The 56,805-nt window shown below is 72.9% G+C and carries 53 protein-coding genes and 1 riboswitch; of the genes, 30 read left to right on the top strand and 23 right to left on the bottom strand.

Translation table 11 applies throughout. From position 1 onward, the window contains the following. Positions 1-54: 54 nt before the first annotated feature. Complete coding sequence (locus H291_RS30145) at positions 55-1,101, top strand: ArsR/SmtB family transcription factor (RefSeq protein WP_020015685.1); 1,047 nt, start codon at positions 55-57, stop codon at positions 1,099-1,101. On the opposite strand, the gene H291_RS32610 is transcribed toward H291_RS30145, so the two are convergent. After that, on the bottom strand, positions 1,079-2,869 hold the full coding sequence (locus H291_RS32610) for a septum formation family protein (protein ID WP_020015686.1): 1,791 nt from the start codon (positions 2,867-2,869) through the stop codon (positions 1,079-1,081). The genes H291_RS30145 and H291_RS32610 overlap by 23 nt on opposite strands. A gap of 143 nt (positions 2,870-3,012) precedes the next feature. Then, positions 3,013-3,837, bottom strand: a complete 825-nt coding sequence (locus H291_RS0114275) for an exodeoxyribonuclease III (protein ID WP_020015687.1) — start codon at positions 3,835-3,837, stop codon at positions 3,013-3,015. A 37-nt stretch (positions 3,838-3,874) separates the two neighbouring features. Here H291_RS0114275 and H291_RS0114280 point away from each other — a divergent pair, with 37 nt between their 5' ends. The 8 genes from H291_RS0114280 to H291_RS0114315 all read left to right on the top strand — a co-directional run bounded on the left by H291_RS0114280 (position 3,875) and on the right by H291_RS0114315 (position 15,609). After that, a complete protein-coding gene (locus tag H291_RS0114280) occupies positions 3,875-5,392 on the top strand; it encodes an ABC transporter substrate-binding protein (RefSeq protein ID WP_020015688.1) in 1,518 nt (505 codons plus the stop codon). Between the two features lie 25 nt (positions 5,393-5,417). Next, positions 5,418-6,365 (top strand): ABC transporter permease, encoded by a 948-nt coding sequence (locus H291_RS0114285; protein WP_020015689.1) that lies wholly within the window; start codon positions 5,418-5,420, stop codon positions 6,363-6,365. Continuing rightward, the gene (locus H291_RS30150) at positions 6,362-8,923 is read left to right on the top strand and encodes an ABC transporter ATP-binding protein/permease (RefSeq protein ID WP_020015690.1); all 2,562 of its coding nucleotides are present in this window, start codon (positions 6,362-6,364) and stop codon (positions 8,921-8,923) included. The genes H291_RS0114285 and H291_RS30150 overlap by 4 nt, the downstream gene beginning before the upstream one ends. Before the next feature lie 110 nt (positions 8,924-9,033). Continuing rightward, positions 9,034-12,465, top strand: coding sequence for a S8 family peptidase (locus H291_RS0114295; protein ID WP_157237041.1), 3,432 nt, complete (start codon positions 9,034-9,036; stop codon positions 12,463-12,465). A gap of 108 nt (positions 12,466-12,573) precedes the next feature. Further along, a complete protein-coding gene (locus H291_RS0114300) occupies positions 12,574-13,254 on the top strand; it encodes an alpha/beta hydrolase (RefSeq protein WP_020015692.1) in 681 nt (226 codons plus the stop codon). Positions 13,255-13,343: 89 nt separating this feature from the next. Further along, positions 13,344-13,697 (top strand): hypothetical protein, encoded by a 354-nt coding sequence (locus H291_RS30155; RefSeq protein ID WP_020015693.1) that lies wholly within the window; start codon positions 13,344-13,346, stop codon positions 13,695-13,697. A gap of 334 nt (positions 13,698-14,031) precedes the next feature. Further along, complete coding sequence (locus H291_RS0114310; protein ID WP_020015694.1) at positions 14,032-15,036, top strand: isopenicillin N synthase family dioxygenase; 1,005 nt, start codon at positions 14,032-14,034, stop codon at positions 15,034-15,036. Positions 15,037-15,189: 153 nt separating this feature from the next. After that, the gene (locus H291_RS0114315) at positions 15,190-15,609 is read left to right on the top strand and encodes a rhodanese-like domain-containing protein (RefSeq protein WP_020015695.1); all 420 of its coding nucleotides are present in this window, start codon (positions 15,190-15,192) and stop codon (positions 15,607-15,609) included. 140 nt (positions 15,610-15,749) lie between these two features. Here the strand turns inward: H291_RS0114315 and H291_RS0114320 are convergent, their stop codons facing one another. Together H291_RS0114320 and H291_RS30160 are read right to left on the bottom strand one after the other, a co-directional pair. Then, positions 15,750-16,463 carry a response regulator gene (locus H291_RS0114320; protein ID WP_020015696.1) on the bottom strand — a complete coding sequence of 238 codons (714 nt, stop codon included), beginning with the start codon at positions 16,461-16,463 and terminating at the stop codon, positions 15,750-15,752. Continuing rightward, positions 16,460-17,824: an ATP-binding protein gene (locus H291_RS30160; RefSeq protein WP_232216071.1), complete on the bottom strand. Its 1,365-nt coding sequence runs from the start codon at positions 17,822-17,824 to the stop codon at positions 16,460-16,462. Before H291_RS30160 ends, H291_RS0114320 begins: the two co-directional genes overlap by 4 nt. 184 nt (positions 17,825-18,008) lie before the next feature. Between H291_RS30160 and H291_RS0114330 the strand changes: the two genes are divergently transcribed. From H291_RS0114330 to H291_RS0114345, 4 genes are read left to right on the top strand one after another with little or no spacing between them, the layout of a single operon-like run. Beyond that, positions 18,009-19,010, top strand: a complete 1,002-nt coding sequence (locus H291_RS0114330) for a Bug family tripartite tricarboxylate transporter substrate binding protein (protein WP_020015698.1) — start codon at positions 18,009-18,011, stop codon at positions 19,008-19,010. Continuing rightward, positions 19,007-19,597, top strand: coding sequence for a tripartite tricarboxylate transporter TctB family protein (locus H291_RS0114335; RefSeq protein ID WP_020015699.1), 591 nt, complete (start codon positions 19,007-19,009; stop codon positions 19,595-19,597). The genes H291_RS0114330 and H291_RS0114335 overlap by 4 nt, the downstream gene beginning before the upstream one ends. Further along, the gene (locus H291_RS0114340; RefSeq protein WP_020015700.1) at positions 19,590-21,092 is read left to right on the top strand and encodes a tripartite tricarboxylate transporter permease; all 1,503 of its coding nucleotides are present in this window, start codon (positions 19,590-19,592) and stop codon (positions 21,090-21,092) included. The genes H291_RS0114335 and H291_RS0114340 overlap by 8 nt, the downstream gene beginning before the upstream one ends. Before the next feature lie 23 nt (positions 21,093-21,115). Beyond that, a complete protein-coding gene (locus tag H291_RS0114345) occupies positions 21,116-21,895 on the top strand; it encodes an SDR family NAD(P)-dependent oxidoreductase (RefSeq protein WP_020015701.1) in 780 nt (259 codons plus the stop codon). A 45-nt stretch (positions 21,896-21,940) separates the two neighbouring features. Here H291_RS0114345 and H291_RS0114350 read toward each other — a convergent pair whose 3' ends face one another. After that, entirely contained in the window at positions 21,941-23,026 is a 1,086-nt protein-coding gene (locus tag H291_RS0114350; RefSeq protein ID WP_020015702.1) for a magnesium and cobalt transport protein CorA, read from the bottom strand. Positions 23,027-23,098: 72 nt separating this feature from the next. On the opposite strand from H291_RS0114350, the gene pyrE reads away from it, so the two are divergent. Together pyrE and H291_RS0114360 are read left to right on the top strand one after the other, a co-directional pair. Then, entirely contained in the window at positions 23,099-23,674 is a 576-nt protein-coding gene (gene pyrE, locus H291_RS0114355; RefSeq protein ID WP_026365751.1) for an orotate phosphoribosyltransferase, read from the top strand. 81 nt (positions 23,675-23,755) lie between these two features. Beyond that, complete coding sequence (locus H291_RS0114360) at positions 23,756-24,484, top strand: hypothetical protein (RefSeq protein ID WP_157237043.1); 729 nt, start codon at positions 23,756-23,758, stop codon at positions 24,482-24,484. A gap of 39 nt (positions 24,485-24,523) precedes the next feature. On the opposite strand, the gene H291_RS0114365 is transcribed toward H291_RS0114360, so the two are convergent. The 4 genes from H291_RS0114365 to H291_RS0114380 all read right to left on the bottom strand — a co-directional run bounded on the left by H291_RS0114365 (position 24,524) and on the right by H291_RS0114380 (position 26,657). Next, positions 24,524-25,300, bottom strand: a complete 777-nt coding sequence (locus H291_RS0114365) for an HAD-IIA family hydrolase (RefSeq protein WP_020015705.1) — start codon at positions 25,298-25,300, stop codon at positions 24,524-24,526. 67 nt (positions 25,301-25,367) lie between these two features. Then, positions 25,368-25,472 carry a type II toxin-antitoxin system RelE family toxin gene (locus tag H291_RS34875; RefSeq protein WP_332257021.1) on the bottom strand — a complete coding sequence of 35 codons (105 nt, stop codon included), beginning with the start codon at positions 25,470-25,472 and terminating at the stop codon, positions 25,368-25,370. Next, positions 25,448-25,792, bottom strand: coding sequence for a hypothetical protein (locus tag H291_RS0114375; RefSeq protein ID WP_157237045.1), 345 nt, complete (start codon positions 25,790-25,792; stop codon positions 25,448-25,450). The genes H291_RS34875 and H291_RS0114375 overlap by 25 nt, the downstream gene beginning before the upstream one ends. A gap of 91 nt (positions 25,793-25,883) precedes the next feature. Next, positions 25,884-26,657 (bottom strand): VTT domain-containing protein, encoded by a 774-nt coding sequence (locus tag H291_RS0114380; protein ID WP_020015707.1) that lies wholly within the window; start codon positions 26,655-26,657, stop codon positions 25,884-25,886. Between the two features lie 98 nt (positions 26,658-26,755). Here H291_RS0114380 and H291_RS0114385 point away from each other — a divergent pair, with 98 nt between their 5' ends. The 3 genes from H291_RS0114385 (at position 26,756) to fbaA (ending at position 29,103) form a co-directional block, all read left to right on the top strand. Further along, entirely contained in the window at positions 26,756-27,385 is a 630-nt protein-coding gene (locus H291_RS0114385; RefSeq protein ID WP_020015708.1) for a TrmH family RNA methyltransferase, read from the top strand. Positions 27,386-27,573: 188 nt separating this feature from the next. Further along, on the top strand, positions 27,574-27,888 hold the full coding sequence (locus tag H291_RS34210) for a hypothetical protein (protein WP_198012505.1): 315 nt from the start codon (positions 27,574-27,576) through the stop codon (positions 27,886-27,888). A gap of 195 nt (positions 27,889-28,083) precedes the next feature. After that, entirely contained in the window at positions 28,084-29,103 is a 1,020-nt protein-coding gene (gene fbaA / locus H291_RS0114395; RefSeq protein ID WP_020015710.1) for a class II fructose-bisphosphate aldolase, read from the top strand. Between the two features lie 95 nt (positions 29,104-29,198). Here fbaA and H291_RS30165 read toward each other — a convergent pair whose 3' ends face one another. Together H291_RS30165 and H291_RS34585 are read right to left on the bottom strand one after the other, a co-directional pair. Next, the gene (locus H291_RS30165; protein WP_020015711.1) at positions 29,199-29,678 is read right to left on the bottom strand and encodes an STAS domain-containing protein; all 480 of its coding nucleotides are present in this window, start codon (positions 29,676-29,678) and stop codon (positions 29,199-29,201) included. 83 nt (positions 29,679-29,761) lie between these two features. Continuing rightward, positions 29,762-30,112 carry a hypothetical protein gene (locus H291_RS34585; RefSeq protein WP_020015712.1) on the bottom strand — a complete coding sequence of 117 codons (351 nt, stop codon included), beginning with the start codon at positions 30,110-30,112 and terminating at the stop codon, positions 29,762-29,764. Here H291_RS34585 and H291_RS0114410 point away from each other — a divergent pair. Next, positions 30,078-32,378, top strand: a complete 2,301-nt coding sequence (locus tag H291_RS0114410) for an ATP-binding SpoIIE family protein phosphatase (protein ID WP_020015713.1) — start codon at positions 30,078-30,080, stop codon at positions 32,376-32,378. The genes H291_RS34585 and H291_RS0114410 overlap by 35 nt on opposite strands. Before the next feature lie 89 nt (positions 32,379-32,467). On the opposite strand, the gene H291_RS0114415 is transcribed toward H291_RS0114410, so the two are convergent. After that, positions 32,468-32,872 (bottom strand): STAS domain-containing protein, encoded by a 405-nt coding sequence (locus H291_RS0114415; RefSeq protein WP_020015714.1) that lies wholly within the window; start codon positions 32,870-32,872, stop codon positions 32,468-32,470. Positions 32,873-33,032: 160 nt separating this feature from the next. Here H291_RS0114415 and H291_RS0114420 point away from each other — a divergent pair, with 160 nt between their 5' ends. The 4 genes from H291_RS0114420 (at position 33,033) to H291_RS0114435 (ending at position 37,043) form a co-directional block, all read left to right on the top strand. Next, complete coding sequence (locus tag H291_RS0114420) at positions 33,033-33,476, top strand: DUF3151 domain-containing protein (RefSeq protein WP_020015715.1); 444 nt, start codon at positions 33,033-33,035, stop codon at positions 33,474-33,476. Between the two features lie 76 nt (positions 33,477-33,552). Continuing rightward, on the top strand, positions 33,553-34,845 hold the full coding sequence (locus tag H291_RS0114425) for an adenylosuccinate synthase (RefSeq protein WP_020015716.1): 1,293 nt from the start codon (positions 33,553-33,555) through the stop codon (positions 34,843-34,845). Between the two features lie 47 nt (positions 34,846-34,892). Continuing rightward, positions 34,893-36,182: a phosphoribosylamine--glycine ligase gene (gene purD / locus H291_RS0114430; protein WP_020015717.1), complete on the top strand. Its 1,290-nt coding sequence runs from the start codon at positions 34,893-34,895 to the stop codon at positions 36,180-36,182. A 102-nt stretch (positions 36,183-36,284) separates the two neighbouring features. Beyond that, a complete protein-coding gene (locus H291_RS0114435) occupies positions 36,285-37,043 on the top strand; it encodes an alpha/beta hydrolase family protein (protein WP_026365754.1) in 759 nt (252 codons plus the stop codon). Here the strand turns inward: H291_RS0114435 and H291_RS0114440 are convergent. After that, entirely contained in the window at positions 37,033-37,773 is a 741-nt protein-coding gene (locus H291_RS0114440; protein ID WP_020015719.1) for a hypothetical protein, read from the bottom strand. The two genes, H291_RS0114435 and H291_RS0114440, sit on opposite strands and share 11 nt — an antisense overlap. A 200-nt stretch (positions 37,774-37,973) precedes the next feature. Between H291_RS0114440 and purS the strand changes: the two genes are divergently transcribed. The 3 genes from purS to H291_RS34215 are packed head-to-tail and all read left to right on the top strand — an operon-like array spanning position 37,974 to position 40,171. Then, positions 37,974-38,261 (top strand): phosphoribosylformylglycinamidine synthase subunit PurS, encoded by a 288-nt coding sequence (gene purS, locus H291_RS0114445; protein ID WP_020015720.1) that lies wholly within the window; start codon positions 37,974-37,976, stop codon positions 38,259-38,261. Further along, the gene (gene purQ / locus H291_RS0114450) at positions 38,261-39,007 is read left to right on the top strand and encodes a phosphoribosylformylglycinamidine synthase subunit PurQ (protein ID WP_020015721.1); all 747 of its coding nucleotides are present in this window, start codon (positions 38,261-38,263) and stop codon (positions 39,005-39,007) included. Before purS ends, purQ begins: the two co-directional genes overlap by 1 nt. Before the next feature lie 27 nt (positions 39,008-39,034). After that, on the top strand, positions 39,035-40,171 hold the full coding sequence (locus H291_RS34215) for a GNAT family N-acetyltransferase (RefSeq protein ID WP_020015722.1): 1,137 nt from the start codon (positions 39,035-39,037) through the stop codon (positions 40,169-40,171). A gap of 125 nt (positions 40,172-40,296) precedes the next feature. Here the strand turns inward: H291_RS34215 and H291_RS0114460 are convergent, their stop codons facing one another. Next, positions 40,297-41,043: an MBL fold metallo-hydrolase gene (locus tag H291_RS0114460; RefSeq protein ID WP_157237151.1), complete on the bottom strand. Its 747-nt coding sequence runs from the start codon at positions 41,041-41,043 to the stop codon at positions 40,297-40,299. Positions 41,044-41,194: 151 nt separating this feature from the next. Here H291_RS0114460 and H291_RS0114465 point away from each other — a divergent pair, with 151 nt between their 5' ends. Next, a complete protein-coding gene (locus tag H291_RS0114465) occupies positions 41,195-43,672 on the top strand; it encodes a glycoside hydrolase family 3 N-terminal domain-containing protein (RefSeq protein ID WP_020015724.1) in 2,478 nt (825 codons plus the stop codon). Positions 43,673-43,754: 82 nt separating this feature from the next. Here the strand turns inward: H291_RS0114465 and H291_RS0114470 are convergent, their stop codons facing one another. After that, the gene (locus H291_RS0114470) at positions 43,755-45,020 is read right to left on the bottom strand and encodes an O-succinylhomoserine sulfhydrylase (RefSeq protein ID WP_020015725.1); all 1,266 of its coding nucleotides are present in this window, start codon (positions 45,018-45,020) and stop codon (positions 43,755-43,757) included. Further along, the gene (locus tag H291_RS0114475) at positions 45,017-45,466 is read right to left on the bottom strand and encodes a rhodanese-like domain-containing protein (protein WP_020015726.1); all 450 of its coding nucleotides are present in this window, start codon (positions 45,464-45,466) and stop codon (positions 45,017-45,019) included. Before H291_RS0114475 ends, H291_RS0114470 begins: the two co-directional genes overlap by 4 nt. A gap of 449 nt (positions 45,467-45,915) precedes the next feature. Continuing rightward, positions 45,916-46,029, top strand: a riboswitch (SAM riboswitch). Positions 46,030-46,059: 30 nt separating this feature from the next. Here H291_RS0114475 and H291_RS0114480 point away from each other — a divergent pair. Then, positions 46,060-47,478 (top strand): aminotransferase class V-fold PLP-dependent enzyme, encoded by a 1,419-nt coding sequence (locus tag H291_RS0114480; RefSeq protein ID WP_033327059.1) that lies wholly within the window; start codon positions 46,060-46,062, stop codon positions 47,476-47,478. 56 nt (positions 47,479-47,534) lie between these two features. On the opposite strand, the gene H291_RS30175 is transcribed toward H291_RS0114480, so the two are convergent. Both H291_RS30175 and H291_RS0114490 read right to left on the bottom strand, forming a co-directional pair. Further along, positions 47,535-48,131 carry a hypothetical protein gene (locus H291_RS30175; RefSeq protein WP_020015728.1) on the bottom strand — a complete coding sequence of 199 codons (597 nt, stop codon included), beginning with the start codon at positions 48,129-48,131 and terminating at the stop codon, positions 47,535-47,537. A gap of 118 nt (positions 48,132-48,249) precedes the next feature. Beyond that, positions 48,250-49,749: an amidase gene (locus tag H291_RS0114490; RefSeq protein WP_020015729.1), complete on the bottom strand. Its 1,500-nt coding sequence runs from the start codon at positions 49,747-49,749 to the stop codon at positions 48,250-48,252. 280 nt (positions 49,750-50,029) lie between these two features. On the opposite strand from H291_RS0114490, the gene H291_RS30180 reads away from it, so the two are divergent. Beyond that, the gene (locus tag H291_RS30180) at positions 50,030-50,815 is read left to right on the top strand and encodes a mechanosensitive ion channel family protein (protein WP_051109494.1); all 786 of its coding nucleotides are present in this window, start codon (positions 50,030-50,032) and stop codon (positions 50,813-50,815) included. Positions 50,816-50,906: 91 nt separating this feature from the next. On the opposite strand, the gene H291_RS0114500 is transcribed toward H291_RS30180, so the two are convergent. The 3 genes from H291_RS0114500 to H291_RS0114510 form a co-directional block, all read right to left on the bottom strand. Then, entirely contained in the window at positions 50,907-51,212 is a 306-nt protein-coding gene (locus H291_RS0114500; RefSeq protein WP_020015731.1) for a hypothetical protein, read from the bottom strand. Positions 51,213-51,476: 264 nt separating this feature from the next. Continuing rightward, entirely contained in the window at positions 51,477-52,370 is an 894-nt protein-coding gene (locus H291_RS0114505) for an LLM class flavin-dependent oxidoreductase (RefSeq protein WP_020015732.1), read from the bottom strand. 27 nt (positions 52,371-52,397) lie between these two features. Then, the gene (locus H291_RS0114510; protein WP_020015733.1) at positions 52,398-53,393 is read right to left on the bottom strand and encodes a helix-turn-helix domain-containing protein; all 996 of its coding nucleotides are present in this window, start codon (positions 53,391-53,393) and stop codon (positions 52,398-52,400) included. Positions 53,394-53,523: 130 nt separating this feature from the next. Here H291_RS0114510 and H291_RS0114515 point away from each other — a divergent pair, with 130 nt between their 5' ends. Next, positions 53,524-54,384: an alpha/beta hydrolase family protein gene (locus tag H291_RS0114515; protein WP_051109495.1), complete on the top strand. Its 861-nt coding sequence runs from the start codon at positions 53,524-53,526 to the stop codon at positions 54,382-54,384. 115 nt (positions 54,385-54,499) lie between these two features. Here the strand turns inward: H291_RS0114515 and H291_RS0114520 are convergent, their stop codons facing one another. Together H291_RS0114520 and H291_RS0114525 are read right to left on the bottom strand one after the other, a co-directional pair. Continuing rightward, positions 54,500-55,426 carry a MaoC family dehydratase gene (locus tag H291_RS0114520; protein WP_020015735.1) on the bottom strand — a complete coding sequence of 309 codons (927 nt, stop codon included), beginning with the start codon at positions 55,424-55,426 and terminating at the stop codon, positions 54,500-54,502. 23 nt (positions 55,427-55,449) lie between these two features. Further along, on the bottom strand, positions 55,450-56,793 hold the full coding sequence (locus H291_RS0114525; protein ID WP_020015736.1) for a 3-oxoacyl-ACP reductase: 1,344 nt from the start codon (positions 56,791-56,793) through the stop codon (positions 55,450-55,452). Positions 56,794-56,805 lie beyond the last annotated feature (12 nt).

Below are 56,805 nucleotides of genomic sequence, written 5' to 3' on the forward strand. Positions count from 1 at the left end.
GGGTGAATCGTGCGCGGCCGGCCGCGCAGCGCCCGGCACGGTCAGGGAGGCCCGATGCTGCGTTTCCACTTCACCGCGGACGATCTGGCGCGGGTCCGGATCGCGCCGGGCCCGGACCCCATGTGGGAGACGCTGCTCAGCGCCCACCTGGTGAACCAGCGGTCGGGCTCCATGATCTTCGATCCCTGGCGGGCGCGGGTGCTGACCGGCCTGCCGCCCGCTGCGCGCATGCTGCTGCGCCTGGCGCCGCCGCGCGGTTACTCGCCGGACTTCCTCACCCCCGGAACGGGCACCGGCACGCCCCTGACCGGCCCTGACACGTTCGAGGTGGGCCTCGACTCCGTCCTGTCCACCTCGAAGGCCCGGCTCCGGCACGACATCTCGCGGCTGGCCCACGGCCGCACGCCGCACCTGTGGATGCGGGACCTCGCCGACGGGTCGGCGTCGGCCGTGCGGGGGCTCGGCGTCGCGATGCGCGCGTACCACCAGCAGGCGATCGGGCCGTACTGGAGCGGCATCCTCGCCGCCGTCGACGTCGACCGGGCGGCGCGCACCCGCGCCTGGGTCGAGGGCGGCACGGAGCACGCGCTGCGGAGCCTGCACCCCGCGATCCGCTGGCAGCACCCCGTGCTGTCGGTCGCGACCGCCGCGGAGCGGGACGTGCACCTGGCGGGCCGCGGCCTGCTCATCGTCCCGTCCTACTTCTGTCACCGCGCCCCGATCTCGCTGGCCGACCCGGAGCTGCCGCCGCTGCTGCTCTACCCGATCACCCACGAGCAGGTCTGGACGGGCCAGCGCCCGGAGGACCGCGCCGACGAGGACGGCGGCCGCCGGCTCACCGCGCTGCTCGGCCGCACCCGGGCCGCGGTGCTGCGGGAGCTCGGCACCGAGGCGACCACCAGCGAGCTCGCGCAGCGGCTGGCGATCTCCCCGGCGTCGGCCTCGGAGCACGCGACCGTGCTGCGCAACGCCGGCCTCGTCGCCAGCGGGCGCGAGCGCAACACGGTGCTGCACGCGCTGACCCCGCTGGGCCGGACCCTGCTGGACGGCAACGAGTGCCGGGTCCCGACGGTCTCTGCTACTGCAGCAGATCCTGCGTGATCGGCTCCGAGGTCGTCGCCAGGCACAGGCCCACACGGTCGCCGTCGGCCCACGACTCCTCGCTGGGGCCCCAGACCACGTAGCTCACCGAGCCGGCCACCGGGCTGGTGCGCGCGACCGGGCCGAGCTGCTTGGTGCCGCACACCTGCGCGATCCGCTTGTCGACGGCGTCGCGGCCGGGCCAGACGGCGGCGTCGGCGAAGTCCGTTCGGCCCACCACCTGGGCGGTGTGCGAGGCGTCGCAGGGGACCGCGAGCACCTCGGAGACCTCGCCGTCCGCCGGGACGCTCTCCACGCACGAGCCGAGCACGAGCTGCAGTGGGTGCACCTCCTGCGGCTCCGCGATCATCGCCTCGATGGGCTCCCACTGCTGGCGGCCCACCATATTCACGATCAGGGCGATCACCGCGACGACGGCCACCACGGCCAGCGTCGCGCCGCCGATCAGGGCGTAGCGCCGCCGCTTCGCGGACTCGTCCTCCGCCGTGGGCGGGCGCCAGCCCGCGTACGACGCCTCGGGCGCGTAGTCGTGGACCGCCGGGAACGAGTGCGCCGGGTCGCCGGGGCCACCGGGGAACGGCGACGGCGGCTGGTGCGGGGCGGGCTGCTGCGTGGCCGGCCGGGCGGGGGCCTGCGCTGCCGGCTGGTGCTGCGCCGGCGCGGCGGGCGTCGGGAACGGGCTCGCCGGCGTGGGGGCCGGCGGGGTGCGGGTCGCCGGGGAGGCGAAGAGCTCCGACTCCGCGGTGGTGTCGTCGGCGCCTGCCGTCTCGTCCGTCGCGGCGTCGTCCGTGGTCGCCCGCCCGGCTGCGTTCCCCGCGGATGCCTCTGCGGCCCGTGCGTCGGCGGCCGGTGCGTCGGCGGGGGAGCCGGCGGACGCCTCGGCCGGGGAGGCCGCCGACGTCGTCGCGTCGGCACCGTCCTCGGCCGTCTCGTCCTCGGCCGCGACCGTGCGGGGGCCCAGCGCCTTCTTGTGCGCCGCCGAGATGGCAGCGAACGAGAGCGCCTTGAAGTCGAAGTTCTCGTCGATCACCGGGACGTTGTCGGCCGGCTTCTTGTCGTCCTCCGGGGCGTCGGCAGGCTGCTCGGCCTTCTCGGCGGTCTTCTCGTCCGCCTGCTCGACGTCGGTGGCGACGTCGGGCCCAGCGGTCTCGGTGGACTCGGCGGACTCGGTGGGCGAGCCGGCGTCGTCCGCCGGAGGCTCGGGGGTCCGGGACTCCGGCGCTTCGGTCTCCTGCGCCTCGGGCGCGGTCGGCGCGGCGGCGCGCGTGGGCGGGACGATCGCGATCTCCTCGGTGGGCGCCTCGTAGCGCTTCGGGCGGTTCGACGGTGCGGGCGGCTCGGCGGGCCCGACGTCCTCGGGCTCGGGGACCGGCTTGGGCGCGGGCTTCGGCGCCGCGGTCGCAGGGACGGGCGCGGGCTCCGCGTCCGCCTCGTCCGCGGAGTCCCCGGCGGGGCTGTCCTCGGACTCGTCCACAGCGTTGTCCACAGGCCCGTCCGCGGCGTCGTCGGCGGCACCGCCCGCGGCGCTGTCCACAGCGTTGTCCACAGCCTCGTGCTCAGCGGCGGCGTCGTCCGCCTCGGCGCCCTCAGGGGCCTCGCCCACCGGTTCGGAGGCGTCCGCGTCGTCGTCGCCGTCGCCCTTGCCGGCGGGGCCCTGGGGAGCCGGGCCCGGCTCCGAATCGACCTCGGACGCCTTCGCGACAGGATCCGAAACGGGGATCTCGGCGACTTCAGTGGCGGCCGGTGTCTGGTCGGGCGTCGACGTCATGCAGTTAACTTACCGACATTCTGTAACGACCCTGCCACCGGAACGGCACCCGTTTCGAGAGCACTCGATTTATGGACAATTTCACCCGATGATTTCCCCATCGGGAGTGGAACCTCAGCACATCGCAGCGGGCGCGCGACGGATCAGTCGGCGAGGTCGACAATCACCGGCACGTGGTCGGAGGCGCCCTTCCCCTTGCGCTCGTCGCGGTCGATCGCGGCCCCCGTGGCACGTCCGGCGAGCGTCGGCGAGGCCCAGCAGAAGTCGATCCGCAGGCCCTTGTTCCGGGGGAACGCGAGCTGCTGGTAGTCCCAGTACGTGTAGGTGTGCTCCTCGGGCAGGAACTTGCGGGTCAGCTCCGTGTACCCGGCCTCGCCGAAGGCCTCGAACGCCGCGCGCTCCGGCGGGGACACGTGCGTCTTGCCGGCGAAGTCCGCGACGTCGTAGACGTCGGTGTCCAGCGGGATGACGTTCCAGTCCCCGGTGAGCGCGACGGCGTCGCCGGCGTCGGCCCAGGTCTTCGCCGCCGTCCGCAGGGACTCCAGCCAGGCGAGCTTGTAGGCGTAGTGCGGGTCGTCGAGCGCGCGGCCGTGCGGCACGTACAGGCTCCACACGCGGACGCCGCCGCAGGTCGCGCCGATCGCGCGGGCCTCCAGCGGCGGGGCCACGTCGAGCAGGGCGTCCGGGTCGGCGTCGGCCGCGGCCTTGGCGAACCCGGGCTGCTCCGGGAAGTGCGTCGCGACGTCGGCCAGGCCGACGCGTGACGCGATGGCCACGCCGTTCCACTGGGAGAGCCCGAAGTGCGCGACCTCGTACCCGGCTGCCTCGAAGGCCGCGGTGGGGAACTGGTCGTCCCGGCACTTGGTCTCCTGGATCGCCAGGACGTCGGTCCCCGACCGGTCGAGGAAGGCGAGCACGCGGTCCACCCGCGTGCGGATCGAGTTGACGTTCCAGGTGACGAGGCGCACAGGCTCACCCTATGTTCACCCCGACTACCCTGGCACCGTGCAGAACCTCAGCAGGCGTCTTGTCGGTGCCGTCGTCGTCCTCACGTCAGCGGCCCTGCTCACGGCGTGCTCCGCGGGCAGCTCGTCCGGCGGGGCCTCGGCCGGGCGGACCGACGTCGTCGTCGGGCTGACCGGGGAGCCGACCAACCTCGACTTCACCACCACCTCCGGCTCGGCGATCCCGCAGCTGCTGATGAACAACGTCTACGAGGGCCTGGTGACGATCGACCAGGAGGGCGAGGTGCAGCCGCAGCTCGCCGAGAAGTGGAGCATCAACGGCGACCGCACGGTCTACACCTTCACCCTGCACGACGGCGTGACCTTCTCCGACGGCTCGCCGTTCACCGCGGACGACGTCGTCGCGTCGATCGGCCGGGTCCAGGACGACTGGACGCTGAGCCTGAAGTCGAAGATGGACGTCGTGAAGAGCGTCGAGGCCGTCAGCGACACCGAGGTCGCCGTGACCCTGACGCACCCCAGCAACGCCTGGCTGTTCGACATGGGCACGTCCGTGGGCGCCATGTTCCCCGACGACCTGTCCGTCGACCTGGCCACCGAGGCCGTCGGCACCGGCCCGTACACGGTCGAGGAGGTCGCCACCGGCGAGCACGTCACTCTCGCCGCCCGCGACGACTACTGGGGCGAGGCCCCAGCGATCACCGACGTCACCGTCCGGTACTTCGCCGACGCCAATGCCCAGGCCAACGCCGTCCGCGCCGGCGACATCGACATGGCTTACAACATGCAGGCCCCCGACCTGCTGGCCGGGCTGGAGCAGGACCAGGACCTCCAGGTGATCGACGGCACCTCGACGGGCGAGGTGCTGCTCGCGCTGAACAACGCCCGGCCGCCGTTCGACGACCTGAACGTGCGCCGCGCGATCATGTACGCGATCGACCGCAAGGCCGTGCTGGACACGGCCTGGGCCGGGCACGGGGAACTCATCGGCTCGATGGTGCCGCCCACCGACCCCTACTACCAGGACCTGACGGGCGCCTACCCGTACGACCCCGACCGCGCGCGCGAGCTGCTGGCCGAGGCCGGCGCCGAGGACCTGAGCATCACCTTCGACGTGCCGACCCGCCCGTACGCCGAGGCCGTCGCCCAGGTGGTGGTCTCGCAGCTCGCGGAGGTCGGCATCGACGCGAAGATCGTCCCCGCGGAGTTCCCCGCCGTCTGGCTCGACAAGGTGTTCACCGAGCACGACTACGAGATGTCCGTGATCCTGCACACCGAGGCCCGGGACATGCTCACCGTCTTCGGCGACCCCGACTACTACGTCGGCTACGACAACCCGGAGCTGGGCGAGGTCGCCGAGAAGGCCGACGAGGGCAGCCCCGACCAGTACGTCGCCGGCATGCAGGAGGTCTCCCGGATGATCGTCGACGACGCCGCGAGCGACCCCCTGTTCCTCTTCCCCAACACCGTGGTGGCCGACGCCGCCCTGTCGGGCATCGCCGCGAACGCCACCACGGAGTCCATGGACCTGACCGGCCTGCGCTGGTCGGACAGCTGATCCGGCCGACGCCGGACGCCGCCCCGTGGTCAGACACCTCGCCTCGCACGCCGCCCAGCTCGTCGTCACGCTGCTCGTGGCGACGGTGGCGATCTTCGTGCTGCTGCGCGTGCTGCCGGGCGACCCCGCCGCCGTCGCGCTCGGGATCGAGGCGTCGCCGGAGGCGCTCGCGGCCTGGCGGGCCGAGCACGGCACGGACGGGTCGCTGGTGGTCCAGTACCTGCAGTGGGTGGGCGGGCTGCTCACCGGGGACCTCGGCACCAGCTACGTGACGTCGCAGGAGCTGACGCCGCTGGTCGCGGACCGGGTGCAGGTCACGGGCATCCTCGTGCTGCTCGGCATGCTGATCGCGCTGGTGGTGGCGGTGCCGGTGGGCACGCTGGCCGCCGTCTGGCACCGGAACGCGGGTGGCGTGACCCTCTCGGCGGTGAGCCAGGTGGGCGTGGCCGTGCCGAACTTCCTGGTGGGCGTGCTCCTCGTCGCGCTCTTCGCGGTGCGGCTGGGCTGGCTCCCGTCGGGCGGGTGGACGGCGCCGGCCGACGGGCTCGGCGAGTTCTGGCGGCACGTGCTGCTCCCCGCCGTCGCGCTGGGCTCGGTGCAGGCCGCGATCATCACGCGGTACGTGCGCAGCGCCGTGCTGGAGATCATGCGCGAGGACTTCCTGCGCACGGCCCGCGCCAAGGGGCTCACCTTCACCGGCGCCCTGGTGCGGCACGGGCTGCGGAACGCCGGCGTGCCCATCGTGACGGTGGTCGGCGTGCAGATCGCGTCCATGCTGATCGGCGCCGTGGTGATCGAGCGGGTGTTCGCGGTGCCGGGGCTCGGCAGCCTGCTGCTGGACTCGGTGGGCAACCGCGACCTGCTGGCCGTGCAGTCGATCGTGGCGGTGCTCGTGGTGCTGGTGGTGCTCCTGAACTTCCTGGTAGACCTGGTCTACACGCTGCTCGACCCGCGTCTGCGGAGGGCGGCATGAGCGCCGCGGGGCGCCGTCGGCCCGGCGCGCACCCGCAGCTCGTCATCGGCGCCGTGCTGGTGGGGCTGGTGCTGGTCACGGCCCTCGTCTCGCTCGTCTGGACCCCGTACGACCCGGTGCACGCGGGCGCCGAGCGGCTGCTGCCGCCGGGAGCCGAGCACTGGTTCGGCACCGACCGGTTCGGTCGCGACGTGTTCTCGCAGGTCATGGCCGGTGCGCAGATCACGCTCCTGGTGGGGCTGGTCGCGGTCGGGATCGCCGCGCTGGTGGGCGTGCCGCTCGGCGTGCTGGCCGGCATGCTCCAGGGTTCGGGCCGCGGTCGGCCGGCCGCGGTGCTCATGCGCGGCACGGACATCCTGCTCGCGTTCCCCGGACTGCTGCTCGCGATCGTGCTGGGCGCCGTCTACGGCGCGGGCACGGTCACCGCGATGGTCGCGCTCGGCATCGGCTCGATCCCTGCCTTCGCACGCGTGGCCCGCGGCGGCACCCTCCAGGTGATGCGCTCCGACTACGTGCTCGCCGCCCGGGCGGCCAACCGCGGCGAGGTCGCGATCGCGGCGCGGCACGTGCTGCCCAACATCGCCGGCACGGTGCTGGTGCAGTGCTCCGTCAACTTCGCGATCGCCGTGCTCGCCGAGGCCGGGCTGTCGTTCCTCGGCCTCGGCACTCCGCCGCCCACGCCGTCGTGGGGCCGCATGCTGCAGGAGTCCCAGCAGTTCCTCGGCCTGGCCGACCACCTCGCGATCGTGCCCGGGGTTGCGATCGCCGTCGCCGTGCTCGGCTTCAACCTGTTGGGCGACGGGCTCCGCGACGTGCTGGACCCGCGCCTCAAGACCGAGCCCGCTGCGCCCTCGCGGGTCGACGCCTCGCAGGTCGAGCCCCCGCTGGTCGAGCCTGTCGAGACCCCCGACCCCTCGCAGGTCGAGCCTGTCGAGACCCCCGCCCTCGACCTCCGCCACCTCACCGTCCGCACGACGAGCGGCCGCACCCTCCTGGACGACCTCTCGCTGCGGGTCGCCGCGGGGGAGCGCGTCGGGCTGATCGGCGAGTCCGGCTCCGGAAAGACCATGACGGCGCTCGCGGCGCTCGGTCTGCTGCCCGACGGCGTCGCGGCGACCGGGCACGTCGGCCTCGCCGGGGTGGACGGGAACCTCCTGGACCGCGGCGAGCGGGCCCTGGCCCGCCTGCGTGGGCAGGAGATCTCGATGGTCTTCCAGGAGCCGATGACGGCGCTCAACCCGCTCGTGCGTGTGGGTCACCAGGTCGCCGAGGCGATGACCCTGCACGGCACGGACGGCCGGACGGCGACGCTGCGCGCGGCGGAGCTCCTCGCCGAGGTCGGCCTGCCCGACGGCGCCGCCCGGCGGTACCCGCACGAGCTGTCCGGCGGGCAGCGGCAGCGCGTGGTGCTGGCCATGGCGCTGGCCGACGACCCGGCCGTGCTCGTGGCGGACGAGCCGACGACGGCCCTCGACGTCACCGTCCAGCGCCAGGTGCTCGACCTCATGACGCGGCTGGTCAGCGACCGGGGCGCCGGGCTGCTGTTCATCACGCACGACCTGGCCGTGGTGTCCCAGGTCTGCGAGCGCGTGGTGGTGCTGCTCGACGGCGTCGTGGTCGAGGAGGGCCCGGTCGAGGAGGTGTTCGCGCACCCCCGGCACGAGTACACGCGGCGGCTGCTGGCGGCGTCGACCCTGGAACCCCGCCCGTCGCCATCGCTGGTCGAGCCTGTCGAGACCCGCCCTTCGCTGGTCGAGCCCGTCGAGACCCCCGCCCCCCTGGTCCGTGTCCAGGACGTCACCCGCACCTACGCGCACCGGGGCCAGCCGGTCCAGGCGCTGCGGGGCGTCTCCCTCGCGGTCCAGGAGGGGCAGCGGTTCGGGATCGTGGGGGAGTCCGGGTCGGGCAAGTCCACGCTGCTGCGGATCGTCGCAGGGCTCGACCGGGCGACGTCGGGCCGGGTCGTGACCGCGGGCGTCGAGCTGAGCCCGGCCGAACCGCGCGACCTGGGTGGCCTGCGCTCCGCGCTGCAGCTCGTGTTCCAGGACCCGTACGGCTCGCTCGACCCCCGCATGACCGTCGGCGACATCGTGGCGGAGCCGCTGCTGAACGCGAGGAACGTCCGGGATGGCGGCCCGCGCTCGGCGGCCGGACGGCGCGACGCGGTGCGCGAGATGCTGGACGCCGTCGGCCTGCCGCTCGACGCGGCCGGGCGGTACCCGCACCAGTTCTCCGGCGGCCAGCGGCAGCGCATCGCGATCGCGCGGGCGCTGGTGTGCCGCCCGCGCATCCTCGTGGCGGACGAGCCGGTCAGCGCGCTCGACGTGTCCGTCCGGCGGCAGGTGCTGGACCTGCTCGCGCGCCTCGCGGACGAGCGCGCGCTGACCCTCCTGCTGGTATCGCACGACCTGGGCGTCGTGCGGCACGTCTGCGACCACGTCGCGGTGATGCACGACGGCCTGATCGTGGAGCAGGGCCCCACCGGCCAGGTCTACGACGACCCGCAGGACGAGTACACGCGCCGCCTGCGCGCGGCGACCCCGCAGCTCGCGCGCTGACCCACCGCGTGCGTGGCCTGCGCGCCTACCCAACGATCCGGACGTATCCGGCGTCTGCCCTGGTGAAGGCGGTGTTCGACCGCCCGCATCCTCACGAAGGAGACAGGTAGATGCGCGCCAGAACGGGTGCAGCGGCAGCGGTGATCGCGGTGGCGGTCGCGCTGGGTGGCGGGGTACCGGCGTGGTCGTCCGGGGCGGCCGGGGCCGGCGGCGGGCAAGCCGGCGCGGAGGCCGGAGCCACGGACAGGACGGCCGCCGCGGGTGCGTCGTCCGCGACGGTCACGCTGATCACGGGCGACCAGGTCGACGTCGGGCGGTACCCCGACGGCCGCAGGTCCGTCACGGTGCGGCCCGCGGCGGGCCGCGAGGGGATCGCCTTCCAGAAGCTCGTCGAGGGCGACAGCGTGCGGGTGATCCCCGGCGACGTCGCGCGCCTCGTGCCAGACCGGCTGGACCCGGCGCTCTTCGACGTCACGGGGCTGGTCGCTGCCGGGTACGACGACGCGCACCGGGACACGGTCCCCGTCATCGTGCAGGACGCGGTGGTGGCGGACGCCGCCGCGACCGCGGGCGAGCTCGGTGCGGCCGCCGGGCCGGACGCGGCCGCCCGGGCGCGGCACGACGAGGTCGACTGGGCGGCCCTCGGCGTCGAACCCGAGCGGAGCCTGCCGTCGGTCGGCGCGGTCTCGGCCGACCTGGACCGGGCCGCGGCCGCGGACCTGCTCGCGACGCTGGATCAAGCCCCGGCGGCCCGCTCGGCCGGGCCGGCTGTACCAGAGGTGAAGGTCTGGCTGGACGGACGCGTCGAGGCGCTCGACGTGGGCTCGATGCCGCAGATCGGCGCGCCGGCCGCCTGGGACGCCGGGTTCACCGGCGACGGGGTGACCGTCGGGGTGCTCGACTCCGGCATCGACACCACCCACCCCGACCTCGACGACGTCCTGGTCGGGGCGCGCGACTTCACCGGTTCCGGCGACACCGCGGACCGGTACGGGCACGGCACGCACGTCGCCTCGATCGCGCTGGGCTCGGGCGAGGCGTCGGACGGCGAGAACCGCGGCGTGGCCCACGGCGCCGACCTCCTGGTCGGCAAGGTGCTCGACGACTTCGGCGGCGGTGAGTCGTCGTCGATCATCGACGGCATGGAGTGGATCGCGGAGGCGGGGGCCGACGTGGTGAACATGAGCCTCGGCGAGTCCGAGCGCTACACCGACGGCACGGACCCGTTCTCGATGGCCGTCGACACGCTGAGCGCCGAGTACGGGACGCTCTTCGTCGTGGCGGTCGGCAACGAGGGCCTGTACGGCGCGGTGGTGCCGCCCGGAGCCGCGAACTCGGCCCTCACGGTGGGCGCCGTCGACGACGACGACCAGGTCGCGTACTTCTCCAGCCGCGGGCCGCGGGTGCGGGACTACGCCATCAAGCCGGACATCACGGCGCCGGGCGTCGAGATCGTCGCGGCCCGCGCCGCCGGCACGAACGAGTGGGAGAGCGACGGCCCGTACACGGCCTGGAGCGGCACCTCCATGGCCGCGCCGCACGTGGCCGGCGCGGCCGCCGTGCTCAAGCAGGCGCGCCCCGAGCTGACCGGGCCGCAGCTCAAGGCCGTCCTCATGGGCTCGGCCCGGCACACCAGCGGCGGTGCCTTCGAGGAGGGCGCCGGACGCGTCTTCGTCCCCGCCGCGCTCGACCTGTCCGTCACGTCGTCGCCCGCCTCGCTGTCGTTCGGCGCCTTCGAGTACCCGCAGGAGGGCACCTCGACGCATACCCTCACCTACGAGAACCCCGGCGACGCCGCGGTCACCCTGGACCTCGCGGTCGAGGCGTCGGACCAGGACGGCGAGCCGCTGCCCACCGACGCCGTCACGCTCGACGCCACGTCCCTGACGGTGCCGGCCGGGGGAACGGCGGCCGTCGAGGTCGGCGTCGACCGCACGGTCGGCGCCGTCGAGCGCCGCTACTCGGGCGCCGTCACCGCCACGGACGCCGAGGGCCGCGAGGTCCGCACGCCGCTCGGCTACTACAAGGAGCCCGACCTCGCGGACCTGGACGTGCGCACCCTCGGCCGCGACGGCGAGCCGCACACCGGGTCCTCCAGCGTGCGCATCGTGAACGTGGACGACCCGACGCTGTTCGACCAGCACGGGGAGATCGGCCCCGAGGGCCTGGACCTGCGGGTCCCGCCGGGCCGGTACTCGATCACGGGCTTCCTGTGGACCACCGACGAGGAGTACGTCGTCTCCGAGGTGTCCGCGGTGCTCCGGCCCGAGGTGACCGTCGCCGACGACACCACGGTCGTGCTCGACGCCCGTGAGGCGCGGGAACTGAGCGTGTCCACCCACCGGCCGTCCGCCGTCCGGTGGATCGCGCTGGACGACACCCGGACGACGGCGGCGGGCGACGACCCGTACGGGTTCGGCACCGTGGTCGGGGCCGGCGCGAAGGCGTACGCGACGCCGACGGACGCGCCCGTCACGGTCGGCACGTACGACCTGCAGACCCACTTCGTCCTGGAGCAGCCGGTGGCGGCGGGCCGGGCGCCGTCGTACACCTACGACCTGCTGTACGCGCAGGACGTGGTGGACACGTTCCGCTTCCGGGCGACGGCCCGGAACACGGCCGCGGTCACGACCACGTACGCGTCCCTCGGCGCCGACCACGCCGCCGAGAGCGCCCGGGTCGGCACCGCGCCGGGCCACCTGTGGGGCTCGGCCGTGGGGAGCCCGGTCGCGGTGCCGGGCAGGCGCACCGAGTACCTGAGCGCGAACGGCGTCGCCTGGGGCCACCAGGTGTACACGGGCTCGGCGGACGACCCGCAGCAGGGCTGGTTCGACGCCGAGGCGCGCACCTACGCGCCCCGGGAGAAGGCCCGGACCACGGTGGGCGGCGCCGTCCTGAGCGCGCGGACGGGAACCGGCGCGTTCACGGTCGCGGACGACACGCTCGGCGTCCGCCTCGTGCCGTGGAGCGACGCCGAGGGGCACCCGTTCGCCGGCTTCAACGGGCAGGGCACGCGCCTGCGGGTCTGGCAGGACGGCGAGGCCGTGCTCGACCAGACGCGGCCCTCGGCCGAGGTGGCGCTGCCTGTGGGCGGGGCCGCCCACCGCGTGATCCTCGACGCCCGCAACGAGACGTCCTGGTGGGAGCGGTCCACGCGGACGCGCACCGAGTGGCGGTTCCGCGCGGCGCCGGACGCCGCCGGCGGCCCGGCCGTGCTCGACGTCGGCTACGCGGTCGGGGGCCTCGACGCGCGCAACGTGGCACCCCGCGGCTCACGGGTCACGCTCACGGTCGGGTCTGTGGCGGGTGGCCCGGAGGACCGGTCCGCGAGGAACCGGGTCACGACCGCCCACCTGTGGTGGTCCGCGGACGACGGCGCCACCTGGCACGCCGTGCCCCTGACCGACAAGCGGGCGGGGACGTTCACCGGGCCGGTACGCGTGCCGCGCGGCACCGAGCACGTCTCGCTCCGGGTCGAGGCGCGCGACGCGTCGGGCGGCTCGATCAAGCAGACGGTGATCCGCGCCTACGCCGTCCGCTGACTCCCGCGCCCCCGCACGTGTCAGACGTACAGATCCCTGGGGTGACCTGTACGTCTGACACGTGTGCGGGCGTCTGACACGTGCGCGCCGTGTAATCTCCTGCGCGAGATGAGCGAGCACGTGACCAGCGACGACAGCGACCTCCCCGCGCCCGCCGAGGGCCTCCCGGGAGCCCGGGTCGCGCGCATCCGGAAGCCGCCGATCCGGCTGATCTACGTGCCCGGGCTGGGCGACCGGATGCCGCCGCTGGTGCACCTCCAGCGCGAGGCGCTGCGGGCCTGGCGCCCCCTGGGCGTGCGCACCACGATGTTCCGGGTCCGCTGGTCGTCGGACGCGTCGTTCCAGGAGCGGCTGGACCGCCTCGACGCCCTGGTCGAGCAGTTCGAGGAGCGGGGCGAGCGGGTGGCGCTCATGGGCGCGTCCGCCGGCGCGGGCGCCGTCCTCGCGGAGTACGCCCGACGCCGTTCGATCGTCGCCGTCATCATCATCGCCGGGAAGTTCCTCGAACCCGACGACATCATCAAGCCCGTCCTGGAGCGCAACGCTCCCTTCGCGCAGTCGCTGTCCACCGTGCCGAAGCTCCTGGAGGAGCTGGGCCCCGACGACCGGGCCCGGATCCTCAGCCTGCGCTCCGCCCGCGACGGCGTGGTCGACGACGAGGACACGCTCCTGGAGGGCGCCGTCAACGAGACGATGCGCGTGGTGGGTCACGTGATCGCCATCGGGTACGCGCTGATGTTCCGGGCGCGGCGGGTCGTGCGCTTCCTGCGCGAGGTCGCGACGGACTGACGGTCCGTTTCTTTTATAGGCGCGCCACGATGCGCCCGGCGCGAGGCAAGTACCTCCCGGAGACACCACGACGACGTAGGCGGTGAACCATGACTGAACTGACCCACGAGGAGCTCGCCGAGATCGAGCGCCGCTTCGAGAACTTCGACATAGACACCGCTGAGGTCTACGACGTCGATGTTGACGAGCTGCCGCCGCAGGTGGTGCTCACCCGTGCAATGGCCGAGCGAGAGCTGCTGCTGCGGCAGGCAGATGAGGTGATGCACGACGCCATCGGCACCGCCCGGGCGGCGAACCTCTCGTGGCACAAGATCGGCATCGTCCTGGGAACCACCGGTGAGGCGGCACGACAGCGCTACACCAAGCACACCAGCGGCTCCGCCGTCACCCGTGCCAAGAACGGCCGGAGTGCCCGTGGTGCGAAGGGGCGCCTCAGCGCCTGACCCTGCCGTGCCACGGTCATGCGTGCCGCGTCGCGACCGACTGACCCGGAACCGCGCCGTTCCGGGCCTCGTGGTGCTACCGTTTCTCGCATCGTGAGCACTTTCCGCTGTTCCTGCTGTCGCCGCTGAGCGGTCGCCCACCGGGCGACCCCCTGGCGCGTCTCCTCGCGCCGCCGACAGCAGCTCCTGCTCACCACGCATCCCCGTGCCCGCGCACCGGGCTCCCGCACTCCTCCGTCCGGAGGTCTCGGAGCACCCTGGGCGAGGTCTCGTCGATGCCGGGGCGGTCGCCGTCGGCGCACCCCCCACCCGGCACCCTCGAAAGGACCTTCCCATGCCCGGCATCCCCGTGCTCGACCTCTCGCTGCTCGACGGCGGCCCCGACGACCAGGCCCGCTTCCGCGACGAGCTGCGTCGTGCGACCCACGAGGTCGGCTTCTTCTCGCTGGTCGGCCACGGCGTCCCGCGTGAGCTGATCGACCGCGCGTACGCGACCGCCCGCGAGTTCTTCGCGCTCCCCGAGGAGCAGAAGCGCGCGATCGAGAACGTGCACAGCCCCCACTTCCGCGGCTGGACGCGGATGGGCGGCGAACGCACGCTCGGCCGCGTGGACCAGCGCGAGCAGATCGACATCGGCGCCGAACGGCCGGCCGTCCCGTCCGGACCCGGCGTCCCCGACTACTGGGTCCTGGAGGGCCCCAACCTGTGGCCCGAGGCGCTGCCCGCCCTCCGCGACGTCGCCGAGGAGTGGCTGACGCGGCTCGACGGCGTCGCCACGCGGCTGCTGCGTGCCTGGGCGGAGTCGCTCGGCGCGCCGTCCGACACGTTCGACGCCGTGTTCGAGCGGCCCTCGCCGCACCTGAAGATCGCCCGCTACCCGGGCGTCGAGGCCGCGGCGCCCGCGCAGGGCGTCGGCGCGCACAAGGACCTCGGCGTCCTCACGCTCCTCTCGGTCGGGGACGGCAAGGCCGGCCTGCAGGTCGAGAAGGACGGCGAGTGGCTCGACGTCACCCCGCCCGACGGCGCGTTCGTGGTGAACATCGGCGAGCTGCTCGAGATCGCCACGGACGGCTACCTCAAGGCGACGCTGCACCGCGTGGTGTCCCCGGCGGCCGGGACCGAGCGCATCTCGATCCCGTACTTCCACGGGCCCGCGCTGGACGCGACGATCCCGGACGTCGAGCTGCCGCCGGACCTTCGTGCCGAGGCCCCCGGCGTGACGGCGGACCCGGCCAACCCGCTGCACGCCGTGTTCGGCGACAACTGGCTCAAGAGCCGGGTCCGCGCGCACCCGAACGTGGTCCAGGCGCAGCACCCGGGCCTGCTCCAGCAGGCGTGACCGGCCCCGCTCCGCACGTGTCAGACCCGCAGATCCCCCGGGTGACCTGTGGGTCTGACACGCGGCACGGGGTAGCGCGCCTTACGGATGCTTCAGGAACAGTGCGTGTCCGGGCTCTTGTCCGTGGCGCCCCGGCATCCGCAGAATCTGGCCATGACGACCACCCAGGACACCTCCGCCGCCGTCGCCCACTTCGCCGGCCGCCTCGCGTTCGAGACCGACGTCAGCGACGTCCACGCCGCGCTCGCCGCGGGCAGCCCGTTCACGCTGGTCGACGTGCGCTCCCCGGCCTGCTGGGACCAGGGGCACGTCCCGGGCGCGGTACACCTGCCCGGCGGCAAGGTGCGCCTGCGGGCGGAACAGACAGTCGACCGGGAGAAGCCCGTCGTCGTCTACTGCTGGGGTCCGGCGTGCAACGGCGCCACGAAGGCGGCCCTGGAGTTCGCGAAGCTGGGCTACCAGGTCAAGGAGATGATCGGCGGCTTCGAGTACTGGGTCCGGGAGGGCTTCGCCTACGAGACGGCGACCGGCCCGGTCCAGCCGGAGGTGGACCCGCTGACGTCCCCGATCTGATGCCGGGGTGCGGGTGTCACCGAAGTGCGCTTCTACCCAGTCATTAGGCCCGTATTCCCCCTGATTCCGGGCCTAATGACTGGGTAGAAGCGCACTTCCGACGGCGCTCGCGGCGGACGGCGCCGACGCCGCGCGGCGCGTCAGGCCGGGCGGTAGCGGTTCTCCGGGCGGCCCGTCGTGCCGTACCGCGGCGTCACCTGCGCGTATCCCTCCGTGACCAGGTGCTCCAGGTAGCGGCGGGCGCTGACCCGCGACATCCCGACCGCCTCCGCGACCTCGGCCGCCGACGCGTCCCGCGCAGCCGCGCTTGCCGCCGCACCGCTCACCCCGCACAACCCCGCCAGCGCCTCCCGCACCAGGTCCCGGCTCCGGCCCGACAGCCCCTTGGGCAGCCGGTCGACGGCGGAGCGCGGCCCCGCCAGGAGCTGGTCCACCTCGTCCTGGTCGAGCGTGTCCTGTGCCCGGCGCACGTCCTCGCGGCGCTGCCACACCTCGTCGAGCCGCTCCCGCAGCGCCGCCGACGTGAACGGCTTGACCAGGTAGGCCACCACGCCGCCGGCCATGGCCTGCCGCACGGTGTCGAGCTCGCGGGCGGCGGTGGTGGCGACGACGTCGACCGGCGGACCGGGCAGGTGCCGCAGCTGCCGCAGCACGTCGAGCCCGCCGAAGTCGGGCAGGTGCAGGTCGAGCAGCACGAGGTCGGGACGCAGCGCGGACGCGAGGCGCAGCGCGTCCGCGCCGGTCCGCGCCTCGCCCACGACGACGAACCGGGGGTGGCTCTCCACGAAGCCACGGTGCACCGTCGCGACGACCGGGTCGTCCTCGACCACCAGCGTCCGCGCCTGCCCGGTCACGACTTCCTCCCCGCGGCGCCCGCAACAGGGCCCGCAACCGCGCCCGCACCGACGCCGCCACCGACACCCGCTCCCACGGGAACCGCGGCCGGCACCGACAGCTCGACCCGCACGCACGCTCCGCCGAGGTCGCCGGTGCCGATCACGACCTCGCCGTCCCACCGGTCCACGACCCGCCGGACCAGGGCCAGGCCGATGCCGCGGCTGTGCTCCCGGTCACCGGCCACCTTGGTGGAGAACCCGGCCTTGAACACCTGGCCGTGCAGCTGCGCCGGGATGCCCGGGCCGTCGTCGTCCACCTGGAGCACCAGGTGCGGGCCCTCGACGCGGAGCGTCACCCGGACGCGGCCCTCGGGCCGCGCGGCGTCCACCGCGTTGTCGATCAGGTTGCCGAGCACCACCAGGGCGTCCGTGTGCAGCGACGAGTCGTCGGGTCCGGCCGGCGCGTCCAGCGCGGAGTCCTCGGAGACGTCGAGGGTCGCTCCCCGCTCCCGCGCCGTGATGGCCTTGACCAGGAGCAGCGCCGCGACCTCGGGGGACCGCACGCCCGGCGCGACGGCGGACGCCGTGAGCAGCCCGCCGTAGCCCGACCGCTCGATGAAGGCGACCGCCTCCTCCGTGCGGCCCAGCTCCAGCAGCCCCGAGATGACGTGCACCGTGTTGGCGAACTCGTGCGACTGGGAGCGCAGCGCGTCCGCGAGGCCCCTGGTCTCCAGCAGCGTCGCGATGTCGTCGGGCTCCAGCAGGTAGATCCGGCGGCGCACCAGCCGCGTCACCCCGGCCGCGCAGAGCGCCCCCACCACGGCGGCGGCGCCCAGCGTGCCGAGCAGCCAGCCCCGGTCGTCGTTCAGGTCGGCCCGCAGCTCGGACTCCAGGATCCCCACGCTCGCGGTGCCGATCACGGGGGCGGGGGAGGAGTCGTCGGCGGCGTCGCCGAAAACGGGCACCTTGACCCGCCACGACGTGCCGAGCGTGCCGGTCTGCGTGCCCGTCCACACCCGGCCGGACAGTGGCACGGACGGGTCGGTCGACACCCGCCGCCCGATCTGGTCGGGGTCGGGGTGGGAGTAGCGCACCCCGTTCTCGTCGGTGACCACCACGTAGGTGACCTGCGACGCCTCGCGGATCACCTCGGCGATCGGCTGGATCGTCGCGGAGGGGTCCTTGTCGTCGAACGCGTCGTGGATGGCGGGCAGGCGCGCGACGGACTGCGCGACCCCGGCCATCCGGTCCACGTACGCCTCACGAAGCTGTCGTTCCTGCAGGGCGGAGGCCACCAGACCGGTCGTGCACACGAGCACGAGCACGATGACGACCTGCAGCACCAGCAGCTGCGCCCGGAGCGTCATCGCTCTCTTCACGGACGCAAGTGTGCACCGGGTCACAGCCCGCGCGGTAGCCGCCCGGCGTGACCGAAACGACCACAACCTTTCTTGCGACCAGAACCGGGGCCCCGCGACCCGCCGTCCCTACGCTCTCGCCGAAGTGGTCCGAGAGCCGCCGAATCGGCCGGCTCCGGCACCCGCATCCGCTCAAGGAGGAGACATGCGCATCATCCGGTCCGGGGCTGCCCCCGTCGGAATCGTCCTGGCCCTGGCCCTCACGGGCTGTTCGATGCTGGAGTCGAGCGGTGGTGGCGGCGACGCCGCCATCGACGAGCTCAGCATCGTGGTCCCCGCCGGCCCCGGCGGCGGCTGGGACCAGACCGGCCGCGCCATGCAGGCAGACATGCAGGAGGAGGGGCTGGTCGGCTCCGCCACCGTCACCAACGTCGACGGTGCGGGCGGCACCGTGGGCCTGGCGAACATCGCGACCGAGACCGACCCGAACACCCTGCTGGTGATGGGCCTGGTCATGGTGGGCGCCGTCGAGACCAACGAGGCCCAGGCCCGCATCGAGCAGACCACCCCGATCGCGCGCCTCACCGAGGAGCAGGAGGTCATCGTGGTGCCCAAGGAGTCGCCGTACGAGACCATCGACGACCTCGTCGACGACATCACGGAGAACGGCAAGAAGGTCTCCATCACCGGCGGCTCGGCGGGCGGTACCGACCACATCCTCGCCGGCATGCTGCTCCAGGCCTCGGGCATGCCGTCGGGCAACATCGCGAACAGCCTCAACTACATCGCCTACTCCGGCGGCGGCGAGTCCCTCGCGGCGCTGCTCGGCAACAACGTCAGCGCCGGCATCTCCGGCGTCAGCGAGTACGCCGAGCAGGTCCAGGCGGGCGAGCTGCGGGCGCTCGCGGTCTCCGGCTCCGAGCGCGTGGACGCCCTCCCGGACACCCCGACCCTCACCGAGGCGGGCTACGACGTCGTCCTGACCAACTGGCGCGGCGTGGTCGCCCCGGGCTCGATCGACGACGCCGAGAAGGAGGCGCTGACCACGGCCGTCACCGAGCTCGCCGAGTCCGACGCCTGGCAGGCCACGCTCGAGGAGAAGGCCTGGGACGACGCCTTCCTCGCCGGGGACGAGTTCGACACCTACCTCGACGGCAACATCGCTGAGATCAAGACGGTGCTCAAGGACATCGGGCTCGTCAGGTGACCAGCGACAACACGGCGCACGACGCGCCCGTTCTGCCCGGTGGCCCGACGGCGGAGGACGCACCTCTGCCGTCGGACGCCGTCGAACCGCCGCCGCGCCGGTGGGGCGAGCTCGTGCTCGCCCTGGCCACCACCGCGCTCGGCGTGTACGTCCTGGTGGCCGCCGGGAGCATCACGGTCCCGGGCTCGAGCAACACGCTCGGCCCGCGGGCCTTCCCCTACCTCGTGGGCGGCATGCTCGTCGCCGCCGGGGTCGTGCTCGTCGTCCTGATCCTGAGCGGCCGGGCCGGGCAGGAGGAGGGCGGCGAGGACGTCGACCCCACGGTCCGCACCGACTGGCTCACCGTGGTGCTGCTCGTCGTGATCCTGGTGGTGCACGTGTTCGCCATCAACACCGTGGGCTGGCCGTTCGCCGCCGCCCTGCTGTTCGGCGGCGCCGCCGTCGTGCTGGGCGCCCGGCCCTGGTGGCGTGCCGCCCTGGCCGGGCTCGTGCTGGGCCTGGTGATCCAGGTCGTGTTCGGCGGCCTGCTGGGGCTCTCGCTCCCGGCCGGACCGCTGCTGGAAGGGGTGCCGTTCCTCCGTGGATAACTTCTCCGCCCTGATCGAGGGCTTCGCCACCGTGCTGCACCCGATGTACCTGCTGTACGCGCTGTTCGGCGTGTTCGTCGGTACCGCGGTCGGCGTGCTGCCGGGCATCGGCCCGGCCATGACCATCGCCCTGCTCCTGCCGCTCACCTACTCGCTGGACCCGACGGCGGCGATCATCGTCTTCGCCGGCATCTACTACGGCGGCATGTACGGCGGGTCGACGACGTCGATCCTGCTCAACACGCCCGGCGAGTCCGCGTCGATCGTGACCGCGATCGAGGGCAACAAGATGGCGCGTGCCGGGCGCGGGGCCGCCGCGCTCGCCACCGCCGCCATCGGCTCGTTCGTGGCGGGCTCGATCGCCACCGTGGCGCTGACGTTCCTGGCGCCCGTGGTGGCCCGCTGGGCGGTGCAACTCGGCGAGCCCGACTACTTCGCCCTCATGGTGGTCGCCTTCGTCACCGTGGGCGCGCTGCTCGGGAGCTCCGTGCCGCGTGGCCTCGCCTCGCTCTCGCTCGGCCTGTTCCTCGGCCTGATCGGCACCGACACCCTGACCGGCCAGCAGCGCTTCACGTTCGGCGTGCCCAACCTGGCCGACGGGATCGACGTCGTCGTGGTCGCCGTCGGCCTGTTCGCCGTCGGTGAGGCCGTTTACGTGGGCTCCCGCATGCGCCACGGACCGATCCGGATCATCCCGGTCGAGAAGGGCTGGCGCACCTGGATGAAGTGCGACGACTGGCGCCGGTCCTGGAAGCCGTGGCTACGCGGCGCCGCGATCGGGTTCCCCGTCGGCACCATCCCGGCGGGCGGCGCCGACGTCGCGACCTTCCTGTCCTACGCCACCGAGCGGCGGCTCGCCGGATCCCGGCGCAAGCAGTTCGGCAAGGGCGCGATCGAGGGCGTGGCCGGCCCGGAGGCCGCGAACAACGCGGCGGCGTCGGGCGTGCTCGTCCCGCTGCTCACCCTCGGCCTGCCCACGACGGCGACGGCGGCGATCATCATCGTCGCGTTCCAGTCCTACGGCATCCAGCCCGGCCCGATGCTGCTGCAGAACGAGTCCTCGCTGGTGTGGGCCCTCATCGCCAGCCTGTACGTCGGCAACCTCATGCTCGTCGTGCTGAACCTGCCGCTGGTCGGCATGTGGGTCAAGGTGCTGCGCATCCCGCGGCACTACCTGTACGCGGGCATCCTCCTGTTCGGCGCGCTGGGCTCGTACGCGCTGAACTTCGCGCCCGTCGACGTGCTGCTCCTGGTGCTCATCGGCCTGATCGGGTTCTTCATGCGCCGCTACGGGTACCCCGTGGCACCGCTCGTGGTCGGCATGATCCTCGGCCCGATGGCGGAGGACCGCCTGCGCCGCTCCCTCGCGATCAGCCAGGGCGACCTGTCCTACCTCGTGACCAGCCCGTTCGCCGCGACCGCGTACGCCGCGATCGTGGTGCTCCTCGCCGTGGGCATCTGGCTCAAGCGCCGCGAGCGGGCGGAGGAGGCCTAGACGCACTGGCTAGGCTCACCCGCATGAGCACAGCACTGATCACCGGCGGGACCGCCGGCCTCGGCCTGGAGTTCGCGCGGCAGCTCGCCGCCGACCGGCACGACCTGGTGCTGGTCGCCAGGGACGCCGCACGGCTCGAGGAGGTCGCCGCGCAGCTCCGCGCCGCCACGGGGGTGGCGGTCGAGGTGCTGCCGGCGGACCTCTCGGTGCCCGACGACGTCGCGCGGGTCGCGGCGCGCCTCGCCGTCGTCGGCGGCCGGCCCGACGACGGCGACCTGCGGCCCGTCGGGCTGCTCGTCAACAACGCCGGGTTCGCCACGAGCTCGCCGTTCGCGAGCGGCCGCGTCACCACCGAGCGCCGGGGGATCGACGTCATGGTCAAGGCCGTCGTCGAGCTCACGCACGCCGCCGTCGGGCAGATGCTCGAACGGGACCGCGGCGCGATCCTCAACGTCGGCTCGGTCGCCGCCCTCACCGCGGGCGGCACCTACGCCGCCGCCAAGGCGTACGTGCGCACCTTCACCGAGTCCCTGGCCGCCGAGCTCAAGGGCACCGGCGTCACCGCCACGCTGCTGTCCCCCGGGTTCACGCACACCGAGTTCCACGCGCGCGCCGGCATCGCCGAGTCCTCGATCGTCCCCGAGTGGGGCTGGCTCCAGGCCGAGGACGTGGTGCGGACGGCGCTCGCGGACGCACGCCGCGGCGTCGTCCTGTCCACGCCCTCGGTGCGCTACAAGGTGGCCTCGGCCGCGCTGCGGGTCATGCCCCGCTGGGCCGTGCGGGCGGTCGGCAGCTACCGCTGAGCCGGAGCCCGGGTCGGCGCCTGGGCGGCGTCCGACGAGCCGGCGTCAGAGCCAGCCGACCCGCTTGAAGATCCAGTAGAAGATGCCGCCCAGGCCGATCATCCCGAGGATCGCGATCGGGTACCCGAAGGTCCAGTGCAGCTCGGGCATGTGCGTGAAGTTCATGCCGATCAGCGTGGGCGCGAAGAGGATGGCCGCCCACGCGGAGATCTTCTTCATCTGCTCGTCCTGCTTGAGGCTGATCTCCGTCATGCGGCGCGACTCCTCGTTCTGCTCCTGCGTCACCAGCGTGGAGTGCACGTTGAGGGCGTTGGTCAGGAGCGACCGGAACGTCTCCGAGGTCTCCGCGTGCTTGATCGCGTGGTCCAGCACGTTGCGCAGGCTGCGCAGCAGCTCGACCCAGCGGTGGTCCTGCGCGTCGCCGTCCGGGCGTGGGACGTCGTCCGGGTGCGCGGCTGCGGACTGCTCGTCGGCGTACGCCCGCTTGGCGTCGTACAGGTCCTGGAGCATCTCGACGAGCGGGCCGGTGGCGCGCTGGAGCCCGATCACCTCGCGGGTCGCCTCGTAGATGCGGAACGACACCTCGGGGTCGCGGGAGAAGAGCTGGTCCTCGATCTGGTCGATGGCGCCGCGCAGCCGCGTGACCACGGGCCGGTAGGTGTCCACGACCTCGTCCAGCAGCGCGGCCAGGATCGCGACCGGCCCGAGACGCAGCAGGTCCGGGTCCTCCTCCAGGCGGCTGCGCAGCGCGTCGAGGTCGGGCGTCACGGACCGCCGGATCGTGACGACGAAGTCCGGGCCCACCCACGCGTGCACCTCGCCGAACTCCACGCGGTCGACGTGCCCGTCGCCGTCGTCGTCGACGTTGCGCGCGGGGTGCAGCACCACGAACAGCACGTCGTCGTAGTGCTCGACCTTGGGGCGCTGGTGCGCGTTGATGGCGTCCTCGACCGCCAGCGGGTGCAGGGAGAACTCCGCGGCGACGGCCTCGATCTCGGCCTGCGCCGGCCACGACAGGTCGACCCAGGCGATGCCGCCACGCTCGCGGGTCGTCTCGCAGGTCTCCTCGATGCTCGCCGGGTTGGCCGTGCGCCTGCCGTCCACGTACACCGCGTTGTCCATGATGCTCACAGCAGAACCTTCCCAGAGGTGGACGGCAACCCGGGCCACGGTCCGGCGGCACGCGCGACGTACCCTTGCACCGTGAACGCTGACTTCTCCCCGACCCCGCGCGAGCAGCTCGCCGAGCTCATCAAGGAGCTCGCCGTGGTGCACGGCAAGGTGACCCTGTCCTCCGGCAAGGAGGCCGACTACTACGTCGACCTGCGCCGCATCACGCTGCACCACCGGGCCGCCCCGCTCGTCGGGCACGTGCTCCTGGACCACCTGGAGGAGGTCGGGCTGGGTACGGCGGAGATCGACGCCGTCGGCGGCCTCACCCTGGGCGCGGACCCGATCGCGGACGCGCTGCTGCACGCCGCGGCCTCGCGCGGGCAGGACCTGGACGCGTTCGTGGTGCGCAAGGCGGCCAAGGCGCACGGCATGCAGCGCCAGATCGAGGGCCCGGACATCGCCGGCCGCAAGGTGGTCGTCGTGGAGGACACGACGACGACGGGCGGGTCGCCGATCGCGGCGATCGAGGCCGCGCGGGCCGCCGGCGCCGAGGTGCTCGGCGTCGCCACGATCGTGGACCGGGCCACCGGCGCGGGCGAGAAGATCGAGGCGCTCGGGGTGCCGTACCACTACCTCTACGGCCTCGGGGACCTCGGCCTCGCCTAGGGATCGTTACCGCAAAACTGGCCGTCTCCATATCACTCCCCCGTGGAGACTTTTGCCTAGCCCTACTGTATCTTTAAGTTCATGGGGCCATTTGTCGCATTAGTCCTGCTCGTCATCGGCGTGGTGGCCTTCACGGTCGCGGCAGCGCGGATCATGAAGCGCGGGCGCTCGCAGGACGTCGCGCAGTGGGCCGAGGCGAACGGCTGGGAGTACGTCGGCAAGGACCCGGTCCTCGCCCAGCGCTGGACCGGCCGGCCGTTCGGCATCGGCGTGGACCGGGTGGCCCGCGACGTCGTCCGCGGCAACGTCGACGGGTTCGACATGGTCTCGTTCACCTACACGTGGCGGTCCGGCGCGCCCGAGGGCGACTCGCGCCGGATCGGCCTGCGCCGCACGGCGCACGTGGTGGCGCTCGACGCGCTGCCCGGCGATCCGGTGATCGACCTCTCGCCGGAGGGGCTCCGCGAGAAGTGGCAGAAGCTGTTCGGCGCCCAGGACGTGCAGATCGACAACCCGGCGTTCGACGGCCAGTGGCTGGTGCGCACGTCCGACGAGTTCTTCGCGCGGCGGGCCCTCGACGCGCGCCTCGCCAACATCGTGATGCTGCCCGACTTCCACGGCTCCCGGCTGCGCATCGAGGGACCCTCGGTGCTGCTGTGGCGCCCGGGCCGCACCGACGTCACCACCCTGACGGACCGGGCCAAGCGGGTCGCCGACGTCGCGCGCATCGTGCTGCCCATGGAGAAGGGCGGCCCGCGCTTCGAGTCGGGCGGCACGATCGACGGCTTCGGGATCCCGGGCCTGACCTGACGCTCTCCCGTTCCGGGCCGGCGGGCCGGCCCGGGGCGGTCAGACGAGCTCGACGATGTCCGCGATCGACTTCATCACGTGGCTCGGCCGGAACGGGTACTTCTCGACCTCGCCGGCCGACGTCGACCCGGTGAGCACCAGGAACGTCTCCAGGCCGGCCTCCATGCCGCCCAGGATGTCGGTGTCCATGCGGTCGCCCACCATGGCGGTCGACTCCGAGTGCGCCCCGATCAGGTTCAGCGCCGACCGGAACAGCACCGGGTTGGGCTTGCCCACGTAGTAGGGCTGGCGGCCGGTCGCCGCCGTGATCATGGCCGCCACGGAGCCCGCGGCGGGCAGCAGGCCCTCCTGCGAGGGGCCGGTGACGTCCGGGTTGGTGCAGATGAACCGGGCGCCGTCGGTGATCAGCCGGATGGCCTTGGTGATCGCCTCGAACGAGTAGGTGCGGGTCTCGCCGAGCACCACGTAGTCGGGGTCCGCGTCGGTGAGCGTGTAGCCGGCCTGGTGCAGCGCCGTCGTCAGGCCTGCCTCGCCGATGGCGTACGCGCTGCCGTTCGGGATCTGGTCGGCGACGAACTGCGCCGTGGCCAGGGCCGACGTCCAGATGTTCTGCTCCGGCACGTCGATCCCGCTGTACGCGAGCCGGGCGCGCAGGTCGCGCGGCGTGAAGATCGAGTTGTTGGTCAGCACGAGGAACGGCAGGTCCTTGTCGCGCAGCGCCTTGATGAACTCGGGGCCGCCGGGGAGGGCCGTGCCCTCGTGCACCAGCACGCCGTCCATGTCCGTGAGCCAGGCTTCGGTGGTCCGCTCGATCATGGGCGCCAGCCTAATGTCTCGCGCGCCAAAGCCCGTCGCGGCGGGTCTCTACCCTGCGACGCATGGGTTACCAGCCCCGGTAGACATCCCTGCGGTTGCCGATCTTGACGACTGTGACGGTCACCTGGGCGTCACTGATCTCGTAGATCACCCGGTGGTCGTTGACCGCGATCCGGTATTCGGCGTGTCCGGAGAGTCCCCGGGGAGAGGGTCGCCTTCCGCGGTGTATCGCCTGCCGTCGTCGGGCTCCTGCTCCTTGACGCGGGTGAGCCAGCCCTCTTCCGCGCGGAGCTCGAGCGTCTCGAAGATCTTCGCGTCGTCGTGGTCGATCAGGACGGCGACGACCTTGCCGTCGCGCACGATCCCGATGCGTCGGGCGTCGGAGGCGACCCGGTCAACAAGGGCAGCCGTGGCCTCCCCGAGGTCTCGCACGTCCACCAGTTCTGGCACGTACAGGTCCGTGGAGATTTGTTTCGCCAGTTCGTCGGTCATGCCATCGAAGGTACCTCGGGGGCGCCTGTCGCACATGTGTGTCGTTCAGCGCGTGAACTGTCCGACGTTCCGATCGAGGACCGGTCCGCGCCTACTCCTGCGGTTCGCGCCCGGTGCCCGCCAGGGCGTCGTCGGACGACGCGGCCGGGACCTGCTCGACCAGGACCTGCGCCGCCTTCTCCGTGCGCCGGGCCCGCCAGATCTCGATCACCATCGGGATCACCGAGACGAGCACGATGAGGACGAGCAGCGCCTCGATGTTCTCCTTGACGAACGTGAAGTTGCCGAGCACGTAGCCCAGCAGGGTCACGCCGACCGCCCACAGGAGCGCACCGATCGCGTTGTACGTGACGAAGTGCCGGTAGGACATCTTGCCGACGCCGGCCGCGACCGGGGCGTACGTGCGCACGATCGGCACGAAGCGGGCCACGATGATGGTGCGGCCGCCGTACTTGTCGAAGTACGCGTTGGTCTGGTCGATGTAGGACCGCTTGAAGAGCTTCGAGTCCGGCTTGTCGAAGATCTTGGGGCCGGCCTTGCGGCCGATCAGATATCCGGTCTGGTCGCCGAGGAACGCGGCGGCGAACAGCATGAGGCACAGCACCACGATGTTGATCTGCAGCGTGCCCTGCGCCACGAGCGCGCCCGCGGTGAACAGGAGCGAGTCGCCGGGCAGGATCGGGAACAGCAGCCCGGTCTCGATGAAGATGACGAGCGCGATGCCGACCAGCGCGGCGTCCCCGAACCGCTCGATGAGGTAGTTCGGGTCCATCCAGTCGATGCCCAGGAGCTGCGGCACGGCCACCGCGTCGACGGGGGCGGCGGCCAGCCCGGACACGACCTCCGGGAGTACGGTCGTCAGCATGGATCGAGACTAGCGGGGCACAATGACGGGCATGACCAGCACGTCCTCCGGTCCGGGAACCGTCACAGCACTCGCACACGGCCCCGGCAGGGTCGACCTTGTCTGAGCGCCCGCTGCCCGCCCCCGCAGAGGGTCCTGAGCCCGAGATCGGCGTCGGGCCCTGGCCGGGCATCCGGCCCGACGACGCCCGCTACGACCCCGAGCTCCTCGCCGAGGGCGACCGCCGGAACGTGGCCGACCAGTACCGCTACTGGACCGTGGAGGCGATCGTCGCGGACCTGGACACGCGCCGGCACCCGTTCCACGTGGCGATCGAGAACTGGGCGCACGACCTGAACATCGGCTCCGTGGTCCGCACCGCCAACGCGTTCAACGCGGCGGGCGTGCACATCGTGGGCCGACGCCGCTGGAACCGCCGCGGCGCGATGGTCACCGACCGCTACCTGCACGTGACCCACCACGAGGACGCCGCCGCGCTGGCCGAGTGGGCCGGCGACCTCCCGATCGTCGGCATCGACAACGTGCCCGGGTCGGTGCCGATCGAGGGCCACGCGCTGCCCCGTGAGTGCGTGCTGCTGTTCGGCCAGGAGTCGACGGGCCTGACGGCGGAGGCGCAGGCAGCGTGCGACGTCGTCCTGCACATCACCCAGTACGGGTCGACCCGCTCGATCAACGCGGGCGCCGCGGCGGCGATCGCCATGCACACCTGGATGGAACAGCACGCGTAACTCGCCGCGCTCGGCAGGGTCGGCCCGGCACGGTCGGCAGTTGGCATCGAGATCGGCTCAGGCCTGAGCCGATCTCGATGCCAACTGCCGAGTCTGCGGGGCAAACTGCCGCGTCCCACAGCAGGGTGCCGAGTCTGCGGGGCAAACTGCCGCGCCCCGCAACACCAGCGACCCCCCGCCCAAAACCGTTGCCCGCCGCAAGCGGCTCCGGCAGGATCGCGTTCTGGTTCGGGCTGATGCTCGCGGCGGTCTCGTCGATGTCGCTGCGCCAGATGGTCACGCCCGACGCGCTGCTCGGGCGCGTGACCGCCGCGTTCTGGACCATCCACCACAGCCTCGCGCCCCTCGGCGCCGCCGCGCTCACGGCGTCGGCGGACCGGTTCGGGGCCTCGCGGCCGCTGCTCGCCGTCGCGGTGATCTACCTCGGCGTGGTCGCCGTCGCCTTCTTCACCCCGATCCGCGGACGCAACCCCGAGGACGTACCGGTGCCCACCACCGGGTGACGAGCGGTGCCCGACGTCGTCCGTGAGCCCGCCCGATGGCGCCGGAAACATGAAAACCACAGTGTTTCGGCCGTTCGACTGTCGAACGACCGCACACGACCACTGGTGGATCGTGGCAAGATCGATGGTGCATCCCCGGGCGGCCTTGGACACACTTGCGACCGCCCACCTCACCATTCGTTTGGAGTTTCGCAGATGCCCATCGCAACCCCTGAGGTCTACGCCGAGATGATCGACCGGGCGAAGGCCGGCAAGTTCGCCTACCCCGCGGTCAACATCACCTCGTCGCAGACCGTTACTGCCGCACTTCAGGGCTTTGCCGAGGCGGAGTCGGACGGCATCATCCAGGTCTCCGTGGGCGGCGCCGAGTACGCCTCGGGCTCGACGGTGAAGGACCGCGTCTCGGGCTCTCTCGCGCTGGCGGCCTACGCCACCGAGGTCGCCAAGGGCTACGGCGTCAACATCGCCATCCACACGGACCACTGCACGGCCGACAAGCTCGACTCCTGGGTCAAGCCGCTGCTCGCCATCGAGGCGGAGCAGGTCAAGAACGGCGGCCTGCCGACGTTCCAGTCGCACATGTTCGACGGCTCCACCGTGCCGATCGAGGAGAACCTCGTGATCGCCGCCGAGCTGCTCGAGCTGTCGCAGGCCGCGCGCACGATCCTCGAGATCGAGATCGGCGTGGTCGGTGGCGAGGAGGACGGCCACACCGCCGAGATCAACGACAAGCTGTACACGACGCCCGAGGACGGCCTGGCCACGATCAAGGCTCTCGGCGCCGGCGAGCGCGGCCGCTACCTGACGGCCCTGACCTTCGGCAACGTGCACGGCGTGTACAAGCCGGGTGCCGTCAAGCTGCGCCCGGAGATCCTGCTCGACATCCAGAAGGCCGTGGGCGCCGAGATCGGCAAGGAGATGCCGTTCGACCTCGTCTTCCACGGTGGTTCGGGCTCGACGGCGGAGGAGATCTCCGCGGCCGTCGACAACGGCGTCATCAAGATGAACATCGACACCGACACCCAGTACGCGTTCTCGCGTCCGGTGGCCGACCACTTCTTCAAGAACTACGACGGCGTGCTCAAGGTGGACGGCGAGGTGGGCAACAAGAAGGCCTACGACCCGCGCGCCTGGGGCAAGACGGCGGAGGCCGGCATGGCCGCCCGCATCGTCGAGGCCTGCCAGCAGCTCCGCTCGGCCGGCCACAAGATGTGAGCATCGCGCTCGCTTGATCGGCAAAAGGTCAGGTGGTCGGCAGCTCGAGCTGCCGACCACCTGACCTTTTACCGATCATCCAGTTATGGGCCGGCTCAGGACGCCGGCGGGCCGCCTACGCCGGCCGGGGCCGGGGTGGTGCCCGACGGCGGGCCCGACGGGCCGTCGTCGTCCAGCTCGAAGCCCGGGTCCTCGTCCACGATGTCGAGGAGGTCGCCGATCCGGGTGACCTCCAGGAGGAAGCGCACCGTCGGGGGAGCGCGCAACACGCGCACGCGGTGCGGGCTGCGGCTCGCGAGGCGCGCCAGGAACGCGACGCCGGACGAGTCCATGAAGGTCACGTGGTGCGCGTCGATCTCGACGGGAAGACGAGACTCCTCGGCCGCGGCCGTCGCCTCGTGCAGGTCGCCGCCGATGTCGGCGTCGATCTCCCCGGAGAGCACGATCCGTGCGCGCGAGCGGCCCACGATGACGTGGATGCTCGCCGGGTCGCCGATCTCGGGGGTCTGGTGGCCGGGGTCCTGGGGGCTCCCGCCCTGCGGACCGCGCGGCGGGTCGTAGGTTCCGTCCTGCACGGTTCTCCTTCCGGGAGCAGTGGTCGTGACGCTGTATCGGTCCGATGATAGAGGTTGAGATTCAGATCTCGGACTGTCCCAATCTACGGTTGAATGTCCTGCTGGAACAGCACCTCGAGCAATAGATACCGTAGGGAGGGCATTTTGACCGATTCATCCGGTCTGACACCGTCCTCTCCGCCGCCGCGCCATCCCGGTCTTTCCGTTTTCGGCCTCAGCCCGACGCAGGACGGAATATCGAACGGCACCAGGGACGAAACGTCCAGCGGCGCGCCGAACGCATCACCGAACGCAGCATCCAGCGCACCTTCCGGCGCATCTCCCGACGTGCCGGTGAACGCCTCGTCGAGCGACACGCCGAACGGGTCGGCGAACGGCGGCCACGGCACCAATCGCCCGGTGCCCCCGCCGGCCGCGAGCGTGCCGCCGAGCATCCCGTCCGCCACGTCCTCCGGCGGGGGGTACGGCGGTCCTGCCCGCGAGCCCCGCTCGTACACCGGCATCCCGCGCACCCTGCCGCCGTCGGTCGGCGACGTCGTGCTGCGCGCCGCCGTGACCGTGGGCATCCCGGTCTTCCTGACCGGTCCCACCGAGGACGGCATGCCCATGCTGTGGGCCAACCAGGCGTTCGAGCGGTACGCGGGCGTGCGGTTCAGCGACTTCGCCGGGTACACCGTGCGCCGCCTCGGCGAGATGCTCGTCGAGCCGCAGGACCTGGAGCGGATGACCGAGCTGGTCAACGCGGGCCAGGAGGTGCACGCGACGGTGCGGTCCCACCTGCGCGGCGGCACCCACGGCTGGGCCCAGCTCACGCTCACCCCGGCCCGCGCCGGCCACGACGACCGCATCACCCACTGGGTCGGCTTCAGCGTCGACGTCTCCGACCACATGGAGCGGCACGCGGCCCAGCTCGCCAGCCTGGAGATCGAGCGCCAGCAGCGCGAGGACCTCGACCTCATCGCGCAGACCACCGAGATCCTGACCGACCTCGAGTACCCGTACGCCCTGCGCGACATCGCCGAGCTGCTCCAGACCATGGTGCGCTGGGCCGGGTTCTACGTGAACGACGACGGCCTCAAGCACGCGGCCGGCGTCGACGTCGCCAACCCGCCGAGCGGCCGCGGCCGCCGGCACGCCCGGTACATCGAGGGCGACAACATCGCCGACAAGACCCAGCGCCGCCGTCCGCAGACGGACGCGCTCGGCGACTCCGTGACGACGGGCCCCATGCCGATCCTCGAGGTCGTGGACTCGGTCCAGGACGTGCTCGACGGCGTGCTCGACGGTCCCGTCACGCTGCACCTCGACATCCCGCACGCGCCGCACTCCGCGTCGGGCTGGCTGCAGCGCGACCTCACGCTGCGCCTCGCGGACGAGCTGGGCAAGGCACCGGACTCCGTGGTGGTGCACCCGGTCGCCGGGCGCCGCGACGTGCTCGGCCTGGTCGTGATCGTCCCCGACGGGGAGGATCCGGGCGACTACGTCGAGGCCGACGAGCCCGACACGCTGCGCACCGTGATCGAGGTGGTGGCCCGCCGTGCGGGCAGCGCCATCGACAACGCGCGGATGTACGCCCGCGAGCACCGCCTCGCCGAGACCCTGCAGCGCGCCATGCTCCCCGAGCAGGCCGACGTCGCCGGCCTCGACGTGTGGACCTACTACGCGCCGAACGCCGAGCACGCGCAGGTGGGCGGCGACTGGTACGACGTGCTGCAGATCTCGCCGGACCTGGTCGGGCTCGTGATCGGCGACGTCGTCGGGCACGACGTCGAGGCGGCCGCCACGATGGGCCAGCTCCGTTCGGTGGTGCGCTCCTACGCGTTCGAGCTGTCCACCCCGAGCCGCGTGCTCGAGCGCGTGGACCAGCTCGTGGCGGGCATGGGCATCCCGCGCTCGGCGAGCATGGTGTACGCCTCCCTGAAGCGCGAGGAGGAGCCGGACGTCTGGACGGTCGGCTACTCGCGCGCCGGCCACCTGCCGCCGCTCCTGCTGCGCGGCGGCGAGGTGATCAAGCTCGACGACGGCGGCGGTGCGCTCGTTGGCTTCGGCTCCCGCGAACGGACCACGGGCGAGGCCCGGCTCCAGCCCGGCGACACACTGCTGTTCTACACCGACGGCCTCATCGAGCGGCGCGACCGGTCCCTGCGGCTGGGCCTGGAGGCCCTGCTGGAGACCGCGTCGGCCATCACCGCCCGCGACGCCGCGGGCGTGGGCGAGGAGCTGCTGTCCCGCCTGGCCGACGCGCCGGAGGACGACGTGGCGATCGTGGTGGTCCGGATCCCGGACCCGGCGGGCGATGCCACGGAGACGGCCCTCTCGCCGCGCTGGCGGCGCTGGATGCTGCCGAGCGAGCCGTCGTCGATCGGCCGCGCGCGGCACGCCGTCCTGCGCACCTGCCAGGCCTGGGGGATCGAGGAGTCGGCGCAGGCCGAGCTGGTGGTCTCGGAGCTGGTGGCCAACGGCGTGCTGCACGGCTGGGGGCACATCGCGCTGCGCCTCTACGACACGGGCGACGGCCTGCGCATCGAGGTCGAGGACAACAACCCGGCTCCGCCGGTCGCGACGGACGGGCACCCCAACCGCCTGGGCGGGTTCGGCATGCAGATCGTGGACCGCCTGGCCGAGTGGGGCTGGCGCCCGTCGGGCAGCGGCAAGCTGGTGTGGGCCAAGCTCCGCCGCCAGCCCACCCCGCCGAAGTAGCCCCACATGTCAGACGCTCAGGTCACCAGAGTGACCTGAGCGTCTGACATGTGGGGCACCGTCTGACATGCCCGATTTTGGATAACGTTTTACGCCGTGGACACGTCGCGGTGGGATAACGGCGAGGTGTCGTCGTCCCGCGAGGTCATCACCGCGAACCCCGAGTCGGGGGCGGACGGCTCGCACGAGTGCTCGTCGTCCACCCGGAAGAGCTCCATGGCGCCGCACACCTCGAGCACGAACAGGTCGCGCTCGTCGGCCCCGCGGATGACGGTCGCACCGCCGCGCTTGCGGCCGGCGTCGGCCAGCGAGATGAGGAACGCGGCCCCGGTCGAGTCCATGAACGTCACCCGGCACATGTCGATGACCAGCAGCTGTCGGCGCAGGCCGACCACGCGCGCCGCGATCTCCGGGAACTGGTCTCGTTCGGCGAGGTCAAGGTCGCCGGCGATCACGAGCGTCGTCGTCGTGGGAGACGTCGCGATCTCGATCATGTGTCGAGCGTAACGACTGTTGCTCGATCGCACCGGATGAAAGGCAAAATTCACCGTCTGCGCTGGCGCGACGGGCAATCCTGTGCGACCTCTTTGTCCGCAGTTGTCCCCTGCGAGGGCCGGGTGCCCGCCCGCGACCCCGAGGTGTGAGAATTCGACCATGAGCTCCCACGAGAACCTGCTGCAGGGTCCGGCCCCCACGCTGCTGTCCGACGACTTCCCCGCCGCCCGCGAGCGTCTGACGAGTGGCGCCGACCCGGTCTCGGTCGTGGCGGACGCCCCGGCGTCGTCCCTGGTGTGGGCGGTCCTGGCCGAGGGCGCGCTCGCATCCGGCACCGCCGCGGCGGACGTGGAGGCCTACGCGTACGCCCGCACGGGCTACCACCGCGGGCTCGACGCGCTGCGCCGGTCGGGCTGGCGCGGGCAGGGCCCGATCCCGGCCGCCCACGTGCCGAACCAGGGCTTCCTGCGCGCCCTACTGGCCCTTTCGGAGGCGGCGGGCCGCATCGGCGAGCAGGACGAGGCCGAGCGCTGCGCCCAGTTCCTGGGTGACTCCGGCACGTCGGTGGACGAGGTTCGCGCCCTGGTGCCCACCACGAAGTAGACTCGGGCGCGGCCCGCCGGCGCCCTCGATGCGCACCCGGCGGAGCAACCCTAGGAATTTGAGAAGGTGGAGATCCATGCCAGGCGTCGTGCTCGTCGGGGCCCAGTGGGGCGATGAGGGCAAGGGAAAGGCGACGGACCTCCTGGGCTCCCGCGTCGACTACGTGGTCAAGTTCAACGGTGGTAACAACGCGGGGCACACGGTCGTCATCGACGACGAGAAGTACGCCCTGCACCTGCTGCCGTCGGGCATCCTGTCGCCCGGCGTGGTGCCGGTCATCGCCAACGGCGTGGTGGTCGACATCGAGGTCCTGTTCGAGGAGCTGGACGCGCTGATCGCGCGCGGCGTGGACGTGTCCCGCCTGCTCGTCTCGGGCAGCGCGCACATCATCGCGCCGTACCACCGCACCATCGACAAGGTGACGGAGCGGTTCCTCGGCAAGCGCCGCATCGGCACCACGGGCCGGGGGATCGGCCCGGCGTACGCCGACAAGACCAACCGCGTCGGCATCCGCATGTGGGACCTGTTCGACGAGAAGATCCTGCGCGCCAAGATCGAGGGCTCGCTGGACCAGAAGAACCACCTGCTGGTGAAGGTCTACAACCGGCGCGCGATCACGGTCGACGAGACGCTCGACGAGCTGCTCCAGTACGCCGACCGCCTGCGGCCCATGGTCACGGACACCGCCGTCGAGCTGAACAAGGCCCTGGACGCGGGCAAGAACGTGCTGTTCGAGGCCGGCCAGGCCACGATGCTCGACATCGACCACGGCACCTACCCGTTCGTCACGTCGTCGAGCGCGACGGCGGGCGGCGCGGTGACCGGGTCCGGCGTCGGGCCCACCCGGATCGACTCCGTGATCGGCGTGATCAAGGCCTATACGACCCGCGTGGGCGAGGGGCCGTTCCCCACGGAGCTGTTCGACGACAAGGGCGAGTTCCTGCGCAAGACCGGCGGCGAGTACGGCGTCACCACCGGCCGCGCGCGGCGCACCGGCTGGTACGACGCCGTGATCGCCCGCTACGCGACGCGTATCAACGGCCTCACCGACATCGTGCTCACCAAGCTCGACGTGCTCACCGGCATGGAGAAGGTCCCGGTCTGCGTGGCCTACGACGTCGACGGCGTCCGCTACGACGAGATGCCGACGGACCAGACGGCCTTCCACCACGCGAAGCCGATCTACGAGGAGCTCGACGGCTGGTGGGAGGACATCTCCCAGGCCCGCTCCTTCGAGGACCTGCCCAAGAACGCGCAGGCCTACGTGCACGCGCTCGAGGGGATGTCGGGCACCCGGATCTCCGCGATCGGCGTCGGCCCCAAGCGCGACGAGATCATCCCCGTGCACGACCTCATCCACACCCGCTGAGTCCACACCCGCTGAGTCCGTAACCACCGAGAGAGCCCTCCGTCACTGTGAAGATCCTCGTCATCGGCACCGGTGCCCGCGAGCACGCCATCGTCCACTCGCTCGACCGGGAGAACGTCTCCGGCGTCGCCTCCCACGAGCTGCACGCCGCGCCCGGCAACCCGGGCATCGCGGGGGCGGCCACGCTGCACCCGGTCGACCCGCTGGACGGGGCCGCCGTGACGGCGCTGGCCCAGCGGATCGGGGCGGAGCTGGTCGTCGTGGGGCCGGAGGCGCCGCTCGTCGCGGGCGTCGCGGACGCCGTGCGGGCCGCGGGCATCGCGGTGTTCGGCCCGTCCGGCGAGGCGGCCCGGCTGGAGGGCTCCAAGTCGTTCGCCAAGGAGGTCATGGCCGCCGCGGGCGTGCCGACCGCCATGGCGCACGTGTGCACCGACGTCCCCGAGCTCGAGGCGGCGCTGGACGCCTTCGGCGCCCCGTACGTGGTGAAGGACGACGGCCTCGCGGCCGGCAAGGGCGTGGTCGTCACCGACGACCGCGCGGCGGCGCTGGCCCACGGCACGGCGTGCCTGGCGGGCGAGAACGGCCGCGTGGTGGTCGAGGAGTACCTCGACGGCCCCGAGGTCTCCCTGTTCTGCGTGTGCGACGGCACCACGGTGGTGCCCCTGGTCCCCGCGCAGGACTTCAAGCGCGTCGGGAACGACGACGAGGGCCCCAACACCGGCGGCATGGGCGCCTACACCCCGCTGGACTGGGCGCCGGCCGACCTCGTGGACGAGGTGGTCGCGCGCGTGGCCCAGCCCACGATCGACGAGATGGCCCGCCGCGGCACGCCGTTCTCCGGCGTGCTCTACGTGGGGCTCGCGCTGACCAGCCGCGGCACCCGCGTGGTGGAGTTCAACGCCCGGTTCGGCGACCCGGAGACGCAGTCGGTGCTGGCCCGCCTCGCGACGCCGCTGTCCGACATCATGCTCGCGTCCGCGCGCGGCCGGCTCGCCGGCCTGGAGCCCCTGCGCTGGCGCCCCGAGGCCTCGGTCACGGTGGTCGTCGCGTCGGAGGGCTACCCGGCGTCGGCCCGTTCGGGTGACCCGATCACGGGCATCGAGGAGGCCCAGCTGCTCGCCGGCGTGCACGTGCTGCACGCGGGCACCGGGCGCTCCGAGACCGGCGACCTGGTCAGCGCGGGCGGCCGGGTGCTGTCCGTGGTGGCGCTGGGCAGCGACCTGGCGGACGCCCGTCGTCGGGCCTACGAGGGCGTGGCGCGGATCGAGCTCAAGGGCTCGCACCACCGCACGGACATCGCCCTGAAGGCGGAGCGCGGCGAGGTCACCGTCCCGTAGGTGCCCCCGGCGCCGACGGGCGCCGTCTCGCCGTGCGTCGGCGTCATCCCCACGAAACCCGGCGGGCGTTAACATCGCGGCTTCGTCGAGAGGGGAGTGGTCGTGGCTGAGCGCGTCACGTTCGAGAGCACTACGGGACCGCGCCTCGCGGGCATCATCGACCGGCCCGCCGGCGAGGTGCGCGGCTGGGGCGTGTTCTCCCACGGGTTCACGCTGGGCAAGGACTCGCCGGCCGCGGCGCGGATCTGCAAGCAGCTCGCGGCCGAGGGCATCGGCATGCTCCGCTTCGACAACCTGGGCCTGGGCGACTCCGAGGGTGACTGGGGCGACGGCTCGTTCACGCACAAGGTCGCCGACACGGTGCAGGCCGCCCAGTTCATGGCCGACCACGACATGCCGGTGCACCTGCTGGTGGGGCACTCGTTCGGCGGCGCCGCCGTGATCGCCGCCGGCGCGGACGTCCCGGGCGTGCAGGCGGTCGCCACCATCGGCGCCCCGGTGCAGCCCCGGCACGCCGAGCACAACTACGACGCCGTCCTGGGCCGGGTGTTCGACGACGGGCACGCCCAGTGGATGGTGGGCGGACGCGCGCTCACGCTCAAGCGGCACTTCGTCGAGGACGTCCGCCGGGCGGAGCTGCGCTCCAAGATCCGGGAGCTCGGCTCCCCGCTGCTGGTGATGCACTCACCGACGGACTCCACGGTGGACATCTCGAACGCGGGGGAGATCTTCCGCGAGGCCCGGCACCCGCGCTCGTTCGTGTCCCTGGAGGGCGCTGACCACCTGCTCACCGCGCCCGGGCAGGCGAAGCGTGCGGCCCGCATCATCAGCGCCTGGGCGGACCAGTACCTCACCGCCTGAGCCGGCGCGGTCCGGGTGCGTGCCGCGTCGGGCGGCCCCGAGCGCCCAGCGTCTCCAGCTGCGGCCGGTGCCCGCAGAACGCTTGCGCGTAGAGGAACGTGACGACGACGCCGAGCATCAGCAGCTCGCCGCCGTCCTCCAGCGAGCCCAGGAGCACGTGCCACGTGCCCCGGGTCCCCGTGAACGCCCGCGTGAACCCGTGCACGACGTCGACCCCCACGCCGCACAGCACCAGCAGGCCGAGCAGCGCGAGCAGCACGCGGGACGCCGTCCGCCACTCCGGCGCCGCGAACCGGTACCCGACCGCGATGGCCACCAGCAGCGTGGCGCCGACGGACCCGAGCCAGACGATCTCGCCGATCGGCGGGCCGTAGGGCTGGGCGATGCCGAGCTCGGCCGCGATCACCTTGGCCATGCGCTCGTGCAGCATGAAGAAGTCGTCGGCCAGCAGGACCGCGAACAGGGCGGACCACCCCGCCAGGAGCGCCTGACGGTGCACCACGGCGAGGTAGGCGGCGAGCCCGGCCGCCCACGCCGTGAACACGAAACCCACCACCGCGGGGATGCCGCGCTCCTGCTCGAGCCCGAACCCGTCGTGGTCGGGGACGCCGAGGAACTTGTGCGTGAGGAAGAGCAGGTTCAGGCCGAGCGCCACCGTGAGCAGCATCCCGAAGAGGCCGGCGACCGGACGGTGGTGCAGCCCGAGGGCTTCGACGACTCGCGTGCGCACAGCTGTACTCCTCTGACCTGCGACAACGGGGACGGGGCTTACGTTCCCGCGGGTCGATGAGGCGGTGAGGAGAGCGCGATGAGAGTGCTCTCATCGCGTGCGGCGGCGGACCCGGGCGCAGGTCACTGTCCACGGACGGCGAGGCACCCCGCCGCGCAAGTAGACTCTTCCCGGAATTCCCTCACCTTCAAGGAGCCTTCGTGGGACGCGTCGTCGTCGAGGTCATGCCCAAGCCCGAGATCCTGGACCCCCAGGGCAAGGCTGTCGTCGGAGCGCTGCCGCGCCTCGGCTTCACCCAGTTCTCCGGTGTGCGTCAGGGCAAGCGGTTCGAGCTCGAGGTGGACGGTGAGGTCACGCCTGAGATCCTCGCCGCCGCCCGGGAGGCCGCGGCCACCCTGCTGTCCAACCCGGTCATCGAGGACGTGGTCTCGGTCTCCGACGCCGCCGCCGTCCCGGGTGAGGCGAGCGGCACCCCGGTGAGCGCCTGATGTCCGCGACCGAGCCGGCGCCCGTCGCCGCCGCGGCCGGCATCGCCGAGGCCCGCATCGGCGTCATCACGTTCCCCGGCACGCTCGACGACCGGGACGCGGCGCGCGCCGTGCGCCTGGCCGGCGCCGAGGCGGTCTCGATCTGGCACGCCGACGAGTCGCTGCAGGACGTCGACGCCGTGGTGCTGCCCGGCGGGTTCTCGTACGGCGACTACCTGCGCGCCGGCGCGATCAGCCGGTTCGCGCCCGCCATGGCGGCCGTGGTCGACGCCGCCAAGGGCGGCATGCCGGTGCTCGGCATCTGCAACGGCTTCCAGGTCCTGACCGAGGCGCACCTGCTGCCGGGCTCGATGGTCAAGAACGACCACCTGCACTTCGTGTGCCGGGAGCAGTCGCTGATCGTCGAGAACGCGCACACCGCCTGGACCAACGAGTTCCGCCGCGGGCAGCAGATCACCATCCCGCTGAAGAACCAGGACGGCCAGTTCGTGGCCGACGAGCGCACGCTCGACGAGCTCGAGGGCGAGGGCCGCGTGGTCTTCCGCTACGACGGCTGGAACCCGAACGGTTCGCGCCGCGACATCGCGGGCATCACGAACGAGCGCGGCAACGTGGTGGGCCTCATGCCCCACCCGGAGCACGCGGTGGAGCCCGGTTTCGGCCCGGCGTCCGCCGAGGGCCCGCGCGCCGGTGTCGACGGCCTGACGTTCTTCACGTCGGTGCTGTCGTCGCTGGTCCACGCGTGACCACCGGTCAGGTCCGGGCGGGCGGTCATGGTCGCTGAGGTTCTCGCTGGCCTGACCGTCGAGACGGTCGGCTGGGACCACGTCGACGCCGTCCGCCTGCGCGCGGACCAGCAGCAGGAGATCGACCTGCGGTACGCGCAGCCCGGGCGGCCGTCGACGACGGACGCCGACGGCGCCCCGGTGCCCGACGCGCGCGACCAGGTGGACCCGTCGAACGTGTTCGCGACCCTGCTGCTGCGGGTCGACGGCGAGCCGGCCGGGCACGCCGCGCTGCGCGACCTGTCCGGCCGGGACGACTACCAGGGCGGCCTGCACCCCGACGGGACCGCCGAGGTCAAGCGCGTGTACGTGGCGCCCGGCTTCCGCGGCCGCGGGCTGTCCCGCACCCTGATGACCGTCGCCGAGGACGCCGCCCGTGCCGCCGGCGTACGACACCTCATCCTGGAGAGCGGGCTCATGCAGCCCGAGTCCCTGGGGCTGTACCTCCGTCTGGGTTACGACCCGGTCGAGTCGTTCGGCGTGTTCTCGGACGAGCCGGGCTCGCGCTGCTTCGGCAAGTGGCTGGTGCCCGACGCGGCCCCGGTGGTCGAGCCTGTCGAGACCCCCACGTCCGCCCCGTTGATCCGCGAGGTCCCTTGGGACGACCCCGACGCCGCCGCCCTGCGGCGCGCCATGTGGGCCTACCTCGAGCCGCTCTACCCGCAGCTGGCGCGGGTCGTCGAGGCGCGCGGCGGCCACGACGTCGTCGACGTCGACCGGGGGCACACCGCGCTGGTGACGGTCCTGGCCACGCTGGACGGCCGGCCTGTCGGCTGTGCCACCCTCGCGACGTCGCCGGTGGGCCCCGAGCACCTCACCGCCGACCCGCTGCGCGGCGTCGGCGGCATCGCGGCCGCCGCTGCGGCGGGCGAGTCCCGCGGGTTCGAGCTGCAGAGCGTGTTCGTCGACCCGTCGGTGCGCCGCGCGGGCGTCGCCTCGGCGCTGGTCGGGCACCTCGAGGAGGAGGCCCGGCGGCGCGGCGGCCTGGCGGCCTACCTCAACACCGGCATCCGGCAGCCCACGGCGCTGCGCCTGTACGGGAAGCTCGGCTACCGGCCGGTGCTGCCGTACCCGCCCTACGACTCGGACGACGCCCAGCTCCTGTTCCTCGGCAAGGCGCTCTGACCGTACGTCCGGGTCGGCGCCGGGGAAGACGGTACGCAGCCGGAGGGGTAACGCAGACGTAGCACTGCTAGCTCAGCGTTACCCCTCCGGCTGCGTAACTCTTCCCCCGAGCCCTGCGCCAGCCGCTACGACCGCCCGCGCAGGTAGTCCAGCTGCGCGCGGACCGACGAGCGGGCCGCAGGCAGCACCGACGGGTCGACGTCCGCGTACACCGCGCCGGTCACGGCGTCGAGGAGCGGGTCCGGGAGCGGGCCGCCCGCATCGGGCAGCGACACGCCGAGCGCGGTGAGCGCCGCGCGCACCTGGTCCAGCCGCTCCGTCCGGTGCGCGCGGTACGCGCCCACCGCGGCACGCAGGTCCGGGAGCACCGGCCCGTGCCCGGGCAGGCCCGGCACGGGGTCGGGCAGGTCGAGCGCGCCCAGCCGGTCCAGCGAGGCCAGGTAGTCGCGCAGCGATCCGTCCGGCTCGGCGAGCACGGTGGTCCCGCGGCCCAGCACAGTGTCGCCCGTGAGCACCACGGAGGTCGTGCCGTCCGACACTACGAGGCACACCGAGTCCGCCGTGTGCCCCGGGGTGGCCAGCACCTCGACGCGCAGGCCGGCCACCTCCAGGACCTCGCCGTGGGCGAGCGGCCCGGCGCCCGCGCAGAACTCCGGCAGCACGCCCCGTGACGGCGCGCCCGTGAGCTCCCGGAACCGCGCCAGCCCGCCGGTGTGGTCGGCGTGCCGGTGGGTCACCAGCACCAGGTCGACGGGTCCGGCGTCGGCCACCGCGGCGAGGTGCGGCGCCAGGTCCGGGCCGGGGTCCACGACCACGCAGCCCGGCGACCCGGGCGCGCGCAGCACGTACGACCGGGTTCCGTCGAGCGTCATCGGGCCGGGATTGTCGGCGCGCAGCACCCTCGCGAAGGAGGCAATGATGTCCACCGAATCACCCTATCCAGGGGTCAACCTGGCTTGTGTGCTGCGGGAACGCGGTGTGTGATCGGTAAATCACCTCCCAAAGAAGAGAGGAATACCTCAGATGTCCGCCATCTCAGGCGCGGCGCAGGACTACCGCGTCCGCAGAACACCGGCACTCATCGCCGTGACGGCTCTCGCCGCCACGACACTGTTCGCTCTTCCCCAGACCACCCGGGCCACCACGCCCGCCGACGCCGTCGTCAGCGCGGGCCCCGTCACCTTCGTGGACGACGGCGACACCGCGACCGTCACCGTCACCGTCGAGTCGGCCGACGACGCCGCGCTCGCCTCCCCGGTCCGCGTCGACTGGAGCACCGGCTCCGGCACGGCCACCGCCGACGCCGACTACGTGGCCGGCTCCGGCACCCTCGAGTTCCCCGCCGGGACGCCGTCCGGCACCGAGCGCACCCTGCACGTCACCACCCGCGCGTCGGACGTCGGTGAGACGGCCGAGACGGTTCCCGTGACCCTGCGGTCGCCGGACGCCGAGGTCTCCGGCCAGCCCACCGTCGTCGTGCGAGGGCACGGCCTGCCCTACCTCGACCCGCGCCTGTCCACCAAGAAGCGCGTCGCCGACCTGCTGAAGCGCATGACGCTCGCCGAGAAGGTCGGGCAGATGACGCAGGCCGAGCGCGGGAACGTGACGGGCGACCCGGCGGTCATCGCCGAGCTCGGCCTCGGTTCGGTGCTCAGCGGCGGCGGTTCGACGCCTGCCGAGAACACACCGGAGGGGTGGGCCGACGCGATCGACGGCTTCCAGACGCAGGCCCTCTCGACGCGGCTGCAGATCCCGCTGATCTACGGCGTCGACTCGGTGCACGGGCACGGCAACCTGAACGGCGCCACGATCCTGCCGCACAACATCGGGCTCGGCGCCACGCGCGACCCGCTGCTCGTCGCACGCGCGGAGCGCATGGTCGCCACGGAGACGCGGGCGACCGGCATCCCGTGGACGTTCGCGCCGTGCGTGTGCGTGGTGCGCGACGACCGCTGGGGCCGCACCTACGAGTCGTTCGGCGAGCACCCCGCGCTCGCGAGCGTGCTCGGCGCGGCGGCCGTGGCCGGGTTCCAGGGCAAGGACCTGGAGAGCAACCGGTCGGTGCTCGCGACCGCGAAGCACTTCGTGGGCGACGGCGACACGACCTTCGGCACCGGCGAGGGCGACTACACGATCGACCAGGGCATCACGGAGCAGAGCCGGCGCCACGTCGAGCAGGTCGACCTCCCGCCCTACGCCGCGGCGCTCAGGGCCGGCGTCGGCTCGGTCATGCCGAGCTTCTCCAGCATCGACTGGACCGACGACGGCCTCGGCAACCCGCTGAAGATGCACGCCAACCGCGAGCTGATCACCGGGTGGCTCAAGCAGAAGCAGGGCTTCGACGGCTTCGTGATCAGCGACTGGCAGGGCATCCACCAGATCCCGCCGCTCGCCGACGACTCGCCCACCACGGGGCAGATCGTCACCAGCGTGAACGCGGGCGTCGACATGTTCATGGAGCCGTCGCAGTTCGAGCGGTTCCACACGCGGCTGGTCGCGGCGGTGCGTGACGGCCAGGTCAAGGAGGCGCGGATCGACGACGCCGTGTCCCGGATCCTGGCCGCCAAGTTCGAGCTCGGGCTGTTCGAGGAGCCGTTCGCCGACCGCTCGCACGCCGACGAGATCGGGTCCGCCGAGCACCGGGCGATCGCGCGCGAGGCGGTCGCGAAGTCGCAGGTGCTGCTCAAGAACAACCGCCGCGCGCTGCCCCTGGACGATCGGGACAGCATCTACGTCGCGGGCCGCAACGCCGACGACCTGGGCAACCAGGCCGGCGGCTGGACCGGCACCTGGCAGGGCTTCTCGGGCGACGTCACCGAGGGCACCACGATCCTGGAGGGCATCCGGGCGGCGGCCGACGACGTCACGTTCAGCGAGGACGCGTCCGCGCCGACCGACGGGGCCGACGTCGGCGTCGTCGTCGTGGGCGAGACCCCGTACGCCGAGGGGTTCGGCGACGTGGGCGGGCCCGAGTGGGCGTGGGACCCGGCCGACGGCGGGGTGCCGCGCGAGGAGAAGTCGATGTCGTTGCAGGCCGGCGACGCGGCCGTCGTGGACAAGGTCTGCGCCGAGATCCGGACCTGCGTGGTCCTCGTGGTGTCGGGGCGGCCGCAGGTGCTCACCGACCAGCTCGGCTCGATCGACGCGCTGGTCGCGTCGTGGCTGCCGGGCACGGAGGGCGCCGGCGTCGCCGACGTGCTGTTCGGCGACCGGAAGTTCACGGGCAGGCTGCCGGTCTCGTGGCCGCGGTCCGCGGACGATCCCGTGGTGAACGTGGGCGACCGGGACTACGACCCGCTCTTCCCGTTCGGCTGGGGCCTGACGACCGGCGGCAAGGGGCACCACGGCGACCAGCGGGCCACGCTGCAGGACGTCGCGCTCGACCCGGCGGACGGCGTGTCACCGGCGGCGTCGCGCGCGATCGCGACGTCGGACGTGGCCGTGCTGGAGGGCCGCACGAGCCATGCCCGGGCGATCCTCGCGGCGGCCCAGCCGAAGTAGCACCGCAGCGAGGTAGAACTGCAGCGAGGTAGAACCCCAGCGCTGGGGTTCTACCTCGCTGCAGTTCTACCTCGCCCTGGTCCTATCTCGGCGCGGCGAGGGCCTGTTCGACGTCCTCGATGATGTCCCGCGCGTCTTCCAGGCCGACCGAGAGCCGCACCGTGGTCTCCGCGATGCCGACGGCGGCCCGGCCGGCCGCGCCGAGCTTGCGGTGCGTGGTCGTGGCGGGGTGGGTGATCAGGGACTTCGCGTCGCCCAGGTTGTTCGAGATGTCGACCAGCCGCAGCGCGTCGAGGAACTGGAACGTGCGCTGCTTCGCGGCCTCGGCGTCGGACCCCTCGGGGACCGCCAGGTCGAACGTCACCACGGTGCCGCCGCCGCTCATCTGGGAGCGCGCCAGCTCGGCCTGCGGGTGGGAGTCCAGGAACGGGTACCGCACCGTGCCCACCGCGGGCAGCTCCTCCAGCGCGTGCGCGACGGCGAGGGCACTCGCCCCCTGTGCCGCGACCCGCACCGGCAGGGTCTCCAGGCCCTTGAGCAGGGTCCAGGCGTTGAACGGCGCCAGCGACGGCCCGGTGTTGCGGATGAACGTCTGCACGGGACCGGTGATGTAGTCGGTCGAGCCGAGGATCGCGCCGCCCAGCACGCGCCCCTGCCCGTCGATGTGCTTGGTCGCGGAGTACACGACCACGTCGGCGCCCAGCTCCAGCGGCTGCTGCAGCAGCGGGGTGGCGAACACGTTGTCGAGCACCACGACGGCCCCGGCGGCGTGCGCCAGGTCCACGACGGCGCGCACGTCCACGATGTCCTGCATCGGGTTCGAGGGCGTCTCGAAGAACACGACGTCCGCGGGCGTGGACAGCGCCTCCTGCCACTGCGACAGCTCGTGCCCGTCGACGTAGTCGGTGCGCACGCCCCACTTCTTGAAGATCTCCTCGAAGATCACGACGCTGGACCCGAAGAGCGCCCGGGCGGCCACGATCCGCGAGCCCGACTCCACGAGCGCGGCCAGCGCCGTGAACACGGCGGACATGCCGGTCGCGGTCGCGTAGCAGGCCTCGGCGCCCTCGAGCTGGCGCAGCCGCTCCTCGAAGGTGTGCACCGTCGGGTTGCCGTAGCGCGAGTAGACGAACCGGTCGACGTCGCCCTTGAAGGCGGCCTCGGCCTCGGCCGCGTTGTCGTAGACGTAGCCCTGCGTGAGGAACAGCGCCTCGCTGGTCTCCTGGAACTCGCTGCGCTGGTGCCCGCCGCGCACGGCGAGCGTCGCGGGGCGCACCCCGGCCGGCAGCGGCTTGCGGCCGGAGCCGCCGGGGTTCGCGTCCGCCGGGAACGCACCGGTGACGGTCACGCGGGACCCGCCGTCCAGGGCAGCCCGACGACCTTCCAGCCCCGCTGGTCGCGGACGCCGTCGGCCCCGGGCGCACCCTCGAAGCCGTCCAGCACGTTGTACGACGGCGCGATGCCCGACGCCGTGGCGAGCCGCGCCGCCGCGATCGAGCGCTGGCCGGAGCGGCACAGGAAGACGATGGGCCCGTCGGTCACGCCGGCCGCCCGGAGCTCCTCCAGGAACCGCGGGTTCGGCACGCCGCCCGCCTGCACCCACTCGCTGAACACGGGCTGCTTCTCGAGCCTCGCCGTGTCGGGGACGCCGATCGTGCGCCACTCGCCCTGGGTGCGGACGTCCACGAGGACGGCGGACGGGTCGCCGGCCAGCAGCTCCCAGGCCTGCTCGGGCGTGATGTCGCCGGCGTAGCCCTCGGCAGGCCGGACGTCGATGCGCGCGGGGTCGCTCATGATGCTCCTCCATCGGTCGTGGCGGTAGCACCCTCGGCCGCCCTCCGCTGCTGCGGGGAACGCTGGGTTGCTGCGGCGTCGTCGTGCCACGTCACTCGGCCGCTCGGGATGGTCGCCGCCAACCCTACGACATGTGTCCGGTGGGTGGAACAGTGTCTCGACAGGCAACCCGACCAATCTGATAGGGCTTGGGGGCGATCTGTCGTCAGCTTCGGAGGTGTCGATCTACCCAGTCATTGGGCCCGAAATCACCCTGATTTCGGGCCCAATGACTGGGTAGAAGCGCACCAGCCGGGCGGACTGCCGAGCTGCGCGAGCACGCCGCGATGTACCGCTCGGACGCGGCCCGCGTCGCCCACCTCGCGGCCCGCGCGGCTCGACCAGCAGGTGGGACCAGCATCTGAGACATGCGTTGACAGGGCTTTTGCCCGCAGCACAGGATGGCCGCAGGTCATGAGCGCCAGCGTCAAGCCCCGGCTCGCTGGCCGGCAACCCTCCCTCCGCGGTGGGGTGCCCCGGGTGACGACCAGGCCGTGCGCACCCGCGCGCGGCAAGCGCGGGGGACCTCCCCCAGGACTGTGCTGGAGGACGCCATGTCTGCTCCCACCATCAGCCGTGCCACCGCGGTGGCCGGCCTCGCCCCGCTGCGGCCCGTGGTCGGCGGTGGCACGCTCGTCCCGCTCGTGGACGGGACCCAGGTCTCGTACGCGAACCTCGACGTCGCCGCGTCGGCCCCGGCTCTGCAGGCCGTCGCCGACCGCGTCACCCAGGTGCTGCCCCTGTACGCCAGCGTGCACCGCGGCGCCGGCTACCTCTCGCAGGTGAGCACGGCGCTCTACGAGACCGCCCGCCGCACCATCGGCGCGTTCGTCGGCGCCCGCGAGGACGACCTGACGATCATCACCCGGAACACCACCGACTCCCTCAACCTCCTGGCCGGCTGCGTCCCCGCGCAGGCCGACGGCGAGCCCGGCCGCGTGCTGGTGCTCGACGTCGAGCACCACGCCAACCTGCTGCCCTGGCAGCGCACCACCGGCGCGACCGTGCTGACCGGCGGCGCCACCGTGGCCGAGACCGTCGCCCAGATCCGGGAGGAGCTGGCCGATGCCGCCGAGGACCGGCCGTACGCCCTCCTGGCCCTGACCGGCGCGTCGAACGTGACGGGGGAGTCCCTCCCGATCGCCGAGATCGTCGCCGTCGCCCACGAGTTCGGCACGCGGGTGGTGCTCGACGGCGCCCAGCTCGTGCCGCACCGCCGCATCTCGCTGGAGTCGACGGGCGTCGACTACCTCGCCTTCTCCGGGCACAAGACCTACGCCCCGTTCGGCGCCGGCGTCCTGGTGGGCCGTCGCGACTGGCTCGACCAGGGCACGCCCTACCTCGCGGGTGGCGGCGCCGTCCGCCGGGTGCGGGTGGGCGGCACCGACTGGCACGAGGGCCCCGCCCGCCATGAGGCCGGCTCGCCCAACGTGATCGGCGCGGTCGCCCTCGCGGCGGCCTGCGAGGAGCTCGCCGCGCTGGACCCGGCCGAGGTCGTCGCGCACGAGAACGCCCTCCGGCAGCGGCTCGTGTCGGGCCTGGAGGCCATCGACCGCGTCGAGGTCGTGCGGGTCTGGGCCGACGCCGTCGACCCCGTGGGCGTCGTGACCTTCACCGTGACCGGCTACGACCCAGGCCTCGTCGCCGCCTACCTGTCCGCTGAGCACGGAATCGGCGTGCGGGACGGCCGCTTCTGCGCGCACCCGCTGCTCGGCCGCCTCGGGTTCGACGCCGGCGCGGTGCGCGCCTCGGTCGGCGTCGGCACCGCCGGCGAGGAGATCGAGCGCCTCATCGCCGCCGTCGGCAGCCTGGTGGCCGACGGTCCGCAGGCGGGCTACGACGTCGTCGACGGGCTCTGGGTCGTGACCGACGACCCGCGTCCCGTGCCCGAGGGCTCGGGCCTGGCGGGCCTGCTCGCGACGGCCGCGCTCGGCTTCGACGAGGCCTTCGGCTGCCTCCCGGACGAGGACTAGTCCCACTCCGCTGGTCGAGCTTGTCGAGACCGGTCTCGACAAGCTCGACCAGCGATTCAGAGCGCCAGCGCCACGCAGATGCCGCCCATCGTCAGGTCCAGGCCGATGCACCACAGCGCCAGCGAGCGGTTGACCACCACGTCGCGGCGGTAGTGCACCACGTCCCACGCGGCGTGGGCGGCGAGGGCGAGGCCCGCGAGGGCCAGCCCGACGCGCGGCTCCAGGAACAGGGCGACGGCGGCGACGCCGAAGAAGCCGGCCATCGCGGCGGCCTGCGGCCAGGTCGCACTGCGGCCGCGGGCCAGCCCGATGCCGGTGAGCACGAGGCCCACCAGCACGAACGCGATCCAGCGCGGCGTGTCCAGCAGCTCCGACGTGACGGGGATCGCGGACGCCAGCAGCGCGACCAGCCACGCCGTCCAGCGGACGCCGGTCACGGCGGCGGCCAGGTAGCAGAGCGCCGCGACGCCGACGGCGGTGGTCGGGTCCTCGGCGACGGCGTCCTGCCACGTGCCGCCGGCGATCGCCGTCCCGCCCACCAGCAGGCTGAAGCCGGTCAGCGCGCCGAGCGCGATCCAGCCGGTGTTGGTGGGCCAGGTCCCGGTCCAGCGGCTGCGCCGCGCCGGGACGGCCGTCTCGAAGGTCTCGGTCATGGTCCCGGTCTCCTCGTGTCCTCGTGCTCGGGTACCCCGGAAATAGATACCCTCTAGGGGTACCCAACCACGGGCCTCGGCGACGCGGAACCTCATTCGGCCACGCCCGAACCCGGTGTCAGAGGGGGAAGGCGCGCGGGCCCGGGAGGGCCGACTCCAGCTGGGCCGCCAGCGCCAGCAGCGTGAGCTCACCGCCCGGCCGGCCGATGAGCTGCACCCCCATCGGCAGCCCCGCGGGTGCGTCGGCCGTGGGCTCGGTCCAGTGTGTCGGCACGGTGATCGCGGGCAGCCCGGCCACGTTCAGCATCGACGTCCACGGGGTGTACTGGCACTGCTGCTCGAAGTTCCGCTCGGGGTCCTCGGCGTCGTACCAGCCGATCGGCCGCGGTGTGAGCGCGAGGGCCGGGGTCACCACGACGTCGTACGCACCGACCTGCGCCACGAGCGAGCGCTCGAACCCGGTGAGCGTGCGCACCGCCTCGGCGAGCTGCCGCGCGGGGACCGTGCGGCCGATGCGGATGAGCCACTGCGTCAGCGGCTCCAGCTTGTCCAGGGCCGCCGGGTCGTCGATCGGCACCGCCGACGCGCCGCCCATCCACAGGGTCCGGAACGCCGGCGCGTACTCGGGCGCCTCGGCCAGCGCGGTCTCGTCGATCTCGTGCCCGGCCCCGGCCAGGGCACGCACCCCGGCATCCAGCGCGGCACGCGCCTCGGGCGACACGGTGATGTCGTAGAACCCGTCCCAGGCCGACGACGTGGTCACGCCGATGCGCGCGACACCCGGACCGGCCAGGCCGGTGCCCTCCGGCAGCCCGGCCCGCTGCGCGGCCGCGAGGTACGCCCCCGCGGCGTACGACGGCGCCCGCAGCGTGTACGGGTGCGCGACGTCGCCCCCGGCGCGCCTGGGGAGCATCGCCTCCAGCAGCAGGGCGGTGTCCGCCACGGTGCGGGCGATCGGACCGTTCACCACGAGCCCGCCCAGCGAGTCGACGCCGCTGCCCGCCGGCAGCAGCCCGCGCGTGGGCTTGAGCCCCACGACGCCGCAGGCCGCCGCCGGGATGCGGATCGATCCGCCGCCGTCGGACCCGGGGGCGAACGGCAGCAGGCCCGCCGCCACCGCCGCGGCCGCACCGCCGCTGGAGCCGCCTGCGCCGCGGGTCAGGTCCCACGGGGTGCGCGCGGGCGGGGCGCCGACCGGCTCGGTGTAGGCGGGGAAGCCCAGCTCGGGCGCGGCGGTCTTGCCCAGGCTGACGATGCCCGCGTCGTCGAGCACCTGGACGATCTCGTCGCTCTCCTCGGCCGGCGGCAGCCCCGCGAAGGCGCGCGAGCCGTAGCCCGTGGGCACGCCCGCCCGGTTCCAGAGGTCCTTGTCCCCGGTGGGCAGGCCCCACAGGCTGCCCGGCGTGGAGCTCTCGTCGGGTCCGGCCGCCCGGGCCTCCTCCAGCTCCGCCGCGCGTTTCCGTGCCCGTTCGGGGGTGACGGTGGCGAAGGCGCCGACCTGGGGGTTCAGCCGGTCGACCCGGTCCAGGAAGTGCTCGGTCACCTCGGTAGGGGTGAGCTCTCCGGCGGCGAGGAGGTCGCGGAGCTCGACGGCGGTCCGCTCGTGCAGGGCATCCATGTCGCCAGGCTAGGCGCTCGCCACTCCAGCCTCGATGGAATGTCGCTTATGTCTCACCCGCTCTACAGGGGAATCAGGCAAATTCATGAACGTGCCGGTCGGCGCCCGGCGATCTGACCTGCGGGTATGTTCAAAGTTGCGTTCGAATTGCGTTCGGTTGCACTAAATCCCGCCGCGCAGAATGCGCTTCTCCGGCATAGGTTCTTGGAGTGCTGGCACCTTTGCGCCGCGCCGAGGATGTGCGCCCGGGGTGCCGAAAAGATCTCGAAGGGGGAGAGCAATGACATTCTTCAATACGGCACTCGTCGTGCCGAACCAGGTCGACTGGCTGGCGCCGCTCACCAACGCGCTCAGCTCGATCGCGAGCTTCATCCCGAAGCTCCTCGTGTTCCTTGTCGTATTCCTCATCGGGTACTTCATCGCCAAGGCGATCGCCCGGTTCGTGGGGATGATCCTGACGCGCATCGGCTTCAACAAGGTGCTCGAGCGGGCGGGGGCCAACCGGCTGCTCGCCGGATCCGGCATCGAGCCGATCGCGCTGCTCACGAAGATCATCTACTACTTCATCCTGCTGATCACGCTGCAGCTCGCGCTGAGCGCCTTCGGGCCCACCAACCCGGTGAGCGCGATCGTCAACCAGATCGTGGCGTGGCTCCCGAGCCTGGTCGTCGCGATCGTCATCGTCGTGATCGCCGGCGCCATCGCGAATGCCGTGAAGGACCTTCTCCTGAACACCATGAGCGGCGTTTCCTACGGCTCGCTGGTGGCGAAGACGGTCTCGTTCCTCATCATCGCCCTCGGTGTTATCGCCGCCGTCAACCAGATCGGCATCGGCACCACGGTGACAATGCCCGTCCTCGTCGCATTCCTGGCCACCGTGGCCGGCATTCTGATCGTCGGTGTCGGCGGTGCGCTGATCGGCCCCATGCGTTCGCGGGTCGAGGGTTTCCTGGGCAACCTTTCGGAGGGCGCGGCCCCCGCCGCCGCGCCCGCCGCGGACCCGAACAACACGCCCGCCGCCCCTCCGGCCTCGGGCACGTTCGCCCCGCCGTCGCGCGACCTGTGACCACCTGACCGCCGCACCGGCGGTCAGCACGACGACGCCGGGGCCGCACCGTCACGCAGACGGTGCGGCCCCGGCGTCGTGCTGTCCGGGCTCAGTACTCGCGGTCGTCCTGGACCGAGGTCACCCGGGTCCCGTCGGTGCCGGCCGGCCAGTCCTTGTTGTCGGACGTCACGCGGGTCCCGTCCGTGCCGTACTCCCGGTCGGCCGGGACCGATGTCACGCGCGTCCCGTCCGTGTCGTTGTCCCAGGGGTGGCCCGCCGGGACCGACGTGACGCGGGTCCCGTCCGTGCCGAAGTCCCGGTCGGCGGCCGAGGCGGTGGTCGCGCCGAGCACGCCGGCGGCAGTCGTGAGCAGGGCCGCGGCACCAGCGGCGGCGACCCGTACGAACTTCGTCATGGTGAACCTCCTTCGTGGCCGGAGGGCTCGTCCCTCCGGCCCGGTCCACGCTGCGTCACCCGCGGACGGGGCTCAACGAACTTTGGGTGAGGCCGAATGTCCCGCCAGACGCGACTCCCCTTCGAGGCCTAGGTTTCTTCGCTTTCCAGCACTGGAAAGCGAAGAAACCTAGGCCTCAAAGGAGAGCCCGTCCGCCAGGCCCGACCGGGCGGTCGCGGGCCCGGGCGGTCGCAGGGCCGGGCGGTCGGCCCTGCCCCGCGACCGTCAGTCCCGGCTCAGCAGGTCCCGCGCCTCGCCCAGCACCTCGGCGAGCCGCACCAGGTCCGGGTCGTCCTCGGTCGGCTGGATCGCCACGGTGTCCGCGCCGGCCGCGGCGAACCGGCGCACGCCCTCGGCCAGCGCCAGGGCGTCGCCCCAGAGCGCGTGGCCCGCCAGCCGCTCGTCGTCGGCCACGTCTTGGCCCCAGGAGGTGAGCTCGGCGCGCAGCCGGGCGGCGGCGTCCGGCCCTGTGCCGCCGCACACGAACTGGATCACCCGGAACGCCTCGCCGTTCCGGCCGGCAGCGGCCCGCCCCTCGGCGACCCGCTCCAGCGCGGCGGGCAGACCGACAAGGCCCACCGAGCCCTCCAGCACCACGCCGTCGCCCACCTCGCCCGCGAGCCGCAGGGACTTGGGCCCGGTCGCGGCGACCGGCACCTCCACGGGCACAGCGGGCGGCCAGTCCAGCTTCACGTCGTCGAGGTTCACGTACCGGCCCGACGTCGTCACGCGCTCCCCGGCCAGCAGCGTGCGCAGCGTCGTCGCGTACTCCCGCATGAGCGTCAGGGGCGACGCCGCGCGGGCGCCCACCTGCCCCATCCAGGACTGCACGCCGTGCCCGATCCCCGGGATCAGCCGGCCCGGGAACATGCCGTCCACCGTCGCGACCTCCATCGCGGTGAGCGCGACGTTCCGCAGCGGCGTCGGCATCACGCCGATCCCCACGCGGACCCGCTCGGTGGCGGCCAGGATCGCGCTCGCCGCGGAGATGCCGCCGGTCTGGAAGCAGTCCTCCCAGAGCCAGATCTCCTCGATCCCCGCGGCCTCGATCGCGCGGGCGAGCGGGATGACGCGGGACGGCGGGGTCGAGGGGCGGATGATGCACGCCAGTGTGGTCATGGGCACACGCTGTCACGGGTCGAGCGGTCAGATCCAGCCCTTGCGCGCGGCGTGCCAGCCCAGCTGGATCCGGGTCGAGACCCCGGCGATGTCCATCAGCACCTTGACCCGGCGCTGCACTGTCCGCAGCGAGAGCCCGAGCTGGTTGGCCACCGACTGGTCCGTCAGGCCCACCAGCATCAGCCCGAGGATGCGGGCGTCCTGGTACTCGAGCTCGGCGGCGCCCGCCTGCTCGCCCGGCCGCGCGAACGGTGTCGCGTCCCGCCACACGGCGTCGAACAGGGCGATCAGGGCGTCGAGCAGGCCCGAGGGGTGGATGATCAGCGCACCCACCAGGTCCGGCGTGAGGCCCGAGTCCTCGGCGTCGACCACGGTCTGGATCGGCACGAACGCGAGCCGGCGGTCGATGATGAACAGCTTGATCGGCACCCGCTCCGAGAACCGGACCTCCTCGCCGTTCTCGATGGCCTCGGCGACGTCGTCGACGCGCATCATGCCCGTGTCGAGGAACACGCGGTCCACCACCACCCGGTACCGGACGCCGCGGGCCACGGCCTGGTCCTCCGCGGTGTTGTCCTCGGCGGACATCACGAAGACCGGCGGCTTGGTGAACGACTCGACGGTCTCGCGCGCGCCGAGCTGGAGCTGCATGATGCGGTGCTTCACGGCGTCGGCCCCGCGCACCACGTCCACCACGTCGGTGGCCGGACGCAGCGCCGACGAGCGCCGGAAGTCCTCCTCCAGCTCGATCAGCTCGACCTGCGCCGCGCGGATCTCGTCCTTGCGCCGGGCCAGCAGCGCGCCCAGCGCGATCTCGGGCGGGGCGGCCTGGAAGCGGGAGTCGTCCGCGCTCTGCCGAGCCGCCAGCCCGTGGTTCTCCAGGGTGCGCAGCACGTCGAGCGCGTCCCCCGGGTCGCAGCCGAGCCGCTGGGCCAGCTCCGCGGCGTCGAGCGAGGGTGAGGCCACGAGCTCGCGATACGCGAGCGACTGCGACTTGGTCAGGCCGAGCACGTCACTGAGCATGGCATCCTCCCGCCGGATGAATTTCACAGCGCCGTGGCGAGGATACGCCAGGGAGGCCCTCTGAGACGTCCTGGTTTGTCCGGTCCTGGCACGTACCGGCAGCGCCGGGCCGATTGGTAGCCTCCCGAGCGTGAGCACCGAAGACGTGAGCTTCCTCGCGCAGGGCGGCGCGCGGGTCGCGGGCCGCTGGTTCCTGCCCGACGGCGATGTGGCCGGTGTCGTGGCGATCGCCCCCGCCATGGCCATGCCGATGCGGTTCTACCGGCACACCGCCGCCTGGCTCGCCGAGCGCGGGCTCGCGGTGCTCACCTTCTCCTACCGCGGTTCGGAGCCGGACCTCTACGGCCCCCTGCGGGACTCCGCGGCAACGGCCCTCGACTGGTACCACGACGCCGAGGCCGCCGCCGCGCACGCCCGCACCCGGGCCGACGCCGCCGGCGTGCCGCTCACGTGGGTCGGCCACTCGTTCGGCGGCCAGAGCCTGGGCTTCCTGGCCGACGTCGGCGTGGACCGCTGTGTCATGGTGGCCTCCGGCACGGGCTGGCGGGGCAAGGCGGCGCCCGCCATCCGGACCTGGTCGCCGCTGCTCTGGCGCGTCATCGCGCCGGCCGCGACCGCGGTGGCGGGCTACTACCCGGGCCGCCGGCTCCGGATCCTGGACGACCTGCCCGCGGGCGTCATGCGCCAGTGGGGCCGCTGGTGCCTGCACCCCGACTACCTGTTCAGCGAGCACCCCGAGCTGCGCGACCGGTTCGCGAAGGTCGAGACGCCGGTCACCGCGCTGTGGACCGCGGACGACGAGCTGATCTCCCCGGAGTCGATCCGGTACTGGAGCCGCGAGTTCCCCGGCACCGAGATGGAGCTCGTCGAGATGCGGGCGGCCGACCACGGCCTGACCCGCATCGGGCACTCGGGCTTCTTCCGCCCCAAGCGCGCCGTCCTGTGGGAAAAGGTGCTCCTCCCGCGCGTGGCCCTCCGCACGCCGGCGTGAGGTCCCCGCTCGCCCGCAGCCGAACGTAGGGTCGCTCGCTCCAAGAGCCGTCCAGAGCCGACCAACCCTACGTTCGTCTTGGGGGCGCCTTGTGGGCCCGCGGACAGGCCGCCCGTCAGAGCGGGCGGACCGTGCCCCGGAAGTGGCGGGTGTCCTTGCCGGACCGCCAGCCGTCGTACACGAACCCGGAGGCCACGTCCGCGCCACCCTCGGCGACGTCCGTCGCGTACCGGATCGCCACGTCGACCGTCCCGGGCAGCAGCACCGGGCGGAAGAACTCGACGGTCCACTCGTACGCCTCGCCGCGCCGCGCGGGCCCGACCTCGGCCAGCGCCCGCGCCGCGGAGTACATCCCGTGCGCGATCGTCCGCGGGAACCCGAACGCCTTGGCGCCCAGGTTCGACGTGTGGATCGGGTTCTGGTCGCCCGACACGGCCCCGTAGGCCCGGCCGGTCCCGGCGCCGAGCTTCCAGCGCGCGGTCGGCAGGGGCGCCGTCCACGCCTCGCGCGGGGACTCGTCGGCCGGGGCCGCGCCGTCGGGCGCCGTGAAGCCCTTGGCGAGGTAGGTCGAGACGCCCTGGTAGGCCGGGTCGCCGTCCACCAGCACCTCCGCGACCAGGTCGACCTGGACGCCGCGCCGGTGGGCACGGGCGTCCTGCGCCCACGCCCGGACCTCGACGGTCTCGCCGAGCCGTACCGGGCGCAGCACCCGCACGACGTTCCGCAGGTGCACCATGCCGAGCAGCGGCAGCGGGAAGTCGCCGCGCACCATCACGGCCGTGGCCACCGGGAACGCGAGCACGTGCAGGAACCCGGCGGGCAGCACGTCGGACGACGGCTCGCCCAGCAGGTCCTGGTACGCCGCCAGGTGCGCCGCCTCGCCCGCGGTGTCCACGCGCGCGACGCGGTACGTCACCTCGGGCAGCCGGACCTCGCCCTTCGGACGCTTGCCGGCGGACCCGGCGACGCCCTTCGCGAACAGGCCGCCCAGCTTCGGCACCTCGGGCAGGTCGGTCACGCGGTACGACGCCGGGGTCGTCACTGCGCTCTGCGTTCCTCGCACCGTCACTTGCCCACCATGTGCTGACCGCACACCCGCAGCGTCTGCCCGTTGATCCCGGCGGCCGGGCCGGACGCGAGGAAGGAGATCGCCTCGGCGATGTCGACCGGCAGGCCGCCCTGGCCCAGCGACGGCATCCGGCGTGCCACGGTGCGGGTGAGCGCCGGAACCTTCGCGGTCATCTCGGTCTCGATCCAGCCGGGCGCGACGGCGTTCGTCGTGCCGCCGGTGGCCGCGAGCACGGGGGCGCCCGCCGCAGCGTTCGCGATGACCCCGGCCTTCGTGTAGCCGTAGTTGGTCTGCCCGCGGTTGCCGGCCAGGCCGGTGGTCGAGGCCAGGGAGACGATCCGGAGCCCTTCGACACCGGCCGCGAGCAGGCGCTCGTTGATCTGGAGCTGCGCCGTGAGGTTCACGGCGATCACCGGGTCCCACTTGTCCGCCGTCATGTTGGCGAGCAGCTTGTCGCGCGTGATGCCGGCGTTGTGCACCAGGATGTCCAGGCCACCGAGCGGCTTGGTCGCGGCCAGGATCTTGTCGGCGGCGTCGTCGGCGGTGATGTCGAGCTGCAGCGCGACGCCCCCGATCTCGTTCGCGACGGTCGCGAGCGACTCGCCGGCGGGCGGCACGTCGATCACGACCACCTTGGCGCCGTCCCGGGCCATCGTGCGGGCGATCGCCGCGCCGATGCCGCGCGCGGCGCCGGTGACGACGGCCACCTGGCCGGCCAGCGGGGCCTCCCAGTCGACCGGCCCCGCGGCGTCGGACGGGCCGACGGGCAGGAGCTGGCCGTCCACGTACGCCGACTTGGCCGAGAGGAAGAAGCGCAGTGTCGCCACGGCCGAGGCGGAGTCGACGGCCGCGTCGCCCGTGAGCTGGATGCCGTTGGCCGTGGACCCGCCGCGCAGCTCCTTGCCGAGCGAGCGCACCAGGCCCTCGACGCCGCCGCGGGTCGCGGCCAGCACCGGGGCGTCGCCGTCGGCCACGGCGCGGGAGATGCTCACGACCCGGCCGTTGCCCGCCAGCCGCCGCAGCGTGCCGGCCACGGTGAGCACGGGCGCCGAGACCGCCGCGGGCGTCTCGGCACCGGTCAGTACCAGCACGACGGCGCCGAACCGCTCGCCCTCGGCGGTCTCCGGGCTGCGGCGCACGTCGACGTCCCAGCCGGACAGGACCTTGGCGACGGCGTCCGCGTCACCGGCCGAGGCGTCGTCGGACACCACCAGGACCGGGCCCACGGTGAGCGGGCTGCCGGGGCGGTAGCGCCGGAGGATGGCGGGCTGGGGCAGGCCCAGCTTCTTGAAGACGGGCTTGAGCGTCCCGTTGGCCAGGTTGAGATAGCTGTCGGTCACGATGTCCTCTTC

Origin of the sequence: Promicromonospora sukumoe 327MFSha3.1, from assembly GCF_000385135.1 — a bacterium.
Lineage (GTDB): Bacteria > Actinomycetota > Actinomycetes > Actinomycetales > Cellulomonadaceae > Promicromonospora > Promicromonospora sukumoe_B.

Excerpts from the sequence above, each read along its gene's own strand:
- H291_RS0114360 (WP_157237043.1), top strand. The coding sequence starts at position 23,756 with ATGGGGCCATTTGTCGCATTAGTCCTGCTCGTCATCGGCGTGGTGGCC.
- H291_RS0114420 (WP_020015715.1), top strand. The coding sequence starts at position 33,033 with ATGAGCTCCCACGAGAACCTGCTGCAGGGTCCGGCCCCCACGCTGCTG.
- H291_RS0114510 (WP_020015733.1), bottom strand. The coding sequence starts at position 53,393 with ATGCTCAGTGACGTGCTCGGCCTGACCAAGTCGCAGTCGCTCGCGTAT.
- H291_RS30155 (WP_020015693.1), top strand. The coding sequence starts at position 13,344 with ATGACTGAACTGACCCACGAGGAGCTCGCCGAGATCGAGCGCCGCTTC.
- H291_RS30150 (WP_020015690.1), top strand. The coding sequence starts at position 6,362 with ATGAGCGCCGCGGGGCGCCGTCGGCCCGGCGCGCACCCGCAGCTCGTC.
- H291_RS0114375 (WP_157237045.1), bottom strand. The coding sequence starts at position 25,792 with ATGACCGACGAACTGGCGAAACAAATCTCCACGGACCTGTACGTGCCA.
- H291_RS0114475 (WP_020015726.1), bottom strand. The coding sequence starts at position 45,466 with ATGAGCGACCCCGCGCGCATCGACGTCCGGCCTGCCGAGGGCTACGCC.
- H291_RS0114345 (WP_020015701.1), top strand. The coding sequence starts at position 21,116 with ATGAGCACAGCACTGATCACCGGCGGGACCGCCGGCCTCGGCCTGGAG.
- H291_RS0114425 (WP_020015716.1), top strand. The coding sequence starts at position 33,553 with ATGCCAGGCGTCGTGCTCGTCGGGGCCCAGTGGGGCGATGAGGGCAAG.
- H291_RS0114500 (WP_020015731.1), bottom strand. The coding sequence starts at position 51,212 with ATGACGAAGTTCGTACGGGTCGCCGCCGCTGGTGCCGCGGCCCTGCTC.
- purQ (WP_020015721.1), top strand. The coding sequence starts at position 38,261 with ATGTCCGCGACCGAGCCGGCGCCCGTCGCCGCCGCGGCCGGCATCGCC.
- H291_RS0114330 (WP_020015698.1), top strand. The coding sequence starts at position 18,009 with ATGCGCATCATCCGGTCCGGGGCTGCCCCCGTCGGAATCGTCCTGGCC.
- H291_RS0114480 (WP_033327059.1), top strand. The coding sequence starts at position 46,060 with ATGTCTGCTCCCACCATCAGCCGTGCCACCGCGGTGGCCGGCCTCGCC.
- H291_RS30145 (WP_020015685.1), top strand. The coding sequence starts at position 55 with ATGCTGCGTTTCCACTTCACCGCGGACGATCTGGCGCGGGTCCGGATC.
- H291_RS0114380 (WP_020015707.1), bottom strand. The coding sequence starts at position 26,657 with ATGCTGACGACCGTACTCCCGGAGGTCGTGTCCGGGCTGGCCGCCGCC.
- fbaA (WP_020015710.1), top strand. The coding sequence starts at position 28,084 with ATGCCCATCGCAACCCCTGAGGTCTACGCCGAGATGATCGACCGGGCG.
- H291_RS34585 (WP_020015712.1), bottom strand. The coding sequence starts at position 30,112 with ATGCTCGGCGGCACGCTCGCGGCCGGCGGGGGCACCGGGCGATTGGTG.
- H291_RS0114295 (WP_157237041.1), top strand. The coding sequence starts at position 9,034 with ATGCGCGCCAGAACGGGTGCAGCGGCAGCGGTGATCGCGGTGGCGGTC.
- H291_RS0114465 (WP_020015724.1), top strand. The coding sequence starts at position 41,195 with ATGTCCGCCATCTCAGGCGCGGCGCAGGACTACCGCGTCCGCAGAACA.
- H291_RS30175 (WP_020015728.1), bottom strand. The coding sequence starts at position 48,131 with ATGACCGAGACCTTCGAGACGGCCGTCCCGGCGCGGCGCAGCCGCTGG.
- H291_RS32610 (WP_020015686.1), bottom strand. The coding sequence starts at position 2,869 with ATGACGTCGACGCCCGACCAGACACCGGCCGCCACTGAAGTCGCCGAG.
- H291_RS0114415 (WP_020015714.1), bottom strand. The coding sequence starts at position 32,872 with ATGATCGAGATCGCGACGTCTCCCACGACGACGACGCTCGTGATCGCC.
- H291_RS0114315 (WP_020015695.1), top strand. The coding sequence starts at position 15,190 with ATGACGACCACCCAGGACACCTCCGCCGCCGTCGCCCACTTCGCCGGC.
- H291_RS34215 (WP_020015722.1), top strand. The coding sequence starts at position 39,035 with ATGGTCGCTGAGGTTCTCGCTGGCCTGACCGTCGAGACGGTCGGCTGG.
- H291_RS0114490 (WP_020015729.1), bottom strand. The coding sequence starts at position 49,749 with ATGGATGCCCTGCACGAGCGGACCGCCGTCGAGCTCCGCGACCTCCTC.
- H291_RS30180 (WP_051109494.1), top strand. The coding sequence starts at position 50,030 with ATGACATTCTTCAATACGGCACTCGTCGTGCCGAACCAGGTCGACTGG.
- H291_RS0114300 (WP_020015692.1), top strand. The coding sequence starts at position 12,574 with ATGAGCGAGCACGTGACCAGCGACGACAGCGACCTCCCCGCGCCCGCC.
- H291_RS0114310 (WP_020015694.1), top strand. The coding sequence starts at position 14,032 with ATGCCCGGCATCCCCGTGCTCGACCTCTCGCTGCTCGACGGCGGCCCC.
- H291_RS0114460 (WP_157237151.1), bottom strand. The coding sequence starts at position 41,043 with ATGACGCTCGACGGAACCCGGTCGTACGTGCTGCGCGCGCCCGGGTCG.
- H291_RS0114365 (WP_020015705.1), bottom strand. The coding sequence starts at position 25,300 with ATGATCGAGCGGACCACCGAAGCCTGGCTCACGGACATGGACGGCGTG.
- H291_RS0114505 (WP_020015732.1), bottom strand. The coding sequence starts at position 52,370 with ATGACCACACTGGCGTGCATCATCCGCCCCTCGACCCCGCCGTCCCGC.